Annotated in this window: 40 protein-coding genes (2 of these 40 cut by a window edge); 11 read left to right on the forward strand and 29 right to left on the reverse strand. The window is 29.3% G+C overall.

Annotation, left to right across the window (positions count from 1 at the left end; translation table 11 throughout):
• The 3 genes from SHK09_RS10345 to SHK09_RS10355 form a co-directional block, all read left to right on the forward strand.
• Window positions 1-566, forward strand: the 3' portion of a protein-coding gene (locus SHK09_RS10345) for a response regulator transcription factor (RefSeq protein WP_319810700.1). Its footprint begins 136 nt before the window's first position; only the last 566 of its 702 coding nucleotides appear in the window; its start codon lies beyond the left edge, outside the window; it ends in the stop codon at window positions 564-566.
• 69 nt (window positions 567-635) lie between these two features.
• Window positions 636-1,253 carry an L-threonylcarbamoyladenylate synthase gene (locus SHK09_RS10350; protein WP_319810701.1) on the forward strand — a complete coding sequence of 206 codons (618 nt, stop codon included), beginning with the start codon at window positions 636-638 and terminating at the stop codon, window positions 1,251-1,253.
• A gap of 41 nt (window positions 1,254-1,294) precedes the next feature.
• Window positions 1,295-1,777 (forward strand): SRPBCC family protein, encoded by a 483-nt coding sequence (locus SHK09_RS10355; RefSeq protein ID WP_319810702.1) that lies wholly within the window; start codon window positions 1,295-1,297, stop codon window positions 1,775-1,777.
• Here SHK09_RS10355 and SHK09_RS10360 read toward each other — a convergent pair.
• A complete protein-coding gene (locus tag SHK09_RS10360) occupies window positions 1,770-2,768 on the reverse strand; it encodes a glycosyltransferase family 2 protein (protein WP_319810703.1) in 999 nt (332 codons plus the stop codon). The genes SHK09_RS10355 and SHK09_RS10360 overlap by 8 nt on opposite strands.
• A 103-nt stretch (window positions 2,769-2,871) precedes the next feature.
• A complete protein-coding gene (locus SHK09_RS10365; RefSeq protein WP_319810704.1) occupies window positions 2,872-3,315 on the reverse strand; it encodes a type I restriction enzyme HsdR N-terminal domain-containing protein in 444 nt (147 codons plus the stop codon).
• Window positions 3,316-3,341: 26 nt separating this feature from the next.
• Between SHK09_RS10365 and SHK09_RS10370 the strand changes: the two genes are divergently transcribed.
• From SHK09_RS10370 to SHK09_RS10380, 3 genes are read left to right on the forward strand one after another with little or no spacing between them, the layout of a single operon-like run.
• On the forward strand, window positions 3,342-3,830 hold the full coding sequence (locus tag SHK09_RS10370) for an ATP-binding protein (protein WP_319810705.1): 489 nt from the start codon (window positions 3,342-3,344) through the stop codon (window positions 3,828-3,830).
• Complete coding sequence (gene holA, locus SHK09_RS10375) at window positions 3,831-4,832, forward strand: DNA polymerase III subunit delta (RefSeq protein ID WP_319810706.1); 1,002 nt, start codon at window positions 3,831-3,833, stop codon at window positions 4,830-4,832.
• A gap of 11 nt (window positions 4,833-4,843) precedes the next feature.
• On the forward strand, window positions 4,844-5,296 hold the full coding sequence (locus SHK09_RS10380) for a DUF1569 domain-containing protein (protein ID WP_319810707.1): 453 nt from the start codon (window positions 4,844-4,846) through the stop codon (window positions 5,294-5,296).
• Between the two features lie 62 nt (window positions 5,297-5,358).
• Here SHK09_RS10380 and SHK09_RS10385 read toward each other — a convergent pair whose 3' ends face one another.
• From SHK09_RS10385 to SHK09_RS10420, 8 genes are all read right to left on the reverse strand, one after another.
• The gene (locus SHK09_RS10385; RefSeq protein WP_319810708.1) at window positions 5,359-7,134 is read right to left on the reverse strand and encodes a long-chain fatty acid--CoA ligase; all 1,776 of its coding nucleotides are present in this window, start codon (window positions 7,132-7,134) and stop codon (window positions 5,359-5,361) included.
• A 385-nt stretch (window positions 7,135-7,519) separates the two neighbouring features.
• Window positions 7,520-8,314 carry a pentapeptide repeat-containing protein gene (locus SHK09_RS10390; protein WP_319810709.1) on the reverse strand — a complete coding sequence of 265 codons (795 nt, stop codon included), beginning with the start codon at window positions 8,312-8,314 and terminating at the stop codon, window positions 7,520-7,522.
• A gap of 234 nt (window positions 8,315-8,548) precedes the next feature.
• Window positions 8,549-9,376, reverse strand: a complete 828-nt coding sequence (locus SHK09_RS10395) for a helix-turn-helix domain-containing protein (RefSeq protein WP_319810710.1) — start codon at window positions 9,374-9,376, stop codon at window positions 8,549-8,551.
• Window positions 9,377-9,436: 60 nt separating this feature from the next.
• Window positions 9,437-13,114 (reverse strand): phosphoribosylformylglycinamidine synthase, encoded by a 3,678-nt coding sequence (purL, locus tag SHK09_RS10400; RefSeq protein WP_319810711.1) that lies wholly within the window; start codon window positions 13,112-13,114, stop codon window positions 9,437-9,439.
• A gap of 166 nt (window positions 13,115-13,280) precedes the next feature.
• A complete protein-coding gene (locus SHK09_RS10405) occupies window positions 13,281-15,377 on the reverse strand; it encodes an endonuclease (RefSeq protein ID WP_319810712.1) in 2,097 nt (698 codons plus the stop codon).
• 58 nt (window positions 15,378-15,435) lie between these two features.
• Entirely contained in the window at window positions 15,436-17,652 is a 2,217-nt protein-coding gene (locus SHK09_RS10410; RefSeq protein WP_319810713.1) for an endonuclease, read from the reverse strand.
• Between the two features lie 78 nt (window positions 17,653-17,730).
• Window positions 17,731-18,942 (reverse strand): RsmB/NOP family class I SAM-dependent RNA methyltransferase, encoded by a 1,212-nt coding sequence (locus tag SHK09_RS10415; protein WP_319810714.1) that lies wholly within the window; start codon window positions 18,940-18,942, stop codon window positions 17,731-17,733.
• A 148-nt stretch (window positions 18,943-19,090) separates the two neighbouring features.
• A complete protein-coding gene (locus SHK09_RS10420; RefSeq protein WP_319810715.1) occupies window positions 19,091-24,091 on the reverse strand; it encodes a PA14 domain-containing protein in 5,001 nt (1,666 codons plus the stop codon).
• Between the two features lie 160 nt (window positions 24,092-24,251).
• Between SHK09_RS10420 and recG the strand changes: the two genes are divergently transcribed.
• On the forward strand, window positions 24,252-26,348 hold the full coding sequence (recG, locus tag SHK09_RS10425) for an ATP-dependent DNA helicase RecG (RefSeq protein ID WP_319810716.1): 2,097 nt from the start codon (window positions 24,252-24,254) through the stop codon (window positions 26,346-26,348).
• Between the two features lie 14 nt (window positions 26,349-26,362).
• Here the strand turns inward: recG and SHK09_RS10430 are convergent, their stop codons facing one another.
• From SHK09_RS10430 to SHK09_RS10470, 9 genes are all read right to left on the reverse strand, one after another.
• Entirely contained in the window at window positions 26,363-27,160 is a 798-nt protein-coding gene (locus SHK09_RS10430) for an anti-sigma factor (RefSeq protein WP_319810717.1), read from the reverse strand.
• 3 nt (window positions 27,161-27,163) lie between these two features.
• Window positions 27,164-27,697 (reverse strand): sigma-70 family RNA polymerase sigma factor, encoded by a 534-nt coding sequence (locus SHK09_RS10435; RefSeq protein WP_319810718.1) that lies wholly within the window; start codon window positions 27,695-27,697, stop codon window positions 27,164-27,166.
• Window positions 27,698-27,739: 42 nt separating this feature from the next.
• Window positions 27,740-29,698, reverse strand: coding sequence for a hypothetical protein (locus tag SHK09_RS10440; RefSeq protein ID WP_319810719.1), 1,959 nt, complete (start codon window positions 29,696-29,698; stop codon window positions 27,740-27,742).
• A complete protein-coding gene (locus SHK09_RS10445) occupies window positions 29,688-30,779 on the reverse strand; it encodes an exonuclease domain-containing protein (RefSeq protein WP_319810720.1) in 1,092 nt (363 codons plus the stop codon). The genes SHK09_RS10440 and SHK09_RS10445 overlap by 11 nt, the downstream gene beginning before the upstream one ends.
• A 25-nt stretch (window positions 30,780-30,804) precedes the next feature.
• On the reverse strand, window positions 30,805-31,473 hold the full coding sequence (locus tag SHK09_RS10450) for a YggS family pyridoxal phosphate-dependent enzyme (protein ID WP_319810721.1): 669 nt from the start codon (window positions 31,471-31,473) through the stop codon (window positions 30,805-30,807).
• A gap of 1 nt (window position 31,474) precedes the next feature.
• Complete coding sequence (locus tag SHK09_RS10455; RefSeq protein WP_319810722.1) at window positions 31,475-32,713, reverse strand: DUF1015 domain-containing protein; 1,239 nt, start codon at window positions 32,711-32,713, stop codon at window positions 31,475-31,477.
• Window positions 32,714-32,716: 3 nt separating this feature from the next.
• Window positions 32,717-33,667 carry a D-2-hydroxyacid dehydrogenase gene (locus tag SHK09_RS10460; protein ID WP_319810877.1) on the reverse strand — a complete coding sequence of 317 codons (951 nt, stop codon included), beginning with the start codon at window positions 33,665-33,667 and terminating at the stop codon, window positions 32,717-32,719.
• A gap of 65 nt (window positions 33,668-33,732) precedes the next feature.
• Window positions 33,733-34,806: a 3-phosphoserine/phosphohydroxythreonine transaminase gene (serC, locus tag SHK09_RS10465; protein WP_319810723.1), complete on the reverse strand. Its 1,074-nt coding sequence runs from the start codon at window positions 34,804-34,806 to the stop codon at window positions 33,733-33,735.
• 24 nt (window positions 34,807-34,830) lie between these two features.
• Window positions 34,831-35,892, reverse strand: a complete 1,062-nt coding sequence (locus SHK09_RS10470; protein ID WP_319810724.1) for an acyl-CoA reductase — start codon at window positions 35,890-35,892, stop codon at window positions 34,831-34,833.
• Between the two features lie 69 nt (window positions 35,893-35,961).
• On the opposite strand from SHK09_RS10470, the gene SHK09_RS10475 reads away from it, so the two are divergent.
• Window positions 35,962-36,312: a 4Fe-4S dicluster domain-containing protein gene (locus SHK09_RS10475; protein WP_319810725.1), complete on the forward strand. Its 351-nt coding sequence runs from the start codon at window positions 35,962-35,964 to the stop codon at window positions 36,310-36,312.
• 72 nt (window positions 36,313-36,384) lie between these two features.
• Here SHK09_RS10475 and SHK09_RS10480 read toward each other — a convergent pair whose 3' ends face one another.
• Entirely contained in the window at window positions 36,385-37,887 is a 1,503-nt protein-coding gene (locus SHK09_RS10480; protein WP_319810726.1) for a carboxypeptidase-like regulatory domain-containing protein, read from the reverse strand.
• A 153-nt stretch (window positions 37,888-38,040) separates the two neighbouring features.
• Between SHK09_RS10480 and ychF the strand changes: the two genes are divergently transcribed.
• Complete coding sequence (ychF, locus tag SHK09_RS10485; protein WP_319810727.1) at window positions 38,041-39,132, forward strand: redox-regulated ATPase YchF; 1,092 nt, start codon at window positions 38,041-38,043, stop codon at window positions 39,130-39,132.
• 451 nt (window positions 39,133-39,583) lie between these two features.
• The gene (locus SHK09_RS10490) at window positions 39,584-46,024 is read left to right on the forward strand and encodes a T9SS type A sorting domain-containing protein (protein WP_319810728.1); all 6,441 of its coding nucleotides are present in this window, start codon (window positions 39,584-39,586) and stop codon (window positions 46,022-46,024) included.
• Window positions 46,025-46,829: 805 nt separating this feature from the next.
• Here SHK09_RS10490 and SHK09_RS10495 read toward each other — a convergent pair.
• The 9 genes from SHK09_RS10495 to gcvT all read right to left on the reverse strand — a co-directional run bounded on the left by SHK09_RS10495 (window position 46,830) and on the right by gcvT (window position 57,133).
• On the reverse strand, window positions 46,830-47,597 hold the full coding sequence (locus SHK09_RS10495; protein WP_319810729.1) for a glucose 1-dehydrogenase: 768 nt from the start codon (window positions 47,595-47,597) through the stop codon (window positions 46,830-46,832).
• 20 nt (window positions 47,598-47,617) lie between these two features.
• The gene (locus SHK09_RS10500; protein ID WP_319810730.1) at window positions 47,618-48,709 is read right to left on the reverse strand and encodes a polysaccharide lyase family 7 protein; all 1,092 of its coding nucleotides are present in this window, start codon (window positions 48,707-48,709) and stop codon (window positions 47,618-47,620) included.
• Between the two features lies 1 nt (window position 48,710).
• Entirely contained in the window at window positions 48,711-49,412 is a 702-nt protein-coding gene (locus SHK09_RS10505; RefSeq protein WP_319810731.1) for a FadR/GntR family transcriptional regulator, read from the reverse strand.
• A gap of 65 nt (window positions 49,413-49,477) precedes the next feature.
• Window positions 49,478-50,752 (reverse strand): Nramp family divalent metal transporter, encoded by a 1,275-nt coding sequence (locus SHK09_RS10510; protein ID WP_319810732.1) that lies wholly within the window; start codon window positions 50,750-50,752, stop codon window positions 49,478-49,480.
• A 24-nt stretch (window positions 50,753-50,776) separates the two neighbouring features.
• The gene (gene gndA / locus SHK09_RS10515) at window positions 50,777-52,639 is read right to left on the reverse strand and encodes an NADP-dependent phosphogluconate dehydrogenase (protein ID WP_319810733.1); all 1,863 of its coding nucleotides are present in this window, start codon (window positions 52,637-52,639) and stop codon (window positions 50,777-50,779) included.
• Between the two features lie 253 nt (window positions 52,640-52,892).
• Entirely contained in the window at window positions 52,893-53,687 is a 795-nt protein-coding gene (locus SHK09_RS10520) for a hypothetical protein (protein WP_319810734.1), read from the reverse strand.
• 106 nt (window positions 53,688-53,793) lie between these two features.
• Window positions 53,794-54,792, reverse strand: coding sequence for a metal-dependent hydrolase (locus SHK09_RS10525; RefSeq protein WP_319810735.1), 999 nt, complete (start codon window positions 54,790-54,792; stop codon window positions 53,794-53,796).
• A gap of 31 nt (window positions 54,793-54,823) precedes the next feature.
• The gene (locus tag SHK09_RS10530; RefSeq protein WP_319810736.1) at window positions 54,824-55,939 is read right to left on the reverse strand and encodes an SDR family oxidoreductase; all 1,116 of its coding nucleotides are present in this window, start codon (window positions 55,937-55,939) and stop codon (window positions 54,824-54,826) included.
• Window positions 55,940-56,047: 108 nt separating this feature from the next.
• Window positions 56,048-57,133 (reverse strand): glycine cleavage system aminomethyltransferase GcvT, encoded by a 1,086-nt coding sequence (gene gcvT / locus SHK09_RS10535; protein ID WP_319810737.1) that lies wholly within the window; start codon window positions 57,131-57,133, stop codon window positions 56,048-56,050.
• Between the two features lie 133 nt (window positions 57,134-57,266).
• Here gcvT and SHK09_RS10540 point away from each other — a divergent pair, with 133 nt between their 5' ends.
• Window positions 57,267-57,671, forward strand: partial view of an aminopeptidase P N-terminal domain-containing protein gene (locus tag SHK09_RS10540; RefSeq protein WP_319810738.1) — the 5' end (the start) only. The gene runs 1,224 nt beyond the window's last position; only the first 405 of its 1,629 coding nucleotides appear in the window; it begins with the start codon at window positions 57,267-57,269; its stop codon lies off the right edge, out of view.

Consider the following 57,671-nt stretch of genomic DNA (forward strand, 5'->3'; position numbering starts at 1 on the left):
GCGATTACGATTTGTGTATTTTAGATGTAATGATGCCTAGAAAAGATGGTTTTTCTTTAGCACAAGATATTAGAGTTACAAATAAAGAAGTGCCAATTATTTTCTTAACAGCTAAAACATTAAAAGAAGATGTTTTAAGAGGTTATGCAGTTGGTGCAGATGATTATTTAAATAAACCTTTCGATTCTGAAGTTTTATTACACAAAATTAAAGCAATATTACAACGTAAAGAAACAGATAATTCTCCAGAAAGCGAGCAGTTTGAGTTTACTATTGGTAGTTTTTTCTTTAATTCGAAACTACGCCACCTTTCTGTAGGTGAAGACGGTGAACCAATTAAATTATCTCCAAAAGAAAGTAAATTGTTACGTATGTTAACAATCTATAAAAATGATTTAATGCCAAGAGAATTAGCATTAACTAAAATATGGAGAGACGATAATTATTTTACATCTAGAAGTATGGACGTTTATATAGCAAAATTGCGTAAATATTTAAAAGTAGATGATAAAGTAGAGATTTTAAACATACACGGAGAAGGTTTTAGATTGGTAGAAAAAGCCTAATTTAAAAATACTTCCCTAATAAAATAGCTCAGTTTGTAAATCAAGCTGAGTTTTTTGTATTTTTATACTATGGCAGAATTTATTAAAATATATAACGAAAATCCCAATCCTAAAGAAATAGCTAAAGTTGTAAAGGTTTTACAAGCTGGTGGTTTGGTTATTTATCCTACAGATACTGTTTATGGTTTAGGTTGTGATATTACCAAAACTAAAGCTTTAGAAAAAATTGCAAAGCTAAAAGGAGTTAAATTAGAGAAAGCAAATTTTTCTTTTATTTGCAATGACTTAAGTCACCTTTCAGACTATGTAAAACAAATAGACTCATCTACGTTTAAAGTTTTAAAAAGAGCGCTTCCTGGGCCTTACACATTTATTTTACCAGGTAGTAATAATTTACCAAAAGTTTTTAAAAAGAAAAAAACGGTAGGAATTAGAATACCAGATAACAATATTATAAGAACTCTGGTTGCAGAATTGGGTAACCCAATTATTTCTACTTCTATTAGAGATGAAGATGATGTTTTAGAATATACTACAGACCCAGAATTAATTTTTGAAAAATGGCAAAACCTAGTAGATATTGTAATTGATGGTGGTTATGGAGATAATGAACCTTCTACTGTAATCGATTTAACAGAGGAGCCAACAGTAATTAGAGAAGGAAAAGGAAGTATAGATATTCTGTAATTTACACTTATCTTTTAAATTTTATCTAAATAATGTAAATTATGCCTACAATAAAATTAACTACAGAAATTAATAATACAAATATTGAAATAGTTTTTAATTTAATTAGAAGTATAGATTTGCATAAAATTTCAACTAAAAACTCTAATGAAGAAGCTATTTCAGGTAGAATAACTGGCTTAATTTCATTAAATGAAACGGTTACTTGGAGAGCAAGACATTTGGGCTTTACACAAGAACTTACTTCTAAAATAACAGATTATATTTTCCCTACCTTTTTTGCAGATGAAATGGTAAAAGGAGCCTTTAAAAGTTTTAGACACGAACATTTTTTAGAGCAGAAAAAAAATATCGTTATTGTTAAAGATGTTTTTATATATGAATCTCCATTTGGGTTTTTAGGTAAAATAGCAGATTTTATATTTTTAAAAAGATATATGATAAACTTTTTAAAAGAAAGAAATAAGGTAATTAAAGAGTTTTCTGAAACAGATAATTGGAAACAAATTCTAAAGATTACTTAAGATTGTTAAATTTTTTTCTGCCCAAAACAAAATACTGCCAAACAATACTTGTATGTAAATTATAAGTTTGTAGCTTCTTAAGTTTTCTTCTTTTTCCTAAGAATTTAAAAAAGTTTTTATAAAAATTAATGTGTGCTTTTAATATCGCAAATGTATGTATTGGTCTTAACTCAATTAGAAACTTTAAGCCAGCAATTCCATCTAAAATTAAACGAGAGAATATTACAAATAAGAACCATTTTTTTGGAACATTTTTAACCACATTAAGCAAACTATTTCTAAAGTTTAAATATGTTTTTCTGGGGTTTGTTTCTTGTAAAGTAGCGCCACCAACATGAAAAACAGTAGAAGAACCCACATATTTTACTTTATAACCTATGTTTTTTACACGCCAACATAAGTCTATTTCTTCTTGATGAGCAAAATAATCTTCATCTAAACCCTCTACTTCATTATATGTTTTAGAACGAATAAATAAGCAAGCACCAGAAGCCCAAAATATTTCAGAAATATCATTAAATTGAGAAGTATCTGTTTCCAAATTATTAAAAAGACGTCCTCTACAATATGGGTAGCCGTATAAATCTAAAAAACCACCAGCTGCACCAGCATATTCAAATTTAGTCTTGTCTTTAAAATCTAGTAATTTTGGTTGAATAATAGCCGTCTTTTCATCATTGTTAAAAACCTCTAAAATTGGCTTTAACCAATCTTTAGTAACTTCTACATCAGAATTTAAAAGACAGTATATATCTGCATCTATATTTGCTAAAGCATCATTATAACCTTTTGCATATCCTCCATTAGTAGCGTTTTCTATAATATTTATTGAAGGATAAAATTCTTTCACATATTTTATAGAAGCGTCTGTAGAAGCATTGTCGGCCACATAAATTTCAGCTAATTCTGAACTAAAATTAACCACTGAAGGTAAAAACTTTTCGAGTAGTTTTTGCCCGTTCCAATTTAATATGACGATTGCTGTTTTCAAGGGTGCAAATTTACTGTTTAAAAATCAGTATTTATATAAAGTTCTTCTTAATTATAGAGTGCTTTTTCACTATTTTCTAAAGAAGAGAAAAAGTGTTAAAAAGTTACTTATAATCAGGAATTTCTTTTAAAAAAATATAAGTTTCATTCTCAAAATCCATTTTGCAGTAAAAATGCTCTAACCCATTAGTAACTATTAAAAAATTAGCCCTTAATTTTAAATTATAACGTGCAATTTGATCGAAAGTAGCTTGTGTTATTTTTATTTTTGGTGCTTTACATTCTACAATAATATCTGGTTTGCCTTCTGCATTAAACACTAAAATATCTGTTCTTTTTTTACGGTTATTAATTGTTAACTGCTTTTCTAAAGCTATTAAAGAGATTGGATATTTTTTTTCTTCTATTAAATATTGCACGTAATGCTGTCTAACCCATTCCTCTGGAGTTAAAACCATATATTTTTTTCTCAAATTATCAAAAATAAGCGTCTTATTTTCGTTACTTTTGAGTCTGAATTTATAGTTTGGTAGGTTCAATTTTTGCATCAATCAAAAGTAAATAAAAATCAGTTATGATACATTTAATAGTTGGTAATACTGGCGCAGGAAAAACTACGTACGCAAATGAGTTAAAACGAAATATTTCTAGCTTAGTTTTTACGCTAGATAAATGGAATAAACTATTATTTTTGCCTGATAAAACAGACAAAGATGGTTTAGATTGGTTTTTAGAAAGAATTGATAGAGCAGAATTGTTAATGCAAAATTTAATTTTACAATTAGAAGTTTCTAATGTAGATAGTATTTTAGATGTAGGTCTTTCTAAATTTGCGCACAGAGAAAAATATAGAAAGTTTGCCAAAGAGTATAATATACAAATCAAAATTCATTTTTTAAACATTTCTAAAGAGATTAGACAGGAAAGGGTTTTTAAAAGAAACCTAGAAAAAGGAGAAACTTTTGAATTTGAGGTGAGTGAAGATAATTTTGAATTTATGGAAAACTGGTTTGAAACTCCTACAAAAGAAGAGTTACAGAATGCAATAATTATAAAAGAATAAATGAACGAAATAAAAGCCATTGTTTCAGATATTAAAAATGGTAACATAAAACCTATTTATTTTTTAATGGGTGAGGAGCCATATTATATAGATAAAATTTCTGATTATATAGAAGATAATATTTTAGACGAAGCTGAAAAAGGCTTTAACCAGCAAGTAATGTATGGTAGAGATGCAACAATAGAAGATATTGTTTCTGCTGCTAAACGTTACCCTATGATGGCAGAAAGACAGGTTTTAATAGTTAAAGAGGCACAAGATTTAAGTAGAAATATCGAAAAATTGGTTTCTTATGCAGAGAACCCGCAACCTACAACCGTTTTAGTTCTAAATTACAAATATAAAAAACTAGATAAGCGTAAAAAATTACACAAAGCAATTGCAAAAACTGGTTTTATTTACGAAAGCAAAAAATTGTATGAAAATCAGGTTTCTGACTGGATTCGTAAAGTTTTAAGTGGAAAAAATTATAAAATTGAACCTAAAGCATCTTTAATGTTGGTTGAGTTTTTAGGAACAGATTTAAGTAAAATTTCTAATGAATTAGATAAGTTAATGTTGGTGTTACCAAAAGATACCATTATTAATGATAAGCACATAGAAGAGAATATAGGTATCTCTAAAGATTTTAATAATTTCGAGTTAAGAAAAGCAGTAGGAGAGAAGAACATTGTTAAAGCGAATAGAATTATTAATTATTTTGCAGAGAACCCAAAGAATAATCCTTTAGTTATGACCATTTCTTTATTGAATGGATATTTTACACATCTCTTAATGTTTCATGGTTTAAAAGATAAATCTAAAAGCTCTGTAGCTAAAAATCTAGGTGTTAATCCGTATTTTGTAGATGAGTATTTTTTAGCGGGAAGAAATTATCCAATGCGTAAAGTAGCACAAGTAATTGCATTTTTAAGAGATGCAGATATAAAAAGTAAAGGTGTTGGCGCAAACCAGTCTAACGAAGATATTTTAAAAGAATTATTATTTAAAATTTTACATTAAAAGTTATTAAAATGAAAGACATTTTTACAGAAGTAATAACGAATGAAGTTGTTCATAGAATTAATACTTTAACACCAAAAACACAAGGTAATTGGGGTAAAATGTCTGTTTCACAAATGTTAGCACATTGTTGCGTAACTTATGAAATGGTTTATACAGACAAGCATCAAAAACCAAATGGTTTTGTAAAATTAATGTTGAAGTTGTTTGTTAAAAATGCAGTTGTATCTGAAAAACCATTTTCTAAAAATGGAAAAACAGCACCACAATTTATAATTTCTGATGAAAGAGAATTTGAAACAGAAAAAAAACGTTTGATTGATTTTATAGTAAAAACCCAAGAATTAGGTGGTAATTATTTTAAAGATAAAGAATCCCATTCCTTTGGTAAGTTAACAACAGTAGAGTGGAACAACTCTTTTTATAAGCACTTAGATCATCATTTAAATCAGTTTGGTGTTTAATTTATAGTTTGTCTTTTCTTATTTTATATTAAAAAAAAACCGAGCTATTAGCTCGGTTTTTTTTAATTTCTATATATTTTATCATATAAATCTTGGTAGATTTCTTTAATGATTTTTCTTTTCATTTTCATGGTTGGTGTTAAATGACCTGCATCTAAAGACCAAACATCTGGTGTTAGTTCAAAACGTTTTATTTGTTCCCATTTACCAAAATGAGTATTACATTTATCTACTTCTTTTTGAATCCTATTAATAACCAATTCAGAATTTATAATTTCTTCATTTGTTTTACCAATCTTAAGATCTTTTTTATCAATCCAATCTTTTATAAAATCGAAATTTGGCTGAATAATTGCGGCAGGCATTTTTTCGCCTTCACCCACAACCATAACTTGCTCTATAAATAAAGATTGTTTTAATTCACCTTCTAATAAAGGAGGTACAACATATTTACCACCAGAAGTTTTAAACATTTCTTTTGTTCTACCAGTAATCTTTAAGAAACCTTCTTCGTCAAACTCACCTTTATCACCTGTATAGAAATATCCATCTTTTAAAACTTCAGCAGATTTTGCTTCATCTTTAAAATAACCCATCATTACATTTGGTCCTTTTACTAATATTTCTCCGGTTTCTGCAATTTTAACTTCTACATTATTAATAACCTTACCAACAGTACCTGGTTTAAAACCTTTATTTCTTTTATCATTAACTGAAATTACAGGAGACGTTTCTGTAAGACCATAACCTTCCATAATAGGCATGTTTGCAGCAGCAAAAATTCTTGTAAGTCTTGGTTGCAAAGCAGCACTACCAGAAACCATTATTTTTAATTTACCTCCTAAAGCTGCTTGCCATTTAGAAAAAATTAATTTTCTTGCTAAACTAAGTTGTTTTTCATACCACCAACCATTTGCTCCATTTGGTTCATATTTTAAACCTAAATTTACAGCCCAAAAGAAAAGCGCTTTTTTAATACCAGATAAAGTTTCTCCTTTTAAAATAATTTTATCATATATCTTTTCATACAAACGTGGTACAGCTGTCATAACGTTTGGCTTTATTTCTTGTGCATTTTCCGACAGTTTTTCTATAGATTCTGCAAAGTAGATAGAAACACCACAATATTGGTATAAGTATAAAATCATTCTTTCGAAAATATGACAAATAGGTAAAAAGCTTAAACCAATATCTTTACCGTTTTCTAAAGGAACTCTTCCTTCGGATGCAAGTACATTTGAAACAATATTTTCATGAGAAAGCATTACTCCTTTTGGTTTTCCTGTAGTACCAGAAGTATAAATTATAGTTGCTAAATCTGTTGTTTTTACAGCGTCTTTTCTTTGCTCTACTTCCTTTTGGTTACTTTTATCTTTTCCTAGTTCTAAAACCTCTTTCCAAGATTTTTCACCAGCAATATCATCAAAAGTAAAAACAGCTTTTAATTTAGTATTGCCTTTAATTTTATTAAGTTTTTCTAAAACATCAACATCTGAAACAAAACAATATGTAGCTTCTGAGTGATTAAGAACATATTCATAATCTTCTTTACAAATTGTTGGATAAATTGGAACGTTCTGAGCACCTGTTTGTAAAACTCCAATATCACAGATATTCCATTCTGTTCTATTATTAGTAGATATTACAGCAATTTTATCGTTAGGTTTTACTCCTAAGTTTAATAAACCTCTACTTAGTTGGTTGGCTTTATCTACATATTCTTGCGTAGAAATGCTTTCCCATTTATTGTTAGATTTAGTTGTAAGTGCTTTATCTAAGTTATATGTTTCTAATTGATGGTAAGGAAAGTCAAATAATCTCGTAATTTCTATCGGCATAAGTTCTAATTTGTACAATGCAAATTAGGAAAATTACTGCTATTTAGCAAATACTTATTCTAAGAGTTTCTTAATTGCGAAATCTTTATTTTAAATCTATTATTTTAAGTATTTCAAAATAGTATTATTTTGTATGTTATAATAAAATAAAGATTAAAAAATTATTTAAAAAGAGTAATTGCAATGGGTTAATTATTAAAGGATAAGGGTTCTTAATAGCTTTTTATAAAGGATAAATTAATGTTTTTTCAAAAAAAAAACTAGCTTCTTTAACAAAAAAGAAGCTAGTAGATAATCTGGTATTTTGGTTGCCCCCTAATTCAACCGTTTTCCAATATGAGACAAATTTACTATGAAATATTAGATTGAATACACGTATAAACCCCTATTTTTCGTCGATTAGATATTTATTGAAACTTTTTCCATTGATTTTAGTAGACTTAGAATCGATTTCATAAGCGACATTCATGTTTGTAATATTAAACTCACCAGAAACTTTCATGTATTTAATATTTAAATCTTCTTCGAACTTTGTGTTCTTAAACGAAACACCATTATTAAACTGTGTATATTTAAAAGTAGCAGAATCTTTAAAGGTAGCATTCGAAAAAGACACATGCTTATTATATTTAGCATATTTAAAAGTAGCTATTTCATGAAATAAAGTATTAGAGAAATCTATGTTCTTATCGAACTTAGCATATTTAAATGTACTGTCATCTCTAAAGGTAGTTTCAGAGAAATCTGCATTTCTTTCGAATCTAGAGTATTTAAACATCGCTTTTCTTTCAAAATTACAGTTTTTAAAAATTGCTTCTTCTTCGAAGCTAGCTGTAAAAGTATAGCCAGAATCTTCATTTGGTATGTAAGCTAAAACATCATCTTTAAAAGTACAGTTTGTAAATGAGATATTAACACCTATTAATTTTGTAATTTGATTCGTAGAGTTTCCAGAGTTCCAATTAAACCAACTACTTTTCTTTTTACGAGGTGGTTTATCCATTGCATCGTCCATGAATGTAAAATCTAAAGTACCAACTATAATTGCATCTTTAATAGATATATTTTTGCCTGCCTTTATATCTTTCATTATGTTAGAAGCTTCTATTTTTTTTTGAGCGAAAGAAATTGAAGTAATAAATAATAAACTTATTGTGAACAATGTAATTATGCTTTTCATTTTTTTTATTTTAGAGTGCTTTATTAAAAGACAAAAAGAAAGTGAGTTTGTGACAGTTTTAAGAAAAGAAATATAATAGGAGTACATTTTGTATATGTAAGAAAGGCCGAATAAAATTCGACCTTTCCTATTTTATAAAACTGTTTTAAAACAGTAGTATTACATTATCATTATTATATCCCCCAATATTGAATAATTATAATGCCTATAAATTTACAAACATGTTTTATGTTTTTAATGTAAAAATTCGTAGCTACTATTCTTGTATATTTCTTTTATAAATGAAAATTCGTCTTTAAAATAATCTTTAAAAGACTTGTTTGTGAAAGATTTAAAATCTCTTGCGAAATGAGATTCGTCATAATAATCATACATATAAATTAAGTCTTTTAAACTTATTTTATTACTTTCATATTGCTTCATTAATTTTTTAAAACGGCATATGCGTATATATTTAGCTGGTGTTAAACCTACTATTTTTTTAAACTGAGTTTCTAAAGTTTTTTGTCCGAAAGGTATTTCCGTTAATAATTCATTTACAGATAACAAGCCTTCTTTAGAATTAATAATATCAATTAATTTATCTATTGCAAGTGTGTTTTTATTTTCTATTAGAGGTAATTCTAAGATAAATTCTTGTAAGTTGTTTAATAGATTAGTAAAGTTATTATTATGATTTTTAAAAATCTCTTCAAATTTATTAGAAAGGTCTTTATTAACTAAGTTAAAAGGAGTGTATTTATTAGTAAACTTAGAGATGTCTAAATTTGTTAATTTATGAAGTGCTGTTGGGTTAAAGCTTAAACCGCAAGCAAAACCAGGTTCTGTTGTTTTAAATTGATATGGCTTATAATATTGCCCATTTAAAACTAAACCTTTAATAACCGTATCTATACTGTTTAATGTAATTTTTTGGCCGTTAGAATATATATAAGCTAAACCAGAAAATCCTAAAGGAAGTATTATAGCTTCTAAAGGTATTTCTGTTTCAGAATATTTTATAAAAAAAAACTCCTCAATTAAGTGAGAAGCTTTATGTATATCAAAATAAATAAGCTTCATAGAATGCAATTTTCTAGGTTAAAGTTAGAAAAAAAATATTCTATAAAGCTGTTTTAATAATTATTTTTTTCTTTCTATCCAGTTTTTAGCATTTACAAACGCTTCTAACCAAGGTGAAACTTCATCTTTTCTTCCTGCAGGATAATTTGCCCAGTTCCATTGGAAAGTAGAACGTTCTATATGTGGCATTGTAACTAGATGTCTTCCAGACTTATCAGATAACATTGCAGTGTTAAAATCAGATCCGTTAGGGTTATTTGGGTAGCCTTCATAACCATATTTAGCAACAATATTATAATTATCTTCTGTTTCGGGTAAGTTAAATTTACCTTCACCATGAGAAATCCAAACGCCTAATTCTGTTCCTGCTAAACTAGATAACATTACAGAGTTATTCTCTTGAATCTTAACAGATGTAAAAGAACTTTCATGTTTTTTAGAATCATTGTGAACTAATTTACCATGTACTTTATGATCTGGATTAATTAAGTCTAATTCCATCCATAATTGTGCACCATTACAAATACCAACAGATAAAGTGTCTTCTCTTTTAAAGAAGTTCTTTAAGGCTGCGTTTGCTTTTTCATTATATTTAAAAGCTCCTGCCCAACCTTTTGCAGAACCTAAAACATCACTATTAGAAAAACCACCAACAGCACCAATAAACTGAATGTCTTCTAAAGTTTCACGACCAGAAATTAAATCTGTCATGTGAACATCTTTCACATCAAAACCAGCTAAATACATTGCATTTGCCATTTCACGTTCAGAATTTGAACCTTTTTCACGAATAATAGCCGCTTTTGGTTTATTTCCTCCAATTTCAGGAAGTTTTCCTGTAAAGTTCTCTGGAAATTTATACGTTAATGGTTGCTTTTTATAATTGTCAAAACGATCTTGTGCTAAATTATTAGCCGTTTGTTTTTTATCTAATAAGAAAGAAGTTGTGTACCAAACATCTCTTAATTCTGTAACATCAAAAGAGAAGTTGTCTTCCTTATTTTTAATAGTTACTTTACCAGAGTTATTAGCAGTTCCTATATTAAAAACTGTAATTCCCATTTCTTCAAATACTGTTTCTACAGAAGCATCTGCTTGAAAAACAATACCTGCATTTTCAGAGAATAATACTTTAATAGAATCTTCTTCATTTAATTCAGAAATATTAAAATCTGCTCCTAAATTAACATCTGCAAAACACATTTCTAATAATGTAGTAATAAAACCACCAGAAGCAATATCGTGTCCTGCTTTAATTTTATCTGCCTTTATTAATTTTTGAATTGTATTAAAAGTCTTCTTTACATAAGACGCATTTGTAACATCTGGTACTTCGTTACCAATTGCGTTTAAAGTTTGATTGAAAGAACTTCCTCCTAATTTATATTCATCTTGAGAAACATTAATATAATAAATATTTCCTCCGTCTACTTGTAAAAGAGGTTCTACAACCTTACTAATTTCATTACAGTTACCTGCAGCAGAAATAATAACAGTTCCAGGAGAAATTACTTCACTATCGCTATATTTTTGTTTCATAGATAAAGAATCTTTTCCTGTTGGAATATTGATACCTAAATCTATAGAGAATTCTGAAACTGCTTGTACAGCTTTATATAAACGAGCATCTTCACCTTCATTCTTACAAGGCCACATCCAATTTGCAGAAAGTGAAACACTTTTTAAATTGTCTTTTAAAGGTGCCCAGATTAAGTTTGTTAAAGATTCTGTAATTGCATTTCTACTACCAGCTTCAGCATTAATTAATGCAGAAATAGGCGAGTGCCCAATTGAAGTTGCAACTCCTTCTTTACCATTATAATCTAAAGCCATTACACCAACGTTGTTTAACGGAATTTGTAATGGACCAACACATTGTTGTTTGGCAACTTTACCACCAACACATCTGTCTACTTTATTTGTTAACCAATCTTTACATGCAACAGCTTCTAACTGTAAAACTTGTTTTAAATAAATTTCTAAGTTTTTTGTTTTGTAACGAGGGTTTTTATATTTTCTTTCTACTGTAATATCTGTTAAAATAGTTTTAGGAGAAGAACCAAACATGTCTTCTAAGGCTAAATCCATTGGCTTATCACCTTTGGTTTTAGATTCAAAAGTAAAACGGTTATCACCGGTAACTTCACCAACGGTATACATTGGAGAACGCTCACGATCTGCTATTTTCTGTAAAGTATCTATATGTTTTTCTGCAATAACTAATCCCATTCTTTCTTGAGACTCGTTACCAATAATTTCTTTTGCAGATAATGTAGGGTCTCCAATTGGTAAAGCATCTAAATCTATTTTACCTCCTGTTTCTTCTACTAATTCAGATAAACAATTTAAATGTCCACCAGCACCATGATCATGAATAGAAACAATAAAGTTTTCTTCACTTTCTACCATACCACGAACTGCATTTGCAGCACGTTTTTGCATTTCTGGGTTAGAACGTTGTACTGCGTTTAATTCGATTCCTGAAGCAAATTCTCCTGTATCTGCAGAAGAAACAGCAGCGCCTCCCATACCAATTCTGTAGTTTTCACCACCAAGAATTACAATTTTATCTCCTTCTTTAGGTGTGTCTTTTAAAGCTTGATCAGCTTTTCCATATCCAATTCCACCAGCTTGCATAATAACTTTATCGTATCCTAATTTTCTAGGTTTAGCTGTACTAGAAGAAGAATTTTCTTCATGTTCGAAAGTTAATACAGAACCAGTAATTAATGGTTGACCGAACTTGTTTCCAAAATCTGATGCTCCATTAGATGCTTTTATTAAAATATCCATTGGTGTTTGGTACAACCAATCTCTTGCTTCAAATTTTTTCTCCCAATATCTTTTTTCGTCTAAACGAGAATAAGAAGTCATATAAACAGCAGTTCCTGCTAAAGGTAAAGAACCTTTACCACCAGCTAAACGGTCTCTTATTTCTCCACCAGCACCTGTTGCTGCTCCGTTAAAAGGCTCTACAGTAGTAGGGAAGTTGTGTGTTTCTGCTTTTATTGATATTACAGAATCGAAATCTTCTTTTTGATAAAAATCTGGCTTGTCTGCTGTTTTAGGAGCAAACTGCTCTACTTTTGGTCCTTTTACAAAAGCAACATTGTCTTTGTAAGCAGAAACAATATCATTCGGGTTTTCTTTTGATGTTTCTTTTATCAATTTGAATAAAGATGTTGGCATTTCTTCGCCATCAATAACAAAAGTTCCGTTAAATATTTTATGTCTACAGTGTTCCGAATTTACTTGGCTAAAACCAAATACTTCAGAATCTGTTAATTTTCTTCCAATTTTTGTAGCAACACTTTCTAAGTATTCTACTTCTTCATCACTTAAAGATAAACCTTCTTTATTGTTGTAAGCAGCAATGTCTTCGATATCTAAAATTGCTTCTGGTTTAATTTCTATTGTAAATGAGTCTTGGCTTAATCCATTAAACTTCTCAGAAATCATTGGGTCAAAATCAGAAAAATCTTCAGAACTTGTAACAAATTCTTCAATTCTAATAATATCTTTAATTCCCATATTCTGAGTAATCTCTACAGCATTTGTACTCCAAGGAGTTATCATTGCTGCTCTTGGACCAACAAAAAAAGCATCGATAGATGTTTCTTCTATTTTAGGTTGATTGGCGAATAACCAAGTCAATTTAGAAACTGTCTTTGCAGTTAACTTTTTTGTTGTTTGAACAGCGAATACTTTACTGTCTTTATTTCCAAAGAAATGAATCATTATATTGTTTTATTTGGGTGTTGTTGTAAAAATGCAAATTTACTTTTTTTCAATTTAATACGTAAGGTTATTTTAATTGAAAATTTATAGTTATTCATTTATTTATAAAACAAAAAAAAGACGACTAAAATTTTAGTCGTCTTTTTTTTACTTTAAAAAGTAGGTTCTAATTTTTTATCAATTTTTTTGTTATGAATTGATTTTCTGAATTTATTTTTAATAAATAAATCCCTTTAGAAAGATTAGATATATCGATACTATTATTTGTTGTATTAACCTTATCTGTTTTAATTAATTTACCTAATACATTGTAAATATTTACTTCTACGTCTTTTGTAGTGCTAAAGTAAACGTTGTTTCCGTTTGTAGGATTTGGGTACATTTTAAATGTATTAAAATCTGAAGTATTTACACTTGCTGTAGCAGAATTGTAAACACCTATTCCGTCATAAGTTCCAACGCTAAATTGTTCCCATTCTGCAGCTGTATAAGTAGTGTTTGGTTGCGTAACCGTTAACTTTCTTCTTAATGTCATGTTTTCAAAGTTTTTGGCAGTTTCGTTTAAAACCCCAATAATATCTATTAAAACTCCATTTTTAAATAAACCTACAGGATCGTTACCATTAAAATTTATTGGTGCTCCAAAGTTTGATGTTTGAAGTGTTAATAAATCTGCTTCGTTTGTTAAAGTAGCATCATCTGCTTGAAAATGTATTACAACAAAAACATCATTTGCGTTAATTGTTCCACTTAAAGGGAATTCGTTTATCCAAGGACCAGCTCCGTTAGATTGTTTTTTTATACTGTATGAAGATAAATCTATTGAGTTATCTGTAAGGTTAGCTATTTCGACAGCCTTATTATTAGATGTTCCTTCAACATATTCAGAGAAAAACAATTCAGTATTGGTATTAACACCATCTGTAGTTGTTGCGTTTATTGCAGATGATTGAGCAGATTTGTTATCCGCAGAATCTTTAGCTAAAACTGCTACGCTATATGTTGTAGAAATCGTTAAGCCTGTAACATTATAGTAATTGTTAGCTGTAGTTCCATTAAGAATACCATCAACAAAGACATCATAACCTGTAACACTAGCATTATCTGTAGATGCAGACCAATTTACTTTAAAACTAGTTCCGCCTTCATTACTAATTGTAACATTACTTGGTACAGTTGGTGCAGCAGTATCTGACAAAGTTGTAGTATTTACAGCTACCGATTGAGCAGATTTATTATTTGCTATATCTTTTGCTAAAACACTAATAGCATAACTTGTATTAGAGTTTAAACCTGAAACAATATAATTTGTTGTTGCCGTTTCTCCTTTTAAATTACCATTTACAAAAACTTCATATTTTGTAACATTAACATTATCTGTAGATGCTGTCCAATTAACATCAATAGTTGTTAAACTAGTATTACTTAAAGTTACATTTGTTGGAGTAGTAGGAGCTTCACTGTCGTTAGAAGTATAAAGTCCCCAAGAATCTATAGCAGCATCTCCACCCCAAATTCTTGTTGCTAAATATGCGTTGTCTATAAAAGGATTTCTATTTCCTTGTGCGTAAGCTTCATTAGATTCATGATACGTATTTCTTTGTCTTTCAAAATCTGAAACAGGATCTTCTACATTCCATTCTAAAAATAAATCGATCATATCATCTGGGGTAGCTGCAGTGTTACCAACACCAACACCTGTAGGTTTACATTGGTCTCCGTAATGTAAGTACATATACATCATCATTCTAGCAACATCACCTTTCCATTCATCTCCAGGATACCAACCACCAGAAACAGGACCAGCGTTACCAGAACCATTAACAAATTTTAGGCTACCACGATCGCTATTAAAGCCAACATCTGAAGGACGTAAATGATGAGCATCTACACCAGCACCTGCAGATCTACCAAGAGCAGGTGTTCCTAAAGATTGTGCATAAGTATGTTCTCTATTCCAATCTGTAGAGCCACCTCCATTTTGGTTTATGCCTCTAGTTTTTGATGTTTTTCCATTTGCAGAATATCCGTAAATTAATAATACTTCATTAGTATTAGTTGGGTTTACATCTGTTTTTTTCGAAGCTTCCCAAACACCAGGAGTATAACTTAAAAAGTTTGTATGCGCATTAATTGTTTTAGTAGCTAAGTTTTCTTTTAGAGTGATACCTTCTGCAGATAAATCTACATCGCTATAATAACTTTCTTGAGCAGAAACTACGAATGATAAAAGAAGAGATAAGAAAAGTAATTTTTTTTTCATTTTTTTAGATTAAAGTAAAAAACGACTCATAAGTATGAGTCGTTTTAGGTTAATAAGATTAGTTTTTTATTAATTTTTTAGTAATAAATTGATTACTAGAGTTTATTTTTAATAGATAAATACCTTTCGTTAAATTAGATATGTTTAAACTATTATTACTTTTAGTTACATTTGATGTTTGTACTAATTTTCCTAAAACGTTATAAATTTTTATACGAGCGTTTTCTGTTACACTAAAATAAATATTATCTCCGTTTGTAGGATTTGGAAACATTTTAAAAGATTCGAAAATTATACTTTCTGTACTTAAAGTTGCTGTGTGGCTTCCAATACCATTAAAAGTATTTTCGGGAAAAGAAGTCCATTCACCTTGTAAATCAAAAGTAGTGTTTGGTGATGTAATATCTCCATTTCTTCTTAATGTTACATTTGCTGCAAAATTATCATCATTATTAAATACACCAATAATATCAATTAATACATCATCTTTAAATAAGGCCACCGCATCGTTTCCATTAAAGTTAACAGGTTGTCCGAAAGCTGTATTTTGATTGTTTGGTTGTACTAAATCTATTTGTCCTGTTGGGTTAGCTGCAGAGTTTGGTTGTAATTCTGGTGCAGAATTGTCTCCATTACCAATAACAAAAACATCTCCAGGAACAATATTTTTAACAGAACCTTTGTCTAAAGCTAATGGTGTTGTCCATACACCAGCACCATTACGTTCTAATTTAACCACATAACCAGAAAGGCTTACCGTGCTACCTGTAAGGTTAACAATTTCTAAAGCCTTATTTGTGCCTCCATCTCCTTCTACATATTCAGTAAAAAATAATTCTGATGCTGTTCCACCAGTAGCTCCATTATTTGTTTTAACGTTTAAAGGAGTACTTTCTGCAGATTTGTTATCATCATTATCTTTAGCTAAAATAGAAACAGTAAAAGTAGTATTAGAAGATAGGCCAATTACGGTATAGGTAGTTGTAGCAGTAAAAGCTTTAAAAGCTCCATCAACATACACTTCATAACCGCTAACGTTATTGTTATCTGAAGAAGCAGACCAGTTTACGCTAAAAGAACTATCTGTAATATTGTTAACTACTACATCTTGTGGCACACTAGGTGGTGTGCTGTCTTGTAAAGTTTTAGATGTTAAAGTTGTACTAGCATTAGAAAAATTATTTATAAGATCTTTTGCTATGACTTTAAAGTTATATGATGTATTTGTTGTTAAATTAGAAATAGTTGTCTGAGTATCTGTGTTAGATGTTTGTGCTGTTAAAACATCATTTACATATACGTTATAACCTGTAACATTAACATTGTCTGTTGAAGCAGTCCAAGAAATATCGATTGAAGTTAAGCTAATATTACTAGCAACAACATTTGTTGGAGTAGTAGGAGCTTGAGTATCTGTTTTTTTATAAAGATCCCATCTATCTTCAGCAGAGTTTCCTCCCCAAATTCTTGTTGCTAAATATGGATTGTCTATAAACGGATTTCTATTTCCTTGTGCATATGTATTTGTAGTATTTTCATGATACGAATTTCTAGCGATTTCAATTGCAGAAACAGGATCTTCTACATTCCATTCTAAGAATAAGTTAATCATTTCGTCTCCAGAAAATTGTTTGTCACCAACACCAACTGCTGTTGGAAGACATTGTGTGCCGTAACGAAGATACATATACATTATAATTCTAGAAACATCTCCTTTCCACTCGTCACCAGGATACCAACCTCTTGTATTAGCACCATCTGGCCCGTTATATGTAATAGAAGAGCGGCTAGAATTACCACTACCTAAAGCAAATTTAAAATTATTTCTTTCAGAATTTCTACTTCTATCTGCTGGTCTTAAATTATGAGCATCTGTTCCTGCACCAGGGTCATCAGTTAATAATTTAGGAGTTGCCAATGACTTAGAAAAAACGTGTTCTCTGTTCCAAACAAAGCTTTCACCAAGACCTCTATCTTGTAAACTATTATCTCTTGTTCTGTCATTAGTATCATCTTGGTCAGAACCATTTTCCCAACCATAAATTAATACAACTTTAGAGGCATCTAAATCTTTATCTGTTATTTTAGAAGCTTCCCAAACACCAGGAGTATACTCTAGTTTGTTTGTATGTGTGCTTGTAATTTTTAAAGCCAAAGCATTTTTTAGATCGGCACCAGATAATTCTAAGTTTACATCATTATAATAACTTTCCGCTTGAGAAAAAGTTAGGGTACAAGCAGTTAATGCAATTAAAAAAAGTAGTTTTTTTATCATATTAATAATTTAAAAATTAAATAAAATAGTTACTTTCTTTTTCTAGCAATGAAAATTTTTAATGTAAAAGTATAACTTTTATTTTCTTTCTAAAAGTGCCATGTAAAATCCGTCGAAACCAGAAGTATGCGCTAACACTTTTTTATCGGATACAAATGTAAAATCTTTTCCAGCATCTGATGTTAAGAAAATATTAACTTGTTCTTGATTTTCTGATGGTAAAATAGAACAGGTAGCATACACCATTTTTCCTCCTGGTTTTACCATTGTAGAATATTGTTGTAAAACTTCTTGTTGTACTTTTTTAATATTTTCTATAAACTCTGGTTGTAATTTCCATTTAGAATCTGGGTTTCTACGTATTACACCTAAACCAGAACAAGGAGCATCTATTAGAACTCTGTCTGCTTTACCTTGTAATTTTTTAATTGGTTTTGTAGAATCAATAACACGCATGTCTATATTGTGTGCTTTGTTTCTTTTTGCTCTAACTTTTAATTTACGTAGTTTACTTTCGTAAATATCCATAGCAATTATTTGCCCTTTATTTTCCATTAAAGCAGATAAGTGTAAAGTTTTACCACCAGCACCTGCACAAGTATCTACTACTTTCATACCTGGTTTTACATCTAAATAGGCAGCTACTAGTTGAGAAGAAGCATCCTGAACTTCAAAAAAACCATTATGAAAAGCTTCTGTTTTAAAAACATTAGCTCTTTCTGGTAAAATTAATGCGTCTGGGTGTTCTGGTATAAATTCTGTAATTACATTTTCTGCATGTAATTTTTTCTGAAGAACTTCTCTAGAAATATTTAAAGTATTTGTTCTTAATATTACTTTAGCTTGCTCATTTAAGGCAGCAATTTCTTTAGTCCATAATTCTTCACCTAACTCTTTAGAACACATTTCATCCATCCAATCTGGTATAGATTCTCTATATTTTCTTGTTCTAGACAATTCAGCAAAACGACCTTTAATTCTTCTTTCTGGTACGTCACCAACTTGGTTCCAATCTGGTAATGCAATTCCTCTTAAGATACACCATACAGAAAACAACCTCCAGATATTATCTCTGTCATAAGGTGCTTTTACTTCTGCTATTTCTGCATACAATCTGTTCCAACGAACGATATCATAAATTGTCTCTGCAACAAATTTACGATCTCTTGCTCCCCAACGCTTATCTCGTTTTAAAGCTTTTTCAACAGCTTTATCTGCGTAAACGCCTTCATTAAATATATCTCTAATACTATCTATAACTGCAAAAGTTAAATTTCTGTGTAATCTCATTTTTTTATTATAATCTAACCGCAAATATACGTTAAATAATAGAGTTTGTGTTTTGGTTTGTAGTATCTATTTTATTATTTATTAAAATAAAAAAAGGTGTTTAAAATATAATATTTTAAACACCTTACTTAGTACTATCTAATAAATATTACTTTTTAAGTACTATTTTTTTACTAATTAAACCTTTATCAGTTTCAATATTTACTATATAAATTGTTTCAGGTAATTCTTTAATTTTTAATTTATTTTCTTGGTTCGTGTTAAAACTATTCCAAGATTTAATTTCCAGACCTAATAAGTTGAACAATATTACTTTATTAATTTGCAAGTCGCCTTTATTTTGTACTACTAATTCTTTGTTAGAGTTATCTAAAAACACTGTTAGTTCCTTATTTAAAGGATTAATTATTTCGTCTATAGTTAATGTAGTGTCTTCTTTAAAAACTATTGAAAACCTATTTGTATACGTACCTTTTTTTAATTGAATTGCTATTTCGTTATTAGATAATAAGTACGTTTTATTGTTTAGTTTATCTTTTAGAAATACTTTATGACTAATGGCGTTAATTTCATCAATTTTTAAAACATTTGTACCATCATAATTTATAATAACATCAAAAGGAACTTCTAAATCATTAGATACTTCTTGGATACCAGTAATTACATATTTGCTATCATTATTCGGAAACTTCCAATAAATATCAGTAGTTCCTATATCATTTATTTCACTATCATATCCTTTATCAAAATTAGAAGTGTTGTTTTTGCTAAATGAAACACCAATTTGTCTGTGTAAAACTTCTGCTTCATCATTTATAAAATCCATTCCTAATTTTATATAAGGAAGCCTATTATAATCTCCATTACTATCTTTTTCGCTAGCTACTTTTTTTTCTGATTTAAAAAAGACAGCATTACCAGAAGTAGTTGTAATATATTGTCTTTGGCTATTGTTAAAGACGATTGTACCTCCGTCTGAATCACCTCCAATAAAAAAACCTTGTCCTACAGGAATATAGGTTCCTGGTGTTTTGTATAACGAAGCGTCTGTACCAGATGAAGGAGCACAAGAGATATCACCATCATCATCACTAATTACAATATTGTCTAAATAAAGATCATTAGAATCTTCAGATTCTAAACGTATAGTAGAGCCAACAGTAATACACTCGTTTATAATAAAACTAGAAAAATTTGAGTTTCCAGGTAAATTATACGTGTTAATATTAATACCATTTACTATTAATTTAAAAGATTTACCCGCAGTAGATAAGTAGTTTAAAGAAACTTTATCTGTTGCTTTAGTAATTTTATTAAATTCTATAAAGCTAAGAGGATTGTTTAAATTTATTACGTCTTTAGAACTTACAGTTGAGGCAGTACCATTTGTTACTGCTTCTTCAGATTCTAATGTAATATTATAAGCTCCTACGCTTGCTTTATTAATGCTTGAAACAGACATAGATAGATTTAAAGTAGCATAACCACCAACATAACCATTATAATAATGTCCTTTAATAACGGTACTTGTGTCTTCTTCACCTACATGATCCCAGAAATATAAACTACCATCAATAGAATTAATATTGTCTATTATAAATTTTAAACCATTTAAAGCAGAGGGAAAAGGGTTTCCTAATAAGTACGATTCACTTGGGCCAACAGACGCGGTAAATTCTCCATCATTAGGAGTGCCGTAAAACGTGTAATTCTGAGCGATTCCTGGTCCTTTAAAAATAAAACCATCACCTGGTGCAATTGTACCGTCTTTTGATTTTTTAACCCAACTAGCTCTTGTTCCTCCAGAAGTAGCAAAAGTATAAATCCATCTATCTGCAATATTAATAGGAGTGGCAACACTACCATCTAGACCTGCTACAAAATTTATGTTCCTAGCAATATTAGAACTTCCAGCACCAACAGTGCTTGTGTGTGATGTTGGGTTTGTACCATCTTTAAAAACAGATGCTACAGAATATGTAGCGTTTCCGTTTGTTCTCACTGGAGATCCCATATAATTATATCTATAAATACTTGCAACGTCAGATTTTTGATCGATAAATAAAGTACCATCACCAATAATAGTAGAGGCTCCTGTATGTGTCTGAATTAATTGACTAGTACCTATCATGCGAATTTCTGCATCCGTAAAAATGTTGATATCATCTGTTACCACTAATAACTGATTGTCTAATGACAAAATATTAGATCCTATGACTTCTAACTTTCGAGCACTTAAGCTTGCACTTTCATGTTTATAATTCTCACTTATAAATACGCTTCTCGATCTATCTGGGTAACCATTGCTCCAAGATGTACTTATTCGATTCGTGTTTCCAAATCTATGCAAACCTAACAAGGTATTTGCTTCTATGTTTACACCAGATGTAATTTCAGATATAAGAGGATCATGCGGGTGGCGTAAGAAATTATTGAACAATACAGAGATATTATCATCAATAAAAGAAACCCATTCATTAGATGTAAATGTCTTATTAGGAGCTGTAATTTCATCTATTCTAACAAAAGATGTTTTGTCTGTTAAATTCTGAATTACATCGATGCGGCTTTCCCAAGCAATTGTATTATTTGCTTTTCCGCTTCTAGATAGAGTTATAATATTATTGGTTGTATTAAAAGCAGTAACACCAGTATCTGTAATTATTGATGTTCCAGTTTTAACTTGTGCAGTAACAGAACTTGTAGCTGAGAATAATACGGAATTACCGCCTAATATTTCAGATGAATTTGCTATTGTAGCAATTCGAGAAGTAGTATTTCCATTATCAAATAAATTAATAGTGGCTGCATTTGGTACTACAATTTTTGAGTTGTCTTTATTAGTAACTTCTATAATTTTTTCTGAACCATTCCAATAGACTTGAGTAATTAGTGCTGTACCACAGCCATTTTTTGTTTTATCTAAAGCATAGGTGTTGTAATTTGTAATTGAAAAAGCATTGATATTTGTAGCAGAAGTAGAGTCGTTATTTTCTAAACTATTAGCAAATCCATTTGAGCCTACTAAATCTTTTGTTATATCAATAATAGCATTCTCCGTATTATCTGTAATACCGTCGTTTGCATTAATTGCACTTGTATTTAGAACAGAATTAGTTGCAGCTTCTAATGCATCTGGGCAACCATCATTATCTGAATCTAAATCTAAATGATTAGGAACACCATCTAAATCGGTGTCACAAAGCGCATATAATTTATTAAAAGGAAGATTTCTTTTAGATATTGTAGGAGATGAATAGCGCACACTAAGGTTTTCTCCACCAGTATTTTCAAAAAATAATACTGTTATTTTATATAAACCAGGAGAAAGAGATATTGTTCCAGCTCTTTCTTGAGAACCATGATTACCATCATTATCTACTATTTCTACTCCATTTATTAGTAGTTTAGAGCCATCATCTGAAGTTGTGAAAAAGGTATAAGTTTCTGTAGTTTCAATCTTTATGAATCCATTATAACGAACACTAAATCTTTCTCCATCTCCAGGAGTTACTAGTGCAAAAAGTGCATCTACATTAAATTCTGTAGCAGTACCAATAGCGGTAGCGCCAGTTGTAGGAATATTGTCTACGGTAGCACCTGACGGTAAAAGGTCGTAAAATTCATAATTTAAACTACCAACACAGCTACTTAATTCTACCAAATCTAAAACACCATCATTATCATCATCTATATCAGAAATATCTGAAATGCCATCTCTATCGGTGTCTTCATCGAAACGAATATCTCTATAATCGACATCACCAAAAAAAGAATTTACATCATTATCTGTATCTGTAAAATTATCAGTTTGGGTATTATCATACTCACCATTAACATCTGTATAACCATTATCTATATTGCCTGTTTCTATATTATTAACCAATCCGTTTACTCCTAAAACGCCAGTAACTTTACCAATACCATCGTTTGCTAAACCACTTCCAGATTCAATAACATCAAAAAGGCCATCACCATCTGCATCTAAATCTAAATAATCTGGTTGTGTATCTGGATTAGAATTTAGAATTACATCTGTATTCCTGGTAGATAAACCTATAGAACCAGCACCATTAGAATTTCCGTTTGGTGTACTGTCATAAGCATTGTCTAACCCATCATTATCACTATCTAAACCAGAAGGAGCAATATAGCCAACTGTAGATTGCGCTTCTATATTATCTGGAATACCATCATTATCTGAATCTAAGTCTAAAGAATTTAATATTCCATCGTTATCAAAATCATTATTACAAGGAGATGAAAACACAGAAAAAGGAATCTCTCTTTTACTTATTGTAGGAGTAGCATATCTTACAATTAACTCTTCATCACCAGTGTTTTCGAAAAATAATACTGTTATTGGGTATACTCCTGGGGTTAAAGTAATAGTACCAGACCTTTCAGTTAAAGCATGGTTACCATCATTATTAACTACTTCTATGTTGTTTATAAATAATTTAGAACCATCATCTGAAGAGGTGTAAAAAGTATACGTTTCTGTTGTAGATATTGTTATGTCACCAGTATATCGAATACTAAATGTATTTCCATCTCCAGGAGTTATTGCTGCAAATAATGCATCAACATTAAAATTAGTAACATTACCAATGCTTGTAGCGCCAGTTGTTGGTATATTATTAGTTGTAGCACCAGAAGGTACGCTATTGTAAAATTCATATTTTAAACTTCCATTAGCACAAAAATCTATTTCTTGTGTATCTAAGATTCCATCGTTATCATCATCTATATCTGCAGTATCTAAAATTCCATCATTATCAGTGTCAGACATCGCGTCAAAACTCTTACTTTTAGTAGTTAAGTGTTTTGTTTTATTTTTTATTGTTGAAGTAGTTGTCTTAGAGTCATATATTTCATCAGAAAAAATATTGAATGTAACCGCATTTGACAAATTAGAAGTTTCTAAATTTGTTAAATTTACATTGTAACTATCTGTTGGACTAATATTTGTTATTTCTCTGTTTCCTAATTGAAAGTTTAAATTAGGTTGAATATTTGTTCTTTCTTTTTGACTAAATAAAGGCGTAAAAGATAAAAATATTAAAAAAATACTGATGTAAATAGTGTTATGTAATTTAAAACAAGACGCTTCACTAAACGACTTTGCTTTTACTTTATATTTATTCATATTGGAGGATAGAATGCTAAAGTACAAATATTTCTCTTTTTACTCTATTTTCTAGTTAGTTAAACGGAAGTTTTAACATTATTTTATATAAATAATGAACTCTTTTAAGTTGTGTTTATTATTGAGATTTCTGTATTTTCGTATTCTATAATTTTTAAAGTTGAATTTAGACTACCCCATTACATATATTAACGGAGTTAGTGTACAGAGAGCAGCGCTTTTGTACACAGAACTTGGTATAAAAACGTGTAATGATCTACTTAATTTCTTTCCTTTTAGATATATTGATAAAACAGCTTTTTATGCTATAAAAGACTTACAACCAAATTCTTCTGAAGTACAAATTGTTGGTAAAATTACACGCGTAAAATCTGTAGCACAAAAAAGAGGAAGTAGGTTAGTAGCAACGTTTCAAGATGCCACAGGTTCTATGGAATTGGTTTGGTTTAAGGGACAAAAATGGATTAAAGATGCTTTAAAGATTAACGAACCTTATGTAGTTTATGGCAAGTTGAACCATTACAATGGTAATTTTAGTATTCCTCACCCAGAGTTAGAGTTGGTTACAGAATATAAAAAGAAGTTGCAAACTAAAATGCAGCCTGTTTATCATTCTACAGAAAAGTTAGTGAATTCTGGTGTTTCTAATAAGTTAATGCGTGGTTATGTGCAGAATGTTTTTCAGCAGTTCTTTGAAACAATTACAGAGAGTTTATCTTCTGAAGTTATAACAGATTTTAAATTGATGTCTAAACGAGATGCACTACTAAATGCTCATTTTCCAAAAAATCAAGAAAATTTAGCAAGAGCAGAATATCGTTTAAAGTTTGAAGAATTATTTTTTATTCAGTTACAATTATTGCGAAAGAAGCTCATCAACAAAACAAAGAACAAAGGTTATGTTTTTGAAAACGTTGGTGCAATTTTTAATGAGTTTTATGCAGAAAAACTACCATTCGATTTAACTAATGCACAGAAAAGAGTTTTAAAAGAAGTTAGAAAAGATGTTGCTTCTGGTGCACATATGAATAGACTTTTACAAGGAGATGTTGGTTCTGGTAAAACAATTGTAGCTATTTTGTCTATGCTCTTAGCAATAGATAACGGTTTTCAAGCTACAATTATGGCACCAACAGAAATTTTGGCAAATCAGCATTTTGTAGCTGTATCAGAACTTGTAGAAGGAATGAATATAAAAGTTGATATTCTAACAGGTTCTGTGAAAATAAAAAAACGTAGAGAAATTCATCAAAATTTAGAAGACGGAACATTACATATTCTTGTTGGTACACATGCGTTATTAGAAGATAAAGTGAAGTTTAAAAATTTAGGAATTGCTATTATTGATGAACAACACAGATTCGGAGTAAAGCAAAGAGCTAAATTATGGGCAAAAAATGAATTACCGCCACATATTTTGGTAATGACAGCAACACCAATACCAAGAACTTTAGCAATGTCTGTTTATGGAGACTTAGATATTTCTGTAATAGATGAATTACCTCCAGGAAGAAAAGAAGTAAAAACTGTACATCGTTTTGATAGTAACAGATTATCTGTTTTTAAATTTATTAGAGATGAGATAGATAAAGGAAGGCAAATCTATTTGGTTTATCCTTTAATTGAAGAATCTGAAGCCATGGATTATAAAGACTTAATGGATGGTTTTGAAAGTGTATCAAGGGAGTTTCCGCTACCAAAATATCAAATAAGTATTGTTCATGGAAAGATGAAACCTGCAGATAAAGAATTTGAAATGCAGCGTTTTGTAAAAGGAGATACGCAAATTATGGTTGCAACAACAGTAATAGAAGTTGGTGTTAATGTACCAAATGCAAGTGTTATGATTATTGAGAGCTCAGAACGTTTTGGACTTTCTCAATTACATCAATTAAGAGGAAGAGTTGGGCGAGGAGCAGACCAAAGTTATTGTATTTTATTATCTAGTTATAAATTATCGCCAGAGGCAAAAACGCGTCTAAAAACAATGGTAGATACAACAGACGGATTTAAAATTGCTGAGGTAGATTTAAAATTAAGAGGACCTGGTAATATTATGGGAACGCAACAAAGTGGAGTTTTAAATCTTAAAATAGCAGATGTTGTTAAGGATTCTAAAATTTTAGTTACTGCTAGAAATACTGCAATTTCAATTTTACAAGAAGATGGTAATTTATCTAAAGAAGAAAACTTACCAATTAAAAACGCATATATAAAAATGACCAAATCGTCTAAGATTTGGTCAAATATAAGTTAAACTATTTTTGTCTTTTATGGTGTAGAAGCAACCACGGCTCCTAAAGTATATAATTGTTCTAATGTTGGCGAAATACTACCACCTTCATTTTCTAAAGTAATACCAAAAGCTTCAGATTCATTCGCATTATCTATAGTAAAAATCTTATTAGCATCTGCTGTAAATGTATCTATTGTACCTAAACTGGTAGGTGTTAATGGACTCATTTTTAAAGACCATACTTGGTAAACTTTCCCTTTTGGTGGTTCTGGTAAACCTTTAGCATCTAAATAAATACTTTTTGTTTTCTTGTCCCAGTAAACTTTTGCATAAGAATTTGGTGAAACAGCTTGTCCTGCTAAAGGAACAGAAATTATGTCTTTATCTCTAAAAACTGTAATTAGTTTTTCTGCTTCAGCTAAATTATTCGAAGCATTTTCTATTTGCTGTTCTAGTTGTTGTTTCTCGCTAGCAACTTGTTCTTTTAATTTATTATTCTGTAAAAGAGACCAAATTAACGTACTTCCTATAAGTATAGTTGCTGCCCAACCAGAGTATTGTAACCAATTTGTTTTTGGTTTAGCTATAGAAATTACTTTTGTTTCTTTATTGTTGTTATTAATTTCTTTTTCTATAGTCGAAAAAGAATATTTTAAGTCTTTTTTTGCAGCAGCAGTTAGTTTTACGATAGCACTTTCTATTGATAAAACTTCTTTTAAAAGTACAGGGTTTTCTTGAATAGCCGTGTACACTTCTTCATTCTCTTTCTCAGAGAGTGAACCTGCAACGTACAGCTCTAAAATTCCGGATTCTATGTAGTTTTGTATATTCATTTCTTAAGCTCCTACCATTGTTCTTAATTCTGCAATACAATTTCTATTGCGCGTTTTTATAGTACCAAGTGGTATGTCTAATTCTTCTGAGGCTTCTTTTTGTGTGTAGCCTTTAAAGAATAATAACTCGATTACAGACTTACATTTGTCGCCAAGTTTTTTTACAAACTCTTTAATACCTATAGCATCTGTAGAATTGTCTAGATTATCACTTGTTTCTAATATATCTACGAAAAAATCTGAGTTAAGGTTTTGTTTAGATTGTTTAAACTTCTTAGAACGCGTGTAATCTATAGCTGCATTTCTAGCTATATTTAATATCCACGTAAAAAAACGACCTTTTTTAGAGGAGTAAGAATCAGACTTATTCCAAGCTTTTATAAATACATCTTGTGTAATTTCTTGTGCAACGTCATCATTTTTAACAATTGTGTTTACAACACCAGAAATACTATTACAATACATATTGTATAGTTTTTCATATGCCTTAACATCTTTTTGTTGAAATTGTAATATTAATTGTTCTAATTTATCCATACTTATCGCTAAAATATAGTTTTAATATTCAAAAGATCAATTTTATTCTATTTTTTTCTTTTCAAGAATTAAATAAGAATTTTCTGCTATAATAATTTGTTTAAAGAACTCTTTTAAAGAAAAATACTCATCACTAGAATATATTCTTTTTTTAATACTTAATCTTGTAAAAAGAGTTATAATATTATCTTTAATTTTAGCATTTAACGTAAATACACCTCCGTTGTTAGGTAGTGCAAAAGCCCTATTTTTTGGAAACTGTGTAATTGTGTAATTTTTTGGAATTTCTAAACTTAAAGAAAAGTTTCTTTTTGTTGGGTATGCAAAATCTACAGGATAAAAGCGTTCTTTTAATTTAAAGGGATTTTCCTTTATACGATCAAACAAAAAAGGATTAATTCTAATTTTAGAACTTAAACTTTCATCTTTAATAATTTTTATTTTAAAATTTTCTAATAGTGGTAGTTCAATATCTTCTATTATATTGTTTTTATAACTTTCAACTTCTAAATCTATATTCTCAGATTCAAAATCTTCTAAATAAGTTTCTTCTGTTACATTGGCTATTTTTTTTCTTTTATCATATGCGTAATGCCCATCTCTTCTTATAAATAGAGTCCCATTAAATTCACTTTCTTCATTTAAAGTTAATTTAGCAATTGTGGTTCTTACAGATGTTTTATTTGGTTTTAAAGTAACCCAACTTCCTTTACTATCAAAATTTATAATTCTAGCTTCACCATTTAGTGTTCTTATTGGTAATTCTGCAAACGGAATAAATTTGTCTGTAGCGTCTAAAAAATATTCTTTATCATTTATTACAGCTCTAACAATTACATAATTATAATCATATATTATTGGATACAGTTTTGTTGGAATACCATTGTTTCTTGTAGACAGAACAACTAAGTTTACGTCTAAATCTGCTGCTTTTAAACTATTATAAAGAGAGATATTTATTTCATCAACTCCACCAATCTTTTCATCAAAGGCTTTTTTTACTTTTGCGTCTTCATTAGTCCAATAGTTTTTATTCCAAGTAAAATGATTTTGAATAAAAGAATAAACTTTTTTTGCTTTTTCTAAATTGTTCTCTGTATTTAGAATACTGTCTGGAATTCTTTTCTTAAAATAATTTTTCTTTGAAGTTTGATTGTTGAAAAATACACTTTTAAGTTTTTTATCTGCTTGTTCCCAGGTAGTTGTATATTTTTCTACTGGTCCTTTAGGGCTTGTAAAAGATTCTAAATCGAAAGATAATCTCGATAAATAATTCTTCTTATTCAACATGTAAGACTCTTCTTCAAAAGCAGGTACGTTATACATTCCATAAGAATAGATAGCGCATGCACCATGACCTAAACCATCTATAAAAAGACACTTTTTCTTTACAGAAGGTTCGTTTTTGTCTAGACTTAAGAACCCAATAATTCGAACATTATATTTATAATTACCTAAAACAGCAGCGTCAAACTCACTTTTAATTTTAGGAATATTAGATTGGAAAGGCCAATCTTCTATACCAGAGTATGGAGATAGTACGCTGTAACTATATTCGATAACACTTCCTACCTTAATATTTGATAGTGTAAATTTCTTTGTAGACCAGTTTTCATTTTCCTTCGTTGTAAAAACTGCGCTTTGTAAAAGAATATTTTTTTGAATTTTTCCGTTAGAAATATTATAAGTAATTGCCTTTAAGTCTTTTATTCTCTTCTTTTTGTATATACTTAATGCTACAGTAGATAAGTTAAAAGCAGATTTGTCTAATATCTTTATACGATAATAAAAATCTGTTCTTGTTTCATTATTATTCTCTGTATCTAAATATACATTTGCATGTTCATATAAAACTACGGCACCTGCAGTAGAATCTTTTTCATAAACAGTCATTTTTAATTCCTCTAGTGTAGTTTGCCCCATTTTAGAAGACTTGTCTTCTTGTGAAGTTAATGCAGCTGTGTATAAAATAATGAATATTAATAGTAGCTTACTTTTCATTTTCTAGGCGTAAAATTTTTTGCACATTGTTCTTATTTAAGTAATCTTTTACAATTGCTTTTGCTAAACTTTTGTCTTCTATTGGTGTTAAAATAGATTTAAGAATGTCTAATCTATTTTCTTGATATGCTAAGTTTGTGTATCCATAACCAAATACCTCTTTGTTTAAAACAAGAATAACAGCATGTTCTTCTATTTCTCTTCCTTTATCAAAAATTATAAAATCTTCACTATTAAAATCTTGTAAAAAAGGTTTTCTTACTTTTTTAAAGTTAAATTTTGGAGATAAAATATCTAACTCTAAGTAATATTTTAAACGTGTAAATAAATCATTACCTGTCTTTTCATAAGTAATAGATTCTGCTCTATCTTGTATTTTTACAGCCCTTTTAGTTTCTTTTAAAAACAGTTTGTTTACTTCTGTTTTTATATTTTTTCCTCGTCCTAGATATATTACTTTTCCTTCTGAATCATGAATGTAAAATACACCAGATTCTTTAGGCATAGCTTCTAGTAATTTTTGATATTTTTCTTTTTCAACTCTTTTATCGTGATACTTTACAGAATCTTGAATAATGGTTTTATTAATATCTTTTTCTAGTAGTAATTTAAATAATTGCACAGTTGCTAAAGCGTCTCCAGAAGCTCTATGTCTATCTGTCATAGGAATTCCTAATGCTTTTGTTAGTTTACCTAAACTGTAAGATGGTTGGTCTAAAATTAATTTCTGACTTAATTCTACGGTACAAAGTGTGTTTCTGTTAAAGTCGTAACCTAAACGATCGAATTCTGTTCTTAAGATTCTGTAATCGAAAGAAGAATTATGTGCAACTAGCGTGCAATCTTTACTAATTTCTATAATTCTTTTGGCTACCTCATAGAACTTTGGTGCATTTACTAACATTTTATTGTTAATTCCTGTAAGTTGCACAACAAATTTCTGAATTTCTTTTTCAGGATTTACTAAGCTAATAAATTGATCTACAATATTATGTCCGTCAAATTTATAAATGGCAATTTCAGTAATGCCTTCTTCATTAAATTTTCCTCCGGTGGTTTCGATATCTAGTATTACGTACAAATTCTTTTTCTTAAGTGGCAATTTATTAATTATAATTTCTATTACCAAATATAGAACTTCCTACGCGAACCATAGTACTTCCATTTTCAATTGCTAAATTATAATCTGCGCTCATTCCCATAGAAAGAATAGTAAGCTCACAATTAGCACTTTTATTGGCTGTTTTATGTTTTTGAAAAAAGTTTTTTAATAATAAAAATTCTTCTTGTAATTGTTCTTGATTCTCTGTAAATGTTGCCATTCCCATAAAACCAACAATTTTTATGTTTTCTAATGTTGTTAAATCATTCGATTGCAAGATACTCTCAATTTCTTCAAAAGATAGCCCAAATTTAGTTTCTTCTTTAGCAATTTTGGCTTGTAGTAAACAATTGATAATTCTATTGTGTTTTTTTGCTTGCTTATTTATTTCTTTTAGCGTTTTTAATTTATCAACTCCATGAATTAAATCAACAAAATGAGCCATATATTTTACCTTATTACTTTGCAAATGACCAATCATATGCCATTTTATGTCTTTTGGTAAAACATCAAACTTTTCTGCCATTTCTTGTATTTTATTCTCACCAAAAATACGTTGTCCAGCATTATAAGCTTCTTGTAAATCTACTACAGGTTTAGTTTTAGAAACTGCAACTAAAGTTACATGTTCTGGTAAACTAGCTTTTATATGTTGTAAGTTTTTAGTTATCATATTAGAATTCATAAATGGTTAAAGCGCTTCTTAATTTGGGTTCTATGTAAGTTGTTTTTGGAGGCATTAAAAAGCCAGCATCTACAATGTCTTTTATTTCTTCTATTGTTGTTGGCAGCATACCAAAAGAAACTTTAAACTCACCAGAATCTACCTTAGTTTTAAGCTCTAAACTATCAGATTTGTCTTGAGAATAAACAATTTTAGAATCATTTCTAATATCCTCTATACCTAATATTGGTTTTAAAACGGTACTGTAAAGAATATGAGCATCTAATTTACTTAAACTATCTGTAAAATTATATACAGATTTACGTAAATATAATGAATAAAATTCACCATCTAAATACATGCTAAAATGATGCTTTTCTTTTGGTTTATATAATTCTTGACTCCTATTTTCTATCCTGAAAAAAGTGTCGAGTTCCATTAAAAACTCTTGAGGTGTTAAGTTATTTAAATCTTTAATAAATCTATTAAATTCGTAAATACTTAATTCACTTTCTGGTAACAAATAGCTCATAAAAAAGTTATAATCTTCATTACCAGTGTGGTTTGGGTTTTCTTCTGCCAATCTTTCTGCTAATAGGCAAGAAGACGTAGATCTATGATGGCCATCTGCTATGTATAAGGTATCGATATCTTTAAAAGCTGCAATTATTTTTTTTATATCTTCCTCATCATTCACTACCCAAAGTAAATGAGAATCTTTATCTGTTGTAGAGAACTCGTATTCTGCTCTTTGTTGCTTGTATTTTTTAATTATGGAAGCAATAACAGCATTATCTGGATACGTTAATAGCACTGGTTCTGCATTAAAACCAGTGTTTTTTAAGTAGTTTTCAAATAATAATTCTCTTTCTTTTAAAGTTCCTTCGTGTTTCTTAATTATATTATTATGATAATCTTCTACGGAAGTCGCAGAAATTATACCGCAGAAAGAATTTGTAGTTGTGTTTTTCTGATAAATATAAAATGCAGCTAATTTATCTTGTGTAAAAATTTGATCTTCTTTAAATTCTAAATAACGATTATGCACCAATTTAAAGCGAAGCTCTCCACGAACATCTTGTTTATGATATTTATAACCAGGGTTAATTACATGTAAAAATGTGTAAGGATTAAAAGCTAATTTAGAGTTTAGCATTTCTGGAGTATAAATTTCGTATGATTTAGAAGAAACCATTGCTACTTTATCTCTAGACGCTCTAACGGCTTTAAAAGGTTTTACAATTGCCATATTTTAGCTTAAAAGCTTAATAATTTGTTGTGCTAATTCGGTACCAATTCTTTCTTGAGATTCTTTAGTGTTTCCACCAATATTGGGTGTTAAAGAAATTTCTGGGTTCATTAATAATTGAACAGCTGGTGTTGGTTGTGTTTCGTAAACATCTAAACCAGCAAATTGTATTTTACCACTTTCTATAGCTTGTACTAAATCTACTTCGTGTAAAATTCCGCCTCTTGCAGTGTTTATAATACCTACACCATCTTTCATTTTTTCGATTTCACTTTTTGTAATTATGTAATCGTCTTGTGGTGGTACGTGTAAAGAAATAAAGTCTGCTTCTTTTAGCAATTCATCTTTAGTAATTGTATCGATATTAATCGTTATTTTTTGTCCGTTAAAGAACTCAATTGCTATTGGTACGCTCGTAACAACTTTATCGGTTGCAACTACATTCATACCTAAACCTAAAGCAATTTTAGCTACTTCTTGGCCAACTTTTCCAAAGCCAATAATACCAATTGTTTTTCCTTTTAGCTCTATTCCATCAGAATACGCTTTTCTTAATTCTTTAAAACGAGTATCTCCTTCTAAAGGCATTTCTCTATTAGAAGAATGAAGAAATCTTGCCAAACCAAATAAGTGAGCAAAAACTAATTCTGCAACAGAGCTAGAAGAAGCTGTAGGTGTATTTATTACATGCAAACCTTGGTCTTCTGCGTAGTCTACATCTACATTATCCATCTCAACACCACCAAGACCAATTAATTTAATACTAGGGCAAGCATCTATTAATTCTTGTCTTATTTGTGTTGTGTTTTTTACTAAAATTGCATCAATATTATTTTCATTGATATAATTTTCTAACTGATTTTGTGCAACTTTTGTTGTAAGTACTTCAAAACCTCCTTTTTCTAAAGCGTCAATTCCGCTTTGAGAAATTCCATCATTTGCTAATATTTTCATCATCTATTCAAAACATTCAAAATTTAAATATTTAAAAACTATTATATTTTTAAATACTTAAACATTTATATTAATTTTTTCTTTCTTTCTAATTCTTGCATTACATCCACTAAAGTTTGCACGCTATATAAAGGTAAAGCATTGTACATACTTGCTCTGTAACCACCAACACTTCTATGACCGTTTAAACCGTTAATTCCTGCAGCAACCCACATTTTATCAAATGTTTCTGTTAAAGAACTATCTGTTAATGTAAAAGTAGCATTCATAGTACTTCTGTCTTCTTTTGCTACAATTCCTTTAAAAAGAGGATTCCTATCAATCTCTGCATATAAAAGAGCTGCCTTTTTATTATTTACTTCTTCAATAAATTTAATTCCGCCTAAATCTTTTAACCATTGTAATGTTAACATAGAAACATAAACGGCAAAAACAGAAGGAGTATTAAACATACTGTCTTTATCTATATGAATTTGATAATTTAACATAGAAGGAATATGTCTTTCTACTTTTCCTAAAATTTCTTCTTTAATAATAACCAAAGTAGCACCTGCAGGTCCCATGTTTTTCTGTGCACCAGCATAAATTAAATCGAATTTTTCGAAATCTAACTGGCGAGAAAAAATATCTGAACTCATGTCACAAACCAACGGAACATTCGTTTCTGGAAACTCTTTTATTTGAGTACCTGCAACCGTGTTGTTACTTGTACAATGAAAATAATCTGCATCTTCTGGTATTTTATAACCTTTAGGTATATAATTGTAGCCTTTGTCTTTAGAAGACCCAACTTCTACAACTTCGCCAAAAGCTTTTGCTTCTTTAATAGCTTTATCTGCCCAAGTACCAGTATTTAAGTACGCAGCTTTTTTGTTTAATAAATTATAGGCAACCATTAAAAACTCTAAACTAGCACCACCTTGTAAAAACAATGCTTTGTAACCTTTATTTTCTAAGCCTAATAACTCTAAAGATAAAGATCTCGCTTTTTCTATAACAGCAACAAAAGATTTACTTCTGTGAGATATTTCGATAAGAGATAAATTGTCATCATTAAAATTAAGAATTGCATCAGAAGCTTTTTGTAATACTTCTTGTGGCAAAATACAAGGACCTGCACTAAAGTTATGTTTTTTCATTTTATAGTTAGTTGTTGTGTTGTTCTATATTTTTGATAAAAATTCTAGCGTGTTAACTCCATCTGCATAATCCCATAATTGTGGATTTTGAGTTTCACCAAAAGCAATTTCGTTTTCTAAGAAATCTCTGGCAACAATACATTGAATTTTATCTTTATCTTGGTGTAACTTTATCTTTAAATCGATTTCATTGTCATAATATTCATAAAAAATTGTGGCAATAGGAGAGGAGTAGCTTTCATCTTCCTTTATCATTAAGAATCCGTTTTCTAACAAATCGAACAAACTCATTAAATAAACGGCCTTATTATAATCGTAATTATTGGCGTATTTCGCATTATTAATGATGTCTTTTTTAACAAACATACCATTGAAGAAATTGTTAAAATCATATCCTTTTGGTACATAAATCTTAGAAACAGATCTACAGCCCAAACCAAAATATGTAAAAACGTCTTCTGCTAATTTTTGTAAATCTTCCTCAGTTTCTTTTCCATTAAAAACAGCAACAGAGTTTCTACTTTTTCTAATAATATTTGGCTTGTTTTTAAAATAATATTCAAAATAACGAGCAGTATTATCACTTCCGGTAGCAATTACAGCATCAAAATTTTCTAATTTTTGTTCTGTAAAAGTTATGTTTCCTTTAAAACTAGTTTCTACATATTCTAAATACTTCGCTAAAAAAGGAAGTAAATGTTTATCGTTAGAAGATTGTTTTACTAAAACTGAATGCCCCGAAATTAAAACAGATAAAAAATCATGAAAACCAACCATAGGTATATTTCCAGCCATAACAATGGCTACCTTTTTTGGATTTTCAATATTTATTTCGTTTTTAGAGATCCATTCTTCTAAATTGTTTTTTGTTAACGATTTAGACCAACTTTCTAAGGCAAATAAAATATTTTCTTGGGTAAACCAAGAGTTATTTTCTTGCGCAATTTTAATTTGATGTTTAAAGCCATCAAAAAATAAATCATTATGCTCAATATTAGCTGCTTTTTTTATGTTTTCTACAGAAAACTGACCTAAAAAGGTACCTAATTTTACAAAAGCAGTAATTCTATTTTGAATACTATCCATTTATTTTGGTTGTAACTATTATTGGCGTTATTTTTGCAATTGCAAAGGTACAAAACACAAAAGAAAATTATGGCAATTATAATAACAGATGAATGTATAAATTGTGGAGCTTGTGAACCAGAATGTCCTAACACTGCAATTTACGAAGGTGCAGATGATTGGAAATATTCGCAAGGAACAGATTTAACAGGAAAAGCAGTGTTACCAAACGGTAAAGCTGTTAACGCAGACGAAGATCAAGAACCAATTTCTGATGAAATATATTACATTGTTGCAGATAAGTGTACAGAATGTAAAGGTTTTCATGAAGAACCACAATGTGCTGCAGTTTGCCCTGTAGATTGTTGTGTGCCAGATGAAGACAATGTAGAAACAGAAGAAGAGTTGTTAGAAAAACAGCGTTTTATGCATAACGAATAAGGTTTTCTTATTTTTTTAGCATGAAATACTAATTTATAATAAAAAATCCCGAGTGTTATACTCGGGATTTTTTTATTGATATTTTTTCAAATAATCTTCAATTAATTTTCTGTTCTTCCAATTAGAAGCTAGATATGTTTCTTTTGAAATATACTTTTTAGATTCCTTAAAATCTCCTTTTTTAAAATCTAAAATAGATTCTTTAGCAACAAGAACTGTGTTGTTTAGTAAAATCTCGTTTGTTTCGTTCATTATTAATTCAACTTTAATATTAAATTTTAATTTTTCTTTCTTTTTAGAATTTTCAATAAACTTTATTGGTCTATTTATATATGCGTAGTTTTTAATAGTATTTTTAAAATAGGAAGCATACACTTTACCTAAATGATTCTTTTCATAGAGGAGTAAAGTAGTATTTTCGTTTTCAGAATATTTAATACCTAACAACCATTTTAAGTTTATATGTTCTCCTCTTTTTCCTTTTGCATAATTGTAAATTAGTTTTTTTACAGTAAAGCTATAAGGTTCTACATATACTTTTCCAGAAAATTTAGCTTTAGATTTTCTTGGGCTAAAAGAAATTACATATACCTTTTGGCTGTTAATAGTTTCATTTTTTTCTAATTTAAGATTGTAGTATTTGCCATTTAAAAAGTTTAATTCATTTTCATTATTAAAGAATAAGCCTTTTTTCTCAGCATCAATGGCATTACTTGTTATTCTATATTTGTTAAATGAGTTCTCTTTTTTTATAGAATCACTTTTTAAAGTTAGTTCTTTAAAGGATAGAGAATCTTCTACTTGAAATAAACCTGTTTTAATTTTATATGTTTTATCATTCTTTAAATGTTTTAAAATTATATTTTGAAGTTTTTCTTGAATATTATGTATCGTTAGATCTTTACCAATGGCATTTTTCTTATAACCAATAATGCCATTTACTCTTTTAATTTTAAGCTTCTTGTTGTTTTTTGTGTTTAAAACTTCTTTTGAAGAGATATCGCCATTAAATTCTTTTACAAATTCCGGACTTTTAGTCTTTATATCTTTTGAGAATTTTTCTAATTCGCTTTGTGCTAAATTTCTGTTTTTTCGACTCAATAAAGAACTAGATTTTAAATCTAATTCTAGTTGCTGAAAATCCATTTTTTGTTTTTCGTAGACATAGAAATTTTGTTTTACAGCTTCAGAAATATAATTCTTTTTCATACTGTCTACAGTTTTTGAAACTAAAGATTCTAAGGAAATTTTAGCAATATTTAATTCAATCTCTTTTAATTGATTTACTTCTTCGGTTAAATAAACAGTAAAATTTAATATTTTTAATTGATTCACAGAAAAAGTTTGTGTTTCATAACCTAAAAAAGAAAAAGTAATTGTTTTTACATTTTTTAAGTCAATATTAAACTTTCCATATTTATTAGAAGTAGTTCCTGTATTTATATTAGTAGCAATAGCAACGTTTTCAATTGGTATGTTTGTGTTCTTTACAAATATTTTACCCGATTTTTTTTGTGCGGAAAGAGTTAGATTTACAAAGAATATTAGGTAAATTAAGAGTCGTTTTTTATTCATAGAATTTTTATTTTTAGGAAATGTATCGCATTTTTTTATTCCTTAATAAAAAGACATTTAAGTTTAACAAATTATTATATTTGCATTCTGAAATTTTATGAAAGATTAACTTAATTTAAGTTAATTCTTTTTGTTCTTTAAATTTACTTATACATGAAAGCTGGAATTGTAGGATTACCAAACGTAGGAAAATCAACTTTATTTAACTGTTTATCAAATGCAAAAGCGCAAAGTGCTAACTTTCCTTTTTGTACAATTGAGCCAAATTTAGGAGTTGTAAATGTACCGGATACACGTTTAGAAAAGTTAGAGGAATTAGTAGTTCCAGAAAGAGTTCAGCCTGCTACTGTAGAAATTGTAGATATTGCTGGTCTTGTAAAAGGAGCAAGTAAAGGAGAAGGTTTAGGAAATCAGTTTTTAGCAAACATTAGAGAAACAGATGCACTTTTACATGTTGTACGTTGTTTCGATAATGATAATATTATTCATGTAGATAATTCTATAGATCCTGTTAGAGACAAAGAAACAATCGATATAGAATTACAATTAAAAGACTTAGAAGCAGTAGAAAAACGTTTAGAGCGTGTAAAAAGAACTGCTAAAACAGGTAACAAAGAAGCCCAAGCAGAATTAGTAGTTTTACTTAGAATAGAAGAAACTTTATTAAAAGGGATTTCTGTAAGAACTTTAGAATTTACAGAAAAAGAAATGGAATTTGTACAACCATTGCAATTTATTACCTTAAAACCAGTGTTATATGTTTGTAATGTTGATGAAGGTTCTGCAGTTTCTGGTAACGCATATGTAGATAAAATAAAAGAAGCTGTAAAAGATGAAAACGCAGAAGTTATTGTTTTAGCAGTAGGTACAGAAGCAGATATTACAGAGTTAGATGATTACGAAGAAAGACAAATGTTCTTGGCAGATATTGGCTTAGAAGAAGCAGGTGTTTCTAGATTAGTTCGTTCTGCATATAAATTATTAAACTTACAAACGTATTTTACCGCAGGTGTAAAAGAAGTTAGAGCTTGGACAATTCCTATAGGTTCTACTGCACCACAAGCAGCAGGAGTAATTCATACAGATTTCGAAAAAGGTTTTATTAGAGCAGAAACAATTGCTTATGAAGACTTTGCTACTTATGGTTCTGAAGCAAAAGTAAAAGAAGCTGGTAAAATGAGAGTAGAAGGTAAAGAATACGTTGTTAAAGATGGAGATGTAATGCATTTTAGATTTAACGTGTAAAAATATATATACATAAAATTTGTTGATATTTATTGTATAGGCGTTATTTACAAAAAAAAGAGCAATTTTATTGCTCTTTTTTTTGTTTTAAAAAACCAAAGAGTAATTTTAAACGTACGTATTGTAGGGATAATACTAACTTAAAAGCGCAATAAATTTTACAAGTTAAATTATTATTTTGTTAACAATTATATATGGAAATTATATTAATTTTGCGCACCCAAAAAAAAATGTTTGGTAAGTAAAAATAATAATCATAAAATGATATTAATTGGGAAATAATACGTCTTATCAAAGGCACTTTTTAATCATCTAGAATAAATTAAGATGATGTTTTTGTTTGAAAATCAGTAAATTAGTATTGTGACTTCCTTGAGAAAGAGGTGTCATAAAATAAACATTAAGAATGTGAAATATGTTATTTTACATTTATAATTTTTTAAAAAAAAATATGTATAAATATTTAAAAAAAACGATATTATTTGGGGATATAATACGTTCTAATAAAATTGTCCTCATTTTATTTCTTTTATTTTCAATAAATACCTTTTCTCAGTCTAGTACAGATACTGATGGAGATGGTATTGTAAATGCTATAGATTTAGATGATGATAATGATGGTATTTTAGATTATATAGAAGATGGAGGTACTCTTAATTGTACAAATGGATCTACTATTAATAGTACGAGAGTTCCGTCTGCATATGCAGTAAATACTAATTTGCAAAATCAATTACCTCTAACAGGTTTTTCTAATGGTGCATTTAATGTTGATGTAGCTTTTAGTGGAAGCGCACAATTTGTTAGTAGCGGTAATGGTATTCAAGTTCAAAATGATCCTTCTACAGGAGAATTCATTTACTTTCAACCTGTTAATACAGCAAAATTATCTACAGGAAATTATGCAACCATAACAATTGCTTTCCCTCAATCTGTTTCAGATTTCTCATTTATTTCAGAAGGAATAAATGGTAACGATTATTATGAAATTACTGCGTTTAATAATGGTGTAGAAATTGTAATAGATCAATCTAACTTTAGTAATTTTCAACCTAGTACTTTTAATAATTCAAATTGGGAATTTATAAAACCTAACCAAATTGTAGGGCATCAAAATGGAGGAGGAACAGGAATTGAAGAAAATACTTTTGATTTTAAAATAGGAGGTTTTGTAGATACCATTGTAATTAGAACAGGTAAGCAACAAGACAATACTTTTGGCACAGGCAATACAGTTACCACAGCAATTACTGCTGTAAGTTTTTGTACTGTAGTGGATGGGCCAGTAGCAGGAAGAGATTTTGATGGAGATGGTATTCCTAATAGTCAAGATTTAGATTCTGACAATGACGGTATTTATGATATTATTGAAGCAGGTGGTATAGATGCAAATAAAGATGGTCTTTCAGATGATTTAAAGGATTCAGATAATGATGGTGTAAAAGACTCTTATGATGAATATTGTAAGGTTAGTACTACTTCTGTAGTAACAGATTATGCAAATGCAGTTACAAAATCAACTTTTTTTACAAATACAAATAATGCAATTGGAATTCCTGGTAATACTTATGCTTCGGGTCCAACCTCATATCCTGGGTCAAACCCATATTCTCTAGTTTTAGATTTTCCTCAAACTTTAATTGCAGGAACAAAATTAAAAATATCTTTAGGAGCAAGTTCGGGTACCTCAAGTTTTAGATTTAGCCAATCAGATATAAATGGAAATAATGAAGTTAATAAAGTTTATAATAAGAATGTAAGTTCAAATGGGCCAATTTCATTTGATTATACTGTTAGTGCTAATACAGATTATATAAAATTAGAAACATATCAAGAATTTGCTCGAATTTACGGGGTAGAATATACGATAACTAATACAAGCCAAACAAACTGTTCTGGTACTAAATTAATACCAAAACAAACTACTGTAGGTGTTTTAGATTTTTTAAGTATAGATTCAGATAACGATGGTTGCCCAGATACAATAGAAGCTGGTTTTTTAGATGATAATTATAACGGAGTTATAGATGGAACAAGTATTGATTCTGATGGAGTAGTTCAAGGGAGTAACGGTTATACAGGTACAAAACTAGCAGTAACAGACAGTACTTTAAATTCTTGTCCGGTAGATTCTGATGGAGATGGACTTTTTGATGTTGTAGATTTAGATGATGATAATGATGGTATTTTAGATACATTAGAATGTGGCGGTTTAGAATACACTACTATGGTTGTTAATAGCGGTGTTACTAAAGCTTTTAATATTAACGGATCTACAGATGGGTATATAATAGATGTATCTTCTTTAGATAATAGTTTTAATTTAATTATAAATGGTATTCGTTTAGTACAAAATGAAATTCAGTTTCACCCTGGATCTAAATTAGACGGACAGTCTTTAATTCATTTTGCATCTGATAATACATATTTTGGAAAAAACGGAAATTCAAATATTTGGTCATTAAATTATAAAAACCAAGATCCATCATTCCTATCTCTAAGAATTTTTATATCTTCAACAGGAAATTTTAGTATTCAGGGTAAGCGAACTAAAACGGCAGCTTTCGAAGATTTAAGTATAGATGCAGATGATCCTCAATTTAACCAAGTAATTTGGTACTCTGCTGCAACAAATGTTATAGAGATTTCTCAATTAGTAAGCGGACCAACATTTTTCTATTCAATAGGCTACGGATTAAATTGTACTAGTGATATCGATGGAGATGGTATACCAAACCATTTAGATTTAGATTCAGATAACGATGGAATTCCTGATGTTATTGAGGCTGGTGGTGTAGATGTAAATAAAGATGGTTTAGCAGATGATGACGATAATAATATAGATAATACAGGTTCTAATGGTATTCCTACTTCTGCAGCTGCGGGTAATGTACCTTTAGATAGTGATTTAGATAGTATTCCTAATCATTTAGATATCGATTCAGATAATGATGGTATTCCAGATAATATAGAAGCACAACTTTCTGCAACATATATTGCTCCAAGTGGTGTAGGTTCTACTATTACAGATGCAAATAATAATGGTGTAGATGATAATTATGAAGTAGATGGTATTGGTCTTATTCCAGTAAATACAGATATAAGTAATGATGTAATCTCAGATTATTTAGATTTAGACTCAGATAATGATGGCATTGCAGATATTGCAGAAAATGGAGACGTAGATAATGTAGCTTCTGGTATAGATACAGATAGTGATGGCTTAGATGATGCTTTTGATGATAATGATGATTCAAGTATTTTAGGTTCAACTGTAAATGATGGTTTAGGTGCCGGAAATAAAGTAATAGATGCTGCTACTTTAGATGCTGCTTACGGAGATGAGGACAACGATTTTCCGGGAACAGGTGATGTTGATTTTAGAGATATTTTAGATACAGATAAAGATGGAATTCCAAATAATTTAGATATTGATGCAGATAATGACGGTATTTTAAATACAGCAGAAGCTGGTGGTAACTTACCTAATGGAGATGAAGATGGTGATGGTATTCCTAATTATAAAGATAATTCTGATGATGGAAATTTAGGAGATAGCTCTACAACTAATTATACAGATTCTAATGCAGATGGTATTCCAGATGTGTTTGATACAGATAATGATGGTATTGCTAATCATTTAGATTTAGATGCAGATAATGATGGAATTCCAGATAATATCGAAGCACAATCTACAATAGATTATATTCAACCCTCAGGAAACGATACAGATAAAGATGGTTTAGATGATGCATATGATATGACTTCAACGGGGCTTCTAAATGGAATAGGTTCAGTTGGTTTAATCGCAGTTAATACAGATGTTTCTGCAAGTGTAGGTTCAGACGTTATTCCAGATTTCTTAGATTTAGATTCAGATGGCGACGGTTTATTTGATGTTGATGAATCTGGAGCTGGTTTACCAAACGATGGAAATGGAGCTTCTACTGGAACTTTTGGAATTAACGGATTAAATAATCTTGCAGAAACTGGTAATGTAGATTTAGGTTACACAGATATTAATGGAGAATATGATAATACGCAGACAGATAATTTTACAGATACAGATGGTGATGTATTAACAATTGGTGATGTAGATTATAGAGATATTTCAGATGATGGTATTCCAATGATTACGCAAGTATATCAATTTGGTGATGAAAAATGGATAGAAATTACGAACATTCACACAACTAAAAGTATTGCAGAAAATCTAATTAGTATTCAATTATATAAAAATACATTAGGTGATAAAACAGGTGTTATTCCAACAGTTTCATATACGTTTACAGATGTATTAGCACCCGGTAAATCTATTTTATTCAGAAATTCTTCTAATGGTTCTATTACTAATTTTAATAATTCAGATCCTACAAGAATAATTACTAATAATGAATTAACATCGCTTGCTGGTGCTAATGATATTATTACTTTATCTAAACTTAACGGTGTAAACTCATATAAAAATAGATATGATGTAATAGAAGCTTTTGCAGATAAAACCTCATATGTAAGAATAGATGAAGTATTAATTCCTAACAAAACTTATACATCAAACGAATGGGTTGTGTTTATAGATGACGCTTTAGATCCTTATGAGTATTTAGTTACTAATGCAGAAAGACATCCTCATGATCCTTTAATTTCGGAAATTGAGAGTTCTAATACAGAAGCAAATACTTTATTAGGGTTGCATAGAATTAAAAAAACGACAAGAATAGGTGCAACTTGGAACAATGGTTTTCCTGATAGATCTAGATATGTAGCCGTAAATGAAAACTATGAACATAAAGATGCAAGGTTAAGTGCTCGTAAATTAGAAATAGAAGGTTCAAATATTTTATCTTTAGACAGTCAGTTATTAGTAGTTACCAATAATGTAAATATTGCTGCTAATGCAGAGATTCGCTTAGTAGGTAAAAGTCAGTTTATACAGACACATTCTGGTGTTGCAGATGTTACAGGAAAAGGTAAATTATATGTAGAGCAGAACTCAGAATTAGCAAATGTTTATAGATATAATTATATGAGTTCTCCTGTTACAACAATTGGTGCAGGAACTTACAGTATAGAAAGTGTTTTAAAAGACGGTACAACTTCAATTAGTCATGCAGGTATAGTTGGTCAAGGAGCATCTAACATTGCTAGAAATATTAACTTTGTTGGTGGTTATGATGGTAGTACTGGTACGCCTATTAATATAGCAGATTATTGGATTTATACTTTTGCTAGTGCAAACGGAAATAGATCTGGATATGAACACAAATATAAAAGTGGAACAATTGCTACAACAGATGGTTTTATATTTAAAGGACCAGAATTAGCTCAAAATTATACTTTTGTAGGGAGTCCTAATGATGGAAACCAAACAACAATGGTTGGTGCTAATGATTCTTATTTATTAGGAAACCCATTTCCATCTGCATTAAATGGTTTAAAATTTATTAAAGATAATTTAAGTTCTATAGATGGTAGTTTGTATTTCTGGGACCATGTAGGTGAAGAAAATACTTCTACTCAGACAAGTGGTCATAATTACGCAGGTTATGTTGGTGGTTATGCTACTTTAAATCTTTCTATGTCTGTACCAGGTTTAAAACCAGCAGTTGGTGCTTTTAATATTACTTTAGAATCAAATAGTGCAACTACAAGTGGTTTGTTAATAGTAGAAGACATAGAGAAACCTATCCGATTAAATACAAATATTCATTTTATTGAGTTCAATGCTATTACTAGAGCAACAGATGTAATTAAAGTGAAATATAAATCTGCTACAGGGAAAAAATTAATTTTTAAGGTAGATAATAATGTAGTTAATACGTACAATTTACCAGCAAGTTCTAATTATACAACATTTACTATTAATGAATGTGTTATAGTTGGTTCTGTTATTAGGTTCGAATCTTTAGATACAAATAATATCGATTTAGACTACATTGTAATGAGCGATGATGATGGGGATATTTCTTGTGCACCTTCTAGTGGTACAGACAGTACAGTCTTTAAAACGCCAGGAACGTATATTCCTGTGGGGCAAGGATTCTTTATTGGAGGAAGCGCTACTGGAGGAAATATTGTTTTTAATAATAGCCAAAGACAATATATAACAGAAGACTCTGGAAATGCTGTTTTCTTTAAAACAGCTAAGAAAACACAAGAAGAGGTTATCGATAAAGGAGACTTTAATAGACTTCCTCTAATAAAACTAGGAATGGATTTTGTGAGTGAAGAAGGAAAATCTTTACACCGCCAAATAGGTGTTTCATTTAGCCCTAACAATAGTTTTAGTTTTGATAAAGGCTACGATAGTGAAATAAACGATTTAGGTGCAACAGATATTTATTGGAAGTTTTCTAATAATGATAGTAAGTATGTAATTGCTGGAGTTGAAAATATTTCTACTTCTTTAGAGATACCTTTTGAAATTACAATGAACTCTAAAGGTACTGTTGTTTTAAAAATTGATGACATTAATAAAGTAACAGAAAACATGTTTGTTAAAGATAAGTTAGATAATAAATTTTACTCTATAACAAACAATCAAGTTGCCTTACAATTAGATAAAGGAAAGCATGTAGATCGCTTTGCCATTGTTTTTAAAGAGGGGAAAGTTTTAAGTACAGAAGAAGTAAACAATCCTGTAATAGAAAGTCAAATAGTAGTTTTCTTAGATAAAGATAGTAATGAGTTGGTAATTGAAAACAAGAACAACTTAAGTATAGAAAAGATAACTTTATTTAACTTATTAGGGCAGAAAGTAAAGAGTTTTATAACTACGGAATCTAAAACTCAATACAGATTAGAAATAAAGAACCTTTCTACTACTATTTACATAGCAAATATTAAAACAGAGAAGGGAATAATTTCTAAGAAAATATTAATAGAAAATTAGAAGATAAAATACATTATATAATAAACCTCTGTGAGTTTTTACTTTCGGAGGTTTTTTAATTATAGGTGTACGTTTTAAAAAATATAATATTATTTACATTTTTCAGAATGTCTCTTACTCATTTATTCGGAATCATATCTATGGTTAAATTAATGCGTTCTTCATTTCCGTTATTAATTACCTAATAAGAGTCTAAGAGTTTTAAGAACCAACATTTTCCTAGTTTCATGTTTACACTTGTATCATTTAAATTAAAGACCGTTTCATCATTATTTAAACATAGTAATAGTTTTACGGATAACTAATTTTTCTATTTCTAGACCTAAAGTAGGATCTATATGTTTTCTAACTTCAGATTTTGTTGCTAATCCTAATGATCGCACTAAAGTTATAGTTGTGCTCTTCTAAAAAGTTTAAAAAACACTTTTTTAATAAGGAGATTTATTAAGAGAGAGAGAATCTAACCAATCAGTCAAAGAACCATCCGGGTAATCTTCTTAAAGAGGAGGAAATAGCAAAGAATTATCTACCAAATATACAGATGCTATAAGCTGAATTACTTTATAGTATTTAAATTTATCTAATGTTAAATTCTAGTTTCTGTAAGCATTTTTCTATATCAAATAAAAAAGGTAATTGTACTTTATCTTTATTTGTAATAGATGTTTTAAATTCGAACATAAATGTTTTATTAAATAAATTAATTTTTCACTAAAGTATTTACGAAGTTTTTAGGAAGAAGGTAAGTTTAATATTTATAAAAAGCATGCAGTTTTAGGGATAACTACATGCTATTTAATGTTAATTACATGTTGTAAACTCCACCATTTATATCTAGTGTAGCACCTGTTATAAAACCATCATATTCAGAAGCCAAATACAATACAGCCCTAGCAACATCGGCAGAATTTCCTGCTCTTTGTATTGGTATACCAGCTGTTGTTTCTGCTGCAGATTCTTTTGTTGTGTGTGTATTATGAAATGAAGTGCCTAGAATAAGACCTGGCGCAACTGCATTTACTCTAGTACCTTGTGGGCCAAGTTCTGTAGATAATGCTCTGGTAAAGGTTAAAATTGCTCCTTTACTTGTTGCGTAAACTAAAGATCCCGGATGCCCACCTTTTCGTCCTGCAAGTGATGCTAAATTAACAATACTACTATTTTTATTTTTTCCTAAATATTTTGCTGCCGCTCTAGATACAAACATCATAGAAGTAAGGTTTATATCCATTACTTTATGCCAAAAATCAGTTTCCATATCATTTAGCATTTTACGCGCAACAAGTGAACCTGCATTGTTAATTAATATATCTAGACCACCAAAGGTTGTTACGGTTTTCTCTACCATAGCATTGGCATCTTCTTCCTTTGTTAAATCTCCACTTATAGCAATTGCTTTCTGTCCTTTACTAAGCGCATATTCTACTAATTTATTTGCAGTATCTGCACTAGAAAAGTAGTGAATAGCAACATTAGAACCACTGTCTATAAAATGTCTAGAGATAGATTCTCCAATTCCTTGAGCACCAGCAGTTATAAGTATGTTTTTGCCAGCTAACTTATTATTATCCATATTATTATAAATTAATTGAATTAATCGTTTTTAGTAAAATAACCTTCATTAGATACTGCAGTTTTACTTATAGATATACTACCTTTCTTAAACCAAACTTCAGCATAATTTCCATCCTCATATTGTTTTTGAATATCTCCACCATGAGTTTCTGCTCTAGAACACCAGTTTTTATTAATTTTAGGAGATTTTCCGTTTGTTTGATTGTATGCACCAAGTTTAAAAAAACAACCTTCACCAGAATAAGCAGCTTCACGCTCAACACCATCTTGACCTATTGGTACAAATAATTTTTGTGTTTGTTCTGGTATGTTTGCTTTTTTAGTATATTCAGAAACTATTAAGTTTTTTGTAAATGTTTTAGTTTCATGACCTTCACTTGTAAATTTTAAAGACATAATTCCACCTTTAACTTCAATTTCATAACTAAACTCTTCACCTAAAGCAATACCGTCTTCTGGTTCTTTAGGATAGGTGTTCTCATCAGTTCCAACAACAGAAAAGTTATTTCCCCAAACAGCAGAAGAATAATCCCATCTTAAAGAATTATCATCACCTTTTGTATTAATTTCATAATGCCAAAATACAGAACCTTTTGTTTGACCAGGAAACTTTTTGTAAAATATTTTAAGAGGCTCATTTTCATGCTTGTCTGCACTATGAATTTGACCAACTACTACAGCATGAGAAGCTGCTACACGGGCATCTCCAGTTGCAGAAACATTCATTACTTTAAGAGTTGCAGTTAATTTATCATCAGCGGTTTTAGGATACCATTTTTTAGTCTGTGCTAACTCAGTTCTTGTATTGTTTGATGTACCGTGAGTGTCTCCGCCATTTGGAGCTTTAAAAACAACCCAATTATTTTCACCATCATTTTCAGTGTAAAAGAAATCTTTATTCTCAAAATTATTAGCAATACCAGCATTAGAACCATCTCCTAAAATTAATTTCCAATGATCAAAAAACGGAATTACTTCACTTGCGTAAACGGTTTTTTTAATTTCGTTATTAATTATGGATGTGTCAGTTTTCTTGCTATTATTTTTACAATTACTAAATATTAATAGAACTATTAGTATTGCTAATGTTGTTGAATTGTTTGTTTTCATTTTAATCTTTATTTTTTATGTGGTTTGATAATTTATAAAAATGTGCATTCATCATTTCCTTTGCTAATTCTGGATTTTGAGATTTTATTGCTAAAAAAATGTTTTCATGTTTTTCTATTTCTGTAATTACTAAGTCTCCTTCACAAACAGTATCTCTTTCGTAAGTCTTTAAAATTGGTGGTATTAATAACAGCATTAAAGACACCATTGTGTTGTTTTTACTAGCTTTAGCTATTGCTAAATGGAATAATAAATCTTCTTCTAAATAATCATCTCCAACAGAAATTTTAGCTTTAAAAGCATTTAAAGTATCTTCTATATTTTGTAAATCAGTTTCTGTACGTCTTTTAGAAGCTAACCAAACAGTCTTTAATTCTAAAGAGATTCTAGTTTCTACAAGTTCATTAAAAGAAGGTGCATCTAAAGAAATAATTTCTTCTACCATACCGTTAAAGCCTATTAAACCAATTGTTAAAACAGTACCACTTTGAGACATTGATTTTACCAAACCGTAAAATTCTAACTTTCTAATTGCTTCTCTAATATGATTTCTTTTCACATTAAACCGCTCAGACATTATTCTTTCTGAAGGTAGTTTGTCTCCGCTTTCTAAATTTTTAGCATTAATAAAATCTCTAATATTACAGATGATAATATTTTGCGTTAACCTATTAGAATTTTCGTCTATTAAACTTATTTTCACTTTAATTAATTTTTATTTGGTTAAATATTTCAATCAATTTGTTTCGTTTTTATTTTACAATAGCATTAAAAATATTCTAAAAGAGCAAGAACACCATTATATGAAATAATTAAAGAGAAAAACAATGCAGCATACAAACCAATGTAAACGCCAAGGCTTGTTTTATACTCTTTCATAACTTTTTTACTACTTAGCATTAATATTATTGCTAGAACTACAATTGGTAATACAAACACATTAAAAACTTGAGATAGTATTTGAATTTCAATAGGATTTGCACCAAAAGCAGGACCAATTAAAGCGACTAAACAAGCGATTGCTGTTATTATTCTAAACTGACGAGAAGTAGTATCTAGTGTTCCAGATTGATAATCTGCAATTAACAATGGCGCAATTAGTAAACATGGAAAAATTGAAGATAAACCAGCACTTAATGCACCAAAAAAGAAGATACTTACCGCCCATTTACCTGCAACTGGTTCTAATGTATTTGCCATATCTAAAACTTGTGTAACAATTTTGCCTTCATGAAATAAAGCTCCACAAGCTACTGCCATAATTGTAGCACTAATTATAAATATTAAAACTGCCGCTGTAATAGAATCTTTTTTCTGTTGTTTTAAATTCTTAATAGTCCAACCTTTTCCTTTTACAAAAAGTGGTCTCGATAAAAAAGTAGCAGAAGCCATTGTGGTACCAACAAAAGCAGCTACTAACATTTTACCTCCAGGAACTTCTGGTATTGTTGGTATTAAGCCTTTAATTACATCTACAGAAAGTGGTTGTACAAAACATAAAGACAAAATAAAAGATAAGCCCATTAAAGTAACAAATATTACAAGTATTTTTTCGAAAAAAGTATATTTACCAACTAACATTAGTAAATAGAAAATTACTATTATTATAGTTGCAGTTGCTAAAACAGTTTCATATTTATAAGGAATTAAACCTTCAAAATTTACGACTAATATTTCAAAAATAATATTTGCTGAAATTCCTAAAATTCCCATTAAAGAATTCCATTGACCAAAGGTGATACCAATAATAATTAAAATAGCTAAAGCTTTACCAAATTTTAAATGTTTTTTAAATCCAAACAGTGCTGTTTCTCCCGTAATTAAAGCATAGTTACCATATGCAAACATTAAAATACCAGAAAATATACAACTTAATAAAAGTACCCATAATAATTGCATTCCAAATTTACTTCCTGCAACAATCATAGAAGTTACACTACCTGTACCAATGGTATAACCAATAGCAAAAATACCAGGTCCGAAACCTAAAATAATAGCAATTAGTTTTTTAAATAAGGATTTTTTACTTTCTGTTGTTGGCATATTATAATAGCTTTAGTTTAATTATTAAATCCACTTTGTATGATGAAATTTCCCAGAATCTTCATCGTTTCTTTGATATGTATGTGCTCCAAAATAATCTCTTTGTGCTTGTATTAAATTTGCTGATGAGTTTGCAGCTGCAAAACTGTTTAGAAAATTAATTGATTCGCTTAAATTAGGAATTGCTAATTCATTTAAAACACATTCAGAAACCACTTTCTTTACACTTGGTTTTAAAGTTTTTAATTGTTGAATTATAAGATTGTCTGTTAATAGATTGTCTGTTGTTTTAAAGATTGAGACTAACTCTACCATTAAATCAGATTTTATGATACAGCCATTTGTCCATATTCTAGACAATTCACTTAGATTTAAATCCCAATTATAACTTATAGAGGCTTGGTTTATTAATTTAAATCCTTGATAATGATTTATTATTCTTGCGAATTGATATGCTTTTAAAAGATTATCATTAGTTATATTTAATTTAGAACTAGCTTCAGAACTTATTTTTTTACTTGCTGCTACTCTTTCATCTTTATAAAATGAAGTGTAACGAGCAAATAGGGCAGAAGCAATCATGGTACTTGGTACACCTAGCTCTGCAGTAGAAATAGTTGTCCAGTTTCCCGTGCCTTTATTGCCAGCTTTGTCCATTATTTTATTTACTAACCAATCAGTACCTTCTTTTTTTCTTAGAATATTTATAGTAATTTCTAATAAATAACTATTTGTGGTTTCTTTCCAAGATTCTAAAATTGTAGCAATTTCATCAGGACTGTTACCTTGATATTTTAAAATAGTATAGATTTCTGCTAGTAATTGCATTTCAACATATTCTATTCCATTATGAACCATTTTTACAAAATGTCCACTTCCTTCTGTACCTATATATGTACAACAAGGTAAATTATTTTTGTCTTTAGCAGCAATAGCTTCTAAGTAAGGTTTAATATATTTATAAGTTTCCTTGGCGCCACCTGGCATTATCGAAGGACCTTTTAAAGCACCTTCTTCGCCACCAGAAACACCAGCTCCAATAAAGTGAATGTTTTTAGACTTCAAATAATCAAATCTTTCTTTTGTTTTATTGTAGTTAGAGTTACCTCCATCAATTAAAATATCTCCTTCAGATAAGAACGGTAAAAGATCTTCTATAACAGTATCTATAATTTTACCAGCGTTTACCATCAACATTATTTTTCTTGGCGCTTGTAAAGAATTTACAAAAGATGCAATATTATCAAAGGGTAGGGCAGTAGATAATTCTTTAAACTCATTTTTAAAGTTTACCGCAATGTTTTCTTCTTGTTCAGCAACATGTCTGTTAAATAAAGATATTTTAAATCCTTTATTTGCAAGGTTTCTACTTAAACTTTTTCCCATAACACCAAGTCCAAATAAACCAAATGCTGTTTTTTCTAATAATTCTTTTTTAATCACTTTTACAATATCATTAGGAGTTAAACTAATATCTATTTTAATTGCATTTTCTGGTTCTTCTAAAATATCAAACTGAGATTTCAATAAATTAGAATTCATAAAATGACCTTCTCTATTATTAATTCTTTCTGTAATTTGTTCAAATGAACCATGAAGAAAAATCCATTTTGAGTTTTGTTGAATTTTTGTACTTAAAATATCCCGATATTTTGCTTTTAAAGCAGAACATACAATAACACAACCTTTATTTGTTACATGTTTTAAAGCAAGTTTGTTTAAAGTTTGCAACCATTCTTTTCTATCATTATCATCTAAAGCTTTTCCTTTAGACATTTTTATAATATTCCTTTCAGGATGATAATCATCACCATCAAAAAAAGGAATATTTAATTTTTTAGATAATAAATTACCCATGGTGCTTTTTCCTACACCAGAAACTCCCATGATAAATATAATTTTAGCTTCGATTTTATTTGTTTTTTTTGGTTACCCAGTTTGGTTATCCAATTTGGGTACCCAAATATATGTTTTTTATTTTTAATATTTTATTTAGAAAACAAAATATTTTTTTTGAACAGAAAAATTAATTCTAAATAATTATAGTAGAAAAAAAGGATATGCATGTAATTTTTTGGCAAAAAAAAACTCACTCTCGTAAATTACGAGAGTGAGTTTATAAAAGTTCTTTTAGAAAAAACTATTTCTTAATGTAGTTTTCTGGAGTTTTAAAATTATTTCTAAAGCCTTCAATAAACTTAATGTTTGTTAATTTTGCATTTCCTATTTTAGTAGTAATACCATCATTATTATTCCAACCATAAAAATCCCAATTTGTAGATATTGGCACTCCATCAATCATTTTATAATCTAGATATTTAATAGCATGAGGATCTGCTTCTGCAGCTTCTTTACTTTTACCAAGACTAACAATATATGCAGCTTGCTCTAAAACACTAGTTTCTTTATTTGCATAAACAACATACCAATCATCTGGTGCATCACCAGTATTAGCTTCAAAACTTAATTTTGCAGTATTATATGTTTTTACAGTTTCTGCTGTTTTGTAATTAAAATCCCACTTTGTTCCACCGTCATTTAATTTATAAGGAAACAAGAAGAAATAACCCCACGTATAAGCATGAAAACGAACTCCAGGATTGTCTTTTAAACTAGGAGAAACAAAAATATTTTCTTTGTTTACAAAAATTTCATCACCATTTTTGTAGGTAATTTTAGCTAAATCTGAAGTTGTAGTAATTGTAATTTTAGCATCAAGAATTATATTTCCTCCAAATTCTATCAAAGCATCAAACTGAACAGCTTCTTTAGATAAAAAAAGATCTTTTTTATGTGCTACTTCAATTTTTTCTGAAAAGGTAGTAGCTATTTTTTCTACGTTATTTTCTGTTACAGGAACTTCTTTTTTAGTTTGTTTTTGACAACTTATCAATAAAGTAAGACCTAAAAGGCTTGTTAAAATTATTTTTTTCATTATTATTTATTTAAGATTAATTTGTTTGATTTCTTGTAATCGAAGTAATATAGATTTCCTTACAAATAATTTCAATTATTTTATGAAATTTTAAAAATATTGGTTTTTAATTGCCTTTAATTCGTGTCCACAATTCAGATAATAATTTCTTAGCATCTCTTTCTTCTTTAGGTTCTTCAATAAAAAAAGGAGTACCATTAACATCAACTTCAATTTTATATTTAAAAACAAAATTATCTGCATTTGGTTTCATACTTAATAAGCCAAAACGTAAATCATTAAAATATAAAATATTATTTTCTTTATTGATGGTATACCAACCTTTAGAAATAGCAATCATTCTTTTTGTTTTGTCGTGATTAGCTAAGTCACCCAACAAATAATGATTTTTAGGATAACTAGAAAAGACTATTGGGTTTTTATCAAAAAAAGAAGAATGACCAATTAAATAAGCATTTTCTGTAGCTACATTGGCAGTCCATAAAATTGTATTTAATGGCGCAGGTTTTGTTTCTATTTCTGTGTATTTAATGTTTAGTGTAGCTAATTCCTTTGTAAATTTTTGGTAAGAAATTCCCTTTAAAACAACTGTTAAAATTAAATAAAAACTACTAATAATTAATCCTAAATTATTATAAATACGTCTTTTTTTACTTTCTCTTTTCTGACGCATTGCTAAAATTAAAAACACCAAAAAAGGAATAGTATATAAAGGATCTATAACAAACACATTTTTAAAAGCTAAACGAATATCTAATGGCCAAAAAAGTTGTGTTCCCCATGTAGTTTGTGCATCTAAAATAGGATGTGTTATAAAAGCCCAAAAGAAAAGCCAAGACCAATCTTTAATGTTTTTATATTTTTCATATCTAGTAATTATAAAAGCAAAAATAGGAGCAAAGAGTACCGAGAAAAAGATAGAATGTGTAAAACCTCTATGCATTTCTAAAGAAGTAACCTTATCTGTAAAAAAAGCAGAAAGCACATCTAAATCTGGTATTGTACCTGCAATAGCACCGTATAACATTGCTTTATTACCAATTTTTCTACCCAGAACTGCCTCACCTATTGCAGCACCTAAAATTATTTGAGTTAATGAGTCCAATTTTTTAAATTTATTTTGTTTGTTATTTTAATTAATAACTCTTTCTGAATTTTTTTTCAACAGAATAATTAATCAAATTCATAAAGTTTTTATGCACACCTAAGGTATTGTCTAACTTTAGTTCTTTTATCAGTTCTAAAATTAGTTCAGATTTAAATTGTAAATCTGGTATAGATATATAATTTTCGAAAATATCTCCTATGGTTTTATAATATAATTTCTCGAAAGTATTTAAGTCTTCAGGCTTATTTGTTACGTATTTGTAAGAGTTTACTTCAAAAGATTCTAAAACATCACCCACATAATCTTTGTGTAAAATCTGTGTAGGGTTTACAATATTTAATTCCTTTATCTGCGGATTTAAAAAGGCGTACAAGATTGCTTTAGAAACAAAATCTACAGGCACAATATTTAAGCCACTTTTTGTGTCAATCCAAATTCTAAAATTATCTTTAGCCTTCGTTGCGTATTTAGCTAAAAAGATTGCCCAAGAATAAAAAACATCAAACTTAGGTGTTTCGTAAAAAGGTTTATCAATTAAACGACCACAGATTATACTAGGTCTTAAAATCTGAGAATCTATATTTTTTAGCTTACAGGTTTCTTTTACAAAACGTTCACTTTCGTACTTAGATTGTTCATATGGGTTTCTAAAATTAGTAACTGTATAGTTTTCAATAGCGTCACTTACTTTTTCATTTTGAATACCAAAAGAATAAGCAGTACTAATGTATAAAAAACGAGTTACTGTTTCTGGTAATTGCTCTAGTAGTTGTTTTGTAACTAAGTAATTCTGTGAGTGTACTGTTTTTTTAGAATCGCTAGTACTAGATAGGTTTGTAGAACCAGCACAATGTATTACAGTATTAAAATTATAACTAGCTAAAACAGATTTGGTAATTGTAGATAAATCATGAGAAATTACAGTTATCTTATCTAAACAAGCCTCTAAAGTAAAGTCGTTTAAGAAGTTTGGGCGAGATTCGTCTTGTAAAATAGCTAGTAAACGTTGTTCTGCAGATTTTTTATTATCTCTTATAACAACATAAAGGTGTTGTACTGTTTTTTCTACAATTGCTTTATGTAGCCACTCAAAAATAATGTGACTTCCAACAATTCCTGTACCTCCAGTTAATAGACAATTCATATTTTTATAGTTCTGTTTAAACGAGTAAAAATACCCTTTTTTATATTAAAAACGGCACTCTCGAAGTTTCGAGATGTGCCGTTTTATATCTTATTGTTTTGTTTAAATTTATCCTTTATAGAAAGGTAATTTAACAATTGTTGCAGGAATTGCTTTTTTACGAACCTGAATAAAAATCTGAGTACCAGATTTAGACATAATTCTTGGTACATAACCCATACCAATACCTTTTTGTAAACAAGGGCTCATTGTACCAGAAGTTACATTTCCAATAATATTTCCATTACCATCTACAATATCATAACCTTGTCTAGGAATTCCTCTTTCATCTAATTCAAAAGCAACCAAACGTCTTTCTGGTTTGTGTTCTTTTTCTTTAGCTAATGCTTCTGCGTTAACAAAATCTTTAGTAAACTTGGTAATCCAGCTTAAACCAGCTTCAATTGGCGAGGTTGTATCATCAATATCATTACCATATAAACAATAACCCATTTCTAAACGTAAGGTATCTCTAGCAGCTAAACCAATAGGTTTAATTCCAAAATCTACACCAGCTTCAAAAACTTTATTCCAAATTTGTGTAGCTTCTTCATTTTTACAGTAAATCTCAAATCCGCCAGAACCAGTATAACCAGTAGCAGAGATAATAACATTTTCTATACCAGCAAAATCACCAACTTTAAATTTATAAAAAGGAATTGCAGCTAAATCTAAAGAAGATAAAGATTGCATAGCTTCAACAGCTTTTGGGCCTTGTATTGCTAGCAAAGAATAATCTTCAGACAAATCTTTTAAATCTGCTTTAAATTCTTCGTTATAAGAAGAAATCCAATTCCAATCTTTTTCAATATTAGAAGCATTTACTACTAACAAATACTCGTTCTCTTTAATTCTATAACAAATTAAATCATCTACAATTCCGTTTTCTTCATTAGGAAAACAGCTGTATTGTGCATCTCCAATTTCTAATTTAGAAGCATCATTAGAAGTAACTTTTTGTATTAAAGCAAGCGCATTTTCTCCGCTAACTAAAAACTCTCCCATATGACTTACATCAAAAACCCCAACAGATTCTCTTACCGTTAAATGTTCTGCAGTAACGCCTTCATACTGCACAGGCATATTATACCCTGCAAAAGGCACCATTTTTGCTCCTAATTTTTCGTGAATTGAATGTAATGCTATATTTTTCATTGATAGATTTCTTAAAATTTAGGCTAATTTATTGAAAAATTCGCAATTATCAATCACTAATATTTTGTTAATATTTTTAAGTAAAAAATAATTAATAGTACATTTGAGAAACCAACAACTAAACCTTATTGTAATGAAGATTTTTAAAATTCTTTTTGTTGCTTTTTTAGCAATTTCTTTCAGCGGATTTTCACAAACACCTACAGATTTCTTATCAAAAGAGTTTCATAAGAGTAGAAGAGATGCTTTAAGAAGTAAAATGCCTGCAAATTCTGTATCGGTAGTTTTTGCAAATCCACTTAGAAATAGAGCAAATGATGTAGATTTTGTTTTTCATCAAGACCCTAACTTTTATTATTTAACAGGTTATAGAGAACCAAATGGTGTTTTAGTTTTGTTTTCTGAAAACCAAACAGATGAAAACGGACAATCTTATAATGAAATTTTATACGTTCAGAAAAGAGATGCAAGAGCAGAACAATGGAACGGAAAACGTTTAGGAATTGAAGGGGCTAAAAATGAACTAGGTTTCAAGATG

Origin of the sequence: Polaribacter sp. PL03, from assembly GCF_033875165.1 — a bacterium.
GTDB lineage: Bacteria > Bacteroidota > Bacteroidia > Flavobacteriales > Flavobacteriaceae > Polaribacter.

Coding starts and splice junctions, on each gene's coding strand:
- holA (WP_319810706.1), top strand. CDS start 3,831: ATGAACGAAATAAAAGCCATTGTTTCAGATATTAAAAATGGTAACATA.
- SHK09_RS10365 (WP_319810704.1), bottom strand. CDS start 3,315: ATGCAAAAATTGAACCTACCAAACTATAAATTCAGACTCAAAAGTAAC.
- SHK09_RS10480 (WP_319810726.1), bottom strand. CDS start 37,887: ATGAATAAAAAACGACTCTTAATTTACCTAATATTCTTTGTAAATCTA.
- SHK09_RS10350 (WP_319810701.1), top strand. CDS start 636: ATGGCAGAATTTATTAAAATATATAACGAAAATCCCAATCCTAAAGAA.
- SHK09_RS10370 (WP_319810705.1), top strand. CDS start 3,342: ATGATACATTTAATAGTTGGTAATACTGGCGCAGGAAAAACTACGTAC.
- SHK09_RS10495 (WP_319810729.1), bottom strand. CDS start 47,597: ATGGATAATAATAAGTTAGCTGGCAAAAACATACTTATAACTGCTGGT.
- SHK09_RS10415 (WP_319810714.1), bottom strand. CDS start 18,942: ATGAGATTACACAGAAATTTAACTTTTGCAGTTATAGATAGTATTAGA.
- SHK09_RS10530 (WP_319810736.1), bottom strand. CDS start 55,939: ATGAATTGTCTATTAACTGGAGGTACAGGAATTGTTGGAAGTCACATT.
- SHK09_RS10430 (WP_319810717.1), bottom strand. CDS start 27,160: ATGAATATACAAAACTACATAGAATCCGGAATTTTAGAGCTGTACGTT.
- SHK09_RS10410 (WP_319810713.1), bottom strand. CDS start 17,652: ATGATAAAAAAACTACTTTTTTTAATTGCATTAACTGCTTGTACCCTA.
- SHK09_RS10455 (WP_319810722.1), bottom strand. CDS start 32,713: ATGGCAATTGTAAAACCTTTTAAAGCCGTTAGAGCGTCTAGAGATAAA.
- SHK09_RS10390 (WP_319810709.1), bottom strand. CDS start 8,314: ATGAAAAGCATAATTACATTGTTCACAATAAGTTTATTATTTATTACT.
- SHK09_RS10500 (WP_319810730.1), bottom strand. CDS start 48,709: ATGAAAACAAACAATTCAACAACATTAGCAATACTAATAGTTCTATTA.
- SHK09_RS10435 (WP_319810718.1), bottom strand. CDS start 27,697: ATGGATAAATTAGAACAATTAATATTACAATTTCAACAAAAAGATGTT.
- SHK09_RS10385 (WP_319810708.1), bottom strand. CDS start 7,134: ATGCCGATAGAAATTACGAGATTATTTGACTTTCCTTACCATCAATTA.
- SHK09_RS10395 (WP_319810710.1), bottom strand. CDS start 9,376: ATGAAGCTTATTTATTTTGATATACATAAAGCTTCTCACTTAATTGAG.
- SHK09_RS10355 (WP_319810702.1), top strand. CDS start 1,295: ATGCCTACAATAAAATTAACTACAGAAATTAATAATACAAATATTGAA.
- SHK09_RS10490 (WP_319810728.1), top strand. CDS start 39,584: ATGTATAAATATTTAAAAAAAACGATATTATTTGGGGATATAATACGT.
- SHK09_RS10405 (WP_319810712.1), bottom strand. CDS start 15,377: ATGAAAAAAAAATTACTTTTCTTATCTCTTCTTTTATCATTCGTAGTT.
- SHK09_RS10440 (WP_319810719.1), bottom strand. CDS start 29,698: ATGAAAAGTAAGCTACTATTAATATTCATTATTTTATACACAGCTGCA.
- SHK09_RS10520 (WP_319810734.1), bottom strand. CDS start 53,687: ATGAAAAAAATAATTTTAACAAGCCTTTTAGGTCTTACTTTATTGATA.
- SHK09_RS10460 (WP_319810877.1), bottom strand. CDS start 33,667: ATGAAAATATTAGCAAATGATGGAATTTCTCAAAGCGGAATTGACGCT.
- SHK09_RS10475 (WP_319810725.1), top strand. CDS start 35,962: ATGGCAATTATAATAACAGATGAATGTATAAATTGTGGAGCTTGTGAA.
- SHK09_RS10380 (WP_319810707.1), top strand. CDS start 4,844: ATGAAAGACATTTTTACAGAAGTAATAACGAATGAAGTTGTTCATAGA.
- ychF (WP_319810727.1), top strand. CDS start 38,041: ATGAAAGCTGGAATTGTAGGATTACCAAACGTAGGAAAATCAACTTTA.
- gcvT (WP_319810737.1), bottom strand. CDS start 57,133: ATGAAAAATATAGCATTACATTCAATTCACGAAAAATTAGGAGCAAAA.
- SHK09_RS10510 (WP_319810732.1), bottom strand. CDS start 50,752: ATGCCAACAACAGAAAGTAAAAAATCCTTATTTAAAAAACTAATTGCT.
- serC (WP_319810723.1), bottom strand. CDS start 34,806: ATGAAAAAACATAACTTTAGTGCAGGTCCTTGTATTTTGCCACAAGAA.
- purL (WP_319810711.1), bottom strand. CDS start 13,114: ATGATTCATTTCTTTGGAAATAAAGACAGTAAAGTATTCGCTGTTCAA.
- SHK09_RS10450 (WP_319810721.1), bottom strand. CDS start 31,473: ATGATAACTAAAAACTTACAACATATAAAAGCTAGTTTACCAGAACAT.
- gndA (WP_319810733.1), bottom strand. CDS start 52,639: ATGGGAGTTTCTGGTGTAGGAAAAAGCACCATGGGTAATTTATTATCT.
- SHK09_RS10420 (WP_319810715.1), bottom strand. CDS start 24,091: ATGAATAAATATAAAGTAAAAGCAAAGTCGTTTAGTGAAGCGTCTTGT.
- SHK09_RS10470 (WP_319810724.1), bottom strand. CDS start 35,892: ATGGATAGTATTCAAAATAGAATTACTGCTTTTGTAAAATTAGGTACC.